Annotated in this window: 59 protein-coding genes, 1 pseudogene and 1 riboswitch (2 of these 61 running past the window's edge); of the genes and pseudogenes, 38 read left to right on the top strand and 22 right to left on the bottom strand. The window is 74.6% G+C overall.

Translation table 11 applies throughout. The annotated features are described in order from the left end of the window. The 3 genes in view from obgE to Ae331Ps2_RS01045 are tightly spaced (at most 25 nt apart) and all read left to right on the top strand, a layout consistent with a single transcriptional unit that may run on beyond the window. Positions 1–235, top strand: partial view of a GTPase ObgE gene (gene obgE, locus Ae331Ps2_RS01055; RefSeq protein ID WP_075311309.1) — the final stretch only. 1,265 nt of this gene lie to the left of the window's left edge; the window shows 235 of its 1,500 coding nt (coding positions 1,266–1,500); the start codon falls outside the window, past its left edge; it ends in the stop codon at positions 233–235. A 7-nt stretch (positions 236–242) separates the two neighbouring features. Next, positions 243–1,355: a glutamate 5-kinase gene (proB, locus tag Ae331Ps2_RS01050; protein ID WP_075311311.1), complete on the top strand. Its 1,113-nt coding sequence runs from the start codon at positions 243–245 to the stop codon at positions 1,353–1,355. Between the two features lie 25 nt (positions 1,356–1,380). Further along, positions 1,381–2,634 carry a methyltransferase domain-containing protein gene (locus tag Ae331Ps2_RS01045; protein WP_075311313.1) on the top strand — a complete coding sequence of 418 codons (1,254 nt, stop codon included), beginning with the start codon at positions 1,381–1,383 and terminating at the stop codon, positions 2,632–2,634. 101 nt (positions 2,635–2,735) lie between these two features. Here the strand turns inward: Ae331Ps2_RS01045 and Ae331Ps2_RS01040 are convergent, their stop codons facing one another. Together Ae331Ps2_RS01040 and Ae331Ps2_RS01035 are read right to left on the bottom strand one after the other, a co-directional pair. Then, on the bottom strand, positions 2,736–3,170 hold the full coding sequence (locus Ae331Ps2_RS01040) for a nitroreductase/quinone reductase family protein (protein ID WP_075311315.1): 435 nt from the start codon (positions 3,168–3,170) through the stop codon (positions 2,736–2,738). A 59-nt stretch (positions 3,171–3,229) separates the two neighbouring features. After that, entirely contained in the window at positions 3,230–5,341 is a 2,112-nt protein-coding gene (locus tag Ae331Ps2_RS01035; RefSeq protein ID WP_075311317.1) for an ATP-dependent DNA helicase RecQ, read from the bottom strand. A gap of 99 nt (positions 5,342–5,440) precedes the next feature. Between Ae331Ps2_RS01035 and Ae331Ps2_RS01030 the strand changes: the two genes are divergently transcribed. The 4 genes from Ae331Ps2_RS01030 (at position 5,441) to Ae331Ps2_RS01015 (ending at position 12,361) form a co-directional block, all read left to right on the top strand. Then, a complete protein-coding gene (locus tag Ae331Ps2_RS01030) occupies positions 5,441–6,334 on the top strand; it encodes a MoxR family ATPase (protein ID WP_075311319.1) in 894 nt (297 codons plus the stop codon). Positions 6,335–6,498: 164 nt separating this feature from the next. Continuing rightward, the gene (locus Ae331Ps2_RS01025; protein WP_083695105.1) at positions 6,499–7,368 is read left to right on the top strand and encodes a hypothetical protein; all 870 of its coding nucleotides are present in this window, start codon (positions 6,499–6,501) and stop codon (positions 7,366–7,368) included. A 149-nt stretch (positions 7,369–7,517) separates the two neighbouring features. Next, entirely contained in the window at positions 7,518–8,960 is a 1,443-nt protein-coding gene (locus Ae331Ps2_RS01020) for a VWA domain-containing protein (protein ID WP_075329674.1), read from the top strand. A 53-nt stretch (positions 8,961–9,013) separates the two neighbouring features. Continuing rightward, positions 9,014–12,361 (top strand): BTAD domain-containing putative transcriptional regulator, encoded by a 3,348-nt coding sequence (locus Ae331Ps2_RS01015; RefSeq protein WP_212567669.1) that lies wholly within the window; start codon positions 9,014–9,016, stop codon positions 12,359–12,361. On the opposite strand, the gene Ae331Ps2_RS01010 is transcribed toward Ae331Ps2_RS01015, so the two are convergent. Beyond that, positions 12,322–12,996 carry a hemerythrin domain-containing protein gene (locus Ae331Ps2_RS01010; RefSeq protein ID WP_083695104.1) on the bottom strand — a complete coding sequence of 225 codons (675 nt, stop codon included), beginning with the start codon at positions 12,994–12,996 and terminating at the stop codon, positions 12,322–12,324. The two genes, Ae331Ps2_RS01015 and Ae331Ps2_RS01010, sit on opposite strands and share 40 nt — an antisense overlap. A 181-nt stretch (positions 12,997–13,177) precedes the next feature. Here Ae331Ps2_RS01010 and Ae331Ps2_RS01005 point away from each other — a divergent pair, with 181 nt between their 5' ends. Further along, complete coding sequence (locus Ae331Ps2_RS01005; protein WP_043281558.1) at positions 13,178–13,546, top strand: SPW repeat protein; 369 nt, start codon at positions 13,178–13,180, stop codon at positions 13,544–13,546. 137 nt (positions 13,547–13,683) lie between these two features. After that, a complete protein-coding gene (locus tag Ae331Ps2_RS01000) occupies positions 13,684–14,235 on the top strand; it encodes a TetR/AcrR family transcriptional regulator (RefSeq protein WP_075311325.1) in 552 nt (183 codons plus the stop codon). An 18-nt stretch (positions 14,236–14,253) separates the two neighbouring features. Here the strand turns inward: Ae331Ps2_RS01000 and Ae331Ps2_RS00995 are convergent, their stop codons facing one another. After that, complete coding sequence (locus Ae331Ps2_RS00995) at positions 14,254–15,144, bottom strand: hypothetical protein (RefSeq protein WP_075311327.1); 891 nt, start codon at positions 15,142–15,144, stop codon at positions 14,254–14,256. Positions 15,145–15,398: 254 nt separating this feature from the next. On the opposite strand from Ae331Ps2_RS00995, the gene Ae331Ps2_RS00990 reads away from it, so the two are divergent. Together Ae331Ps2_RS00990 and Ae331Ps2_RS00985 are read left to right on the top strand one after the other, a co-directional pair. Continuing rightward, positions 15,399–16,451 carry an ABC transporter substrate-binding protein gene (locus Ae331Ps2_RS00990; protein WP_170918316.1) on the top strand — a complete coding sequence of 351 codons (1,053 nt, stop codon included), beginning with the start codon at positions 15,399–15,401 and terminating at the stop codon, positions 16,449–16,451. A 154-nt stretch (positions 16,452–16,605) separates the two neighbouring features. Then, on the top strand, positions 16,606–16,902 hold the full coding sequence (locus Ae331Ps2_RS00985) for a hypothetical protein (RefSeq protein WP_020627074.1): 297 nt from the start codon (positions 16,606–16,608) through the stop codon (positions 16,900–16,902). A gap of 79 nt (positions 16,903–16,981) precedes the next feature. Here Ae331Ps2_RS00985 and Ae331Ps2_RS00980 read toward each other — a convergent pair whose 3' ends face one another. Continuing rightward, positions 16,982–17,635 (bottom strand): hypothetical protein, encoded by a 654-nt coding sequence (locus Ae331Ps2_RS00980; RefSeq protein WP_075311329.1) that lies wholly within the window; start codon positions 17,633–17,635, stop codon positions 16,982–16,984. 62 nt (positions 17,636–17,697) lie between these two features. On the opposite strand from Ae331Ps2_RS00980, the gene Ae331Ps2_RS00975 reads away from it, so the two are divergent. Next, positions 17,698–18,312 (top strand): alpha-ketoglutarate-dependent dioxygenase AlkB, encoded by a 615-nt coding sequence (locus tag Ae331Ps2_RS00975; protein ID WP_075311331.1) that lies wholly within the window; start codon positions 17,698–17,700, stop codon positions 18,310–18,312. Between the two features lie 9 nt (positions 18,313–18,321). Continuing rightward, positions 18,322–18,915 (top strand): nicotinate-nucleotide adenylyltransferase, encoded by a 594-nt coding sequence (gene nadD, locus Ae331Ps2_RS00970; protein ID WP_075311333.1) that lies wholly within the window; start codon positions 18,322–18,324, stop codon positions 18,913–18,915. A gap of 331 nt (positions 18,916–19,246) precedes the next feature. Here nadD and Ae331Ps2_RS00965 read toward each other — a convergent pair whose 3' ends face one another. The 4 genes from Ae331Ps2_RS00965 to Ae331Ps2_RS00950 form a co-directional block, all read right to left on the bottom strand. Next, the gene (locus tag Ae331Ps2_RS00965; RefSeq protein ID WP_075311335.1) at positions 19,247–19,801 is read right to left on the bottom strand and encodes a sugar O-acetyltransferase; all 555 of its coding nucleotides are present in this window, start codon (positions 19,799–19,801) and stop codon (positions 19,247–19,249) included. Positions 19,802–19,996: 195 nt separating this feature from the next. Further along, positions 19,997–20,731: an SDR family NAD(P)-dependent oxidoreductase gene (locus tag Ae331Ps2_RS00960; RefSeq protein ID WP_075311337.1), complete on the bottom strand. Its 735-nt coding sequence runs from the start codon at positions 20,729–20,731 to the stop codon at positions 19,997–19,999. Between the two features lie 96 nt (positions 20,732–20,827). Continuing rightward, positions 20,828–21,418, bottom strand: a complete 591-nt coding sequence (locus Ae331Ps2_RS00955) for a TetR/AcrR family transcriptional regulator (protein WP_075311339.1) — start codon at positions 21,416–21,418, stop codon at positions 20,828–20,830. Positions 21,419–21,611: 193 nt separating this feature from the next. Then, positions 21,612–22,043, bottom strand: coding sequence for a nitroreductase/quinone reductase family protein (locus tag Ae331Ps2_RS00950; RefSeq protein WP_043281432.1), 432 nt, complete (start codon positions 22,041–22,043; stop codon positions 21,612–21,614). A gap of 25 nt (positions 22,044–22,068) precedes the next feature. On the opposite strand from Ae331Ps2_RS00950, the gene Ae331Ps2_RS00945 reads away from it, so the two are divergent. Beyond that, complete coding sequence (locus Ae331Ps2_RS00945) at positions 22,069–22,452, top strand: hypothetical protein (RefSeq protein WP_083702287.1); 384 nt, start codon at positions 22,069–22,071, stop codon at positions 22,450–22,452. Positions 22,453–22,483: 31 nt separating this feature from the next. On the opposite strand, the gene Ae331Ps2_RS00940 is transcribed toward Ae331Ps2_RS00945, so the two are convergent. Then, entirely contained in the window at positions 22,484–22,762 is a 279-nt protein-coding gene (locus tag Ae331Ps2_RS00940) for a helix-turn-helix domain-containing protein (RefSeq protein ID WP_020627088.1), read from the bottom strand. 126 nt (positions 22,763–22,888) lie between these two features. Between Ae331Ps2_RS00940 and Ae331Ps2_RS00935 the strand changes: the two genes are divergently transcribed. From Ae331Ps2_RS00935 to Ae331Ps2_RS00905, 7 genes are all read left to right on the top strand, one after another. Beyond that, the gene (locus Ae331Ps2_RS00935) at positions 22,889–23,731 is read left to right on the top strand and encodes an IS5 family transposase (protein ID WP_075305978.1); all 843 of its coding nucleotides are present in this window, start codon (positions 22,889–22,891) and stop codon (positions 23,729–23,731) included. A 77-nt stretch (positions 23,732–23,808) separates the two neighbouring features. Continuing rightward, the gene (gene map / locus Ae331Ps2_RS00930; RefSeq protein WP_020627089.1) at positions 23,809–24,585 is read left to right on the top strand and encodes a type I methionyl aminopeptidase; all 777 of its coding nucleotides are present in this window, start codon (positions 23,809–23,811) and stop codon (positions 24,583–24,585) included. Between the two features lie 234 nt (positions 24,586–24,819). Continuing rightward, entirely contained in the window at positions 24,820–24,978 is a 159-nt protein-coding gene (locus tag Ae331Ps2_RS31755; protein WP_158071467.1) for a hypothetical protein, read from the top strand. Between the two features lie 101 nt (positions 24,979–25,079). Then, positions 25,080–26,162 carry an alpha/beta fold hydrolase gene (locus tag Ae331Ps2_RS00920; protein ID WP_249265347.1) on the top strand — a complete coding sequence of 361 codons (1,083 nt, stop codon included), beginning with the start codon at positions 25,080–25,082 and terminating at the stop codon, positions 26,160–26,162. A gap of 125 nt (positions 26,163–26,287) precedes the next feature. Then, entirely contained in the window at positions 26,288–27,499 is a 1,212-nt protein-coding gene (locus Ae331Ps2_RS00915) for a cytochrome P450 (RefSeq protein ID WP_075313038.1), read from the top strand. Between the two features lie 14 nt (positions 27,500–27,513). Continuing rightward, positions 27,514–27,711: a ferredoxin gene (locus tag Ae331Ps2_RS00910; RefSeq protein WP_020627093.1), complete on the top strand. Its 198-nt coding sequence runs from the start codon at positions 27,514–27,516 to the stop codon at positions 27,709–27,711. Positions 27,712–27,792: 81 nt separating this feature from the next. Then, positions 27,793–28,341 carry a dihydrofolate reductase family protein gene (locus Ae331Ps2_RS00905; RefSeq protein ID WP_075311341.1) on the top strand — a complete coding sequence of 183 codons (549 nt, stop codon included), beginning with the start codon at positions 27,793–27,795 and terminating at the stop codon, positions 28,339–28,341. An 81-nt stretch (positions 28,342–28,422) separates the two neighbouring features. Here Ae331Ps2_RS00905 and Ae331Ps2_RS00900 read toward each other — a convergent pair whose 3' ends face one another. Further along, positions 28,423–29,052: a DedA family protein gene (locus Ae331Ps2_RS00900; protein WP_075313040.1), complete on the bottom strand. Its 630-nt coding sequence runs from the start codon at positions 29,050–29,052 to the stop codon at positions 28,423–28,425. 63 nt (positions 29,053–29,115) lie between these two features. Here Ae331Ps2_RS00900 and Ae331Ps2_RS00895 point away from each other — a divergent pair, with 63 nt between their 5' ends. Beyond that, positions 29,116–29,853: a class I SAM-dependent methyltransferase gene (locus Ae331Ps2_RS00895; RefSeq protein WP_075311342.1), complete on the top strand. Its 738-nt coding sequence runs from the start codon at positions 29,116–29,118 to the stop codon at positions 29,851–29,853. Here the strand turns inward: Ae331Ps2_RS00895 and Ae331Ps2_RS00890 are convergent. Together Ae331Ps2_RS00890 and Ae331Ps2_RS00885 are read right to left on the bottom strand one after the other, a co-directional pair. Continuing rightward, positions 29,832–30,572: an IclR family transcriptional regulator gene (locus Ae331Ps2_RS00890; protein ID WP_020627097.1), complete on the bottom strand. Its 741-nt coding sequence runs from the start codon at positions 30,570–30,572 to the stop codon at positions 29,832–29,834. The genes Ae331Ps2_RS00895 and Ae331Ps2_RS00890 overlap by 22 nt on opposite strands. Beyond that, positions 30,569–32,074, bottom strand: a complete 1,506-nt coding sequence (locus tag Ae331Ps2_RS00885; RefSeq protein WP_020627098.1) for an APC family permease — start codon at positions 32,072–32,074, stop codon at positions 30,569–30,571. Before Ae331Ps2_RS00885 ends, Ae331Ps2_RS00890 begins: the two co-directional genes overlap by 4 nt. A 166-nt stretch (positions 32,075–32,240) precedes the next feature. Here Ae331Ps2_RS00885 and Ae331Ps2_RS00880 point away from each other — a divergent pair, with 166 nt between their 5' ends. Genes Ae331Ps2_RS00880 through Ae331Ps2_RS00865 form a run of 5 tightly spaced genes read left to right on the top strand, consistent with a single transcriptional unit; the run spans position 32,241 to position 35,769 of the window. Then, a complete protein-coding gene (locus Ae331Ps2_RS00880) occupies positions 32,241–33,806 on the top strand; it encodes an FAD-dependent oxidoreductase (RefSeq protein WP_198932145.1) in 1,566 nt (521 codons plus the stop codon). Positions 33,807–33,835: 29 nt separating this feature from the next. Next, a complete protein-coding gene (locus Ae331Ps2_RS00875) occupies positions 33,836–34,492 on the top strand; it encodes a Rid family hydrolase (protein WP_075311344.1) in 657 nt (218 codons plus the stop codon). A gap of 38 nt (positions 34,493–34,530) precedes the next feature. Then, positions 34,531–34,734, top strand: coding sequence for a hypothetical protein (locus Ae331Ps2_RS32945; protein WP_233147476.1), 204 nt, complete (start codon positions 34,531–34,533; stop codon positions 34,732–34,734). Further along, positions 34,638–35,039 carry a GNAT family N-acetyltransferase gene (locus tag Ae331Ps2_RS00870; protein WP_349289848.1) on the top strand — a complete coding sequence of 134 codons (402 nt, stop codon included), beginning with the start codon at positions 34,638–34,640 and terminating at the stop codon, positions 35,037–35,039. Before Ae331Ps2_RS32945 ends, Ae331Ps2_RS00870 begins: the two co-directional genes overlap by 97 nt. A gap of 49 nt (positions 35,040–35,088) precedes the next feature. Continuing rightward, entirely contained in the window at positions 35,089–35,769 is a 681-nt protein-coding gene (locus Ae331Ps2_RS00865) for a hypothetical protein (RefSeq protein WP_075311346.1), read from the top strand. 4 nt (positions 35,770–35,773) lie between these two features. On the opposite strand, the gene Ae331Ps2_RS00860 is transcribed toward Ae331Ps2_RS00865, so the two are convergent. Further along, positions 35,774–36,646 (bottom strand): MaoC family dehydratase, encoded by an 873-nt coding sequence (locus Ae331Ps2_RS00860; protein WP_075311348.1) that lies wholly within the window; start codon positions 36,644–36,646, stop codon positions 35,774–35,776. Between the two features lie 126 nt (positions 36,647–36,772). Between Ae331Ps2_RS00860 and rsfS the strand changes: the two genes are divergently transcribed. From rsfS to Ae331Ps2_RS34095, 7 genes and pseudogenes are all read left to right on the top strand, one after another. Next, positions 36,773–37,156 carry a ribosome silencing factor gene (gene rsfS, locus Ae331Ps2_RS00855; RefSeq protein ID WP_020625811.1) on the top strand — a complete coding sequence of 128 codons (384 nt, stop codon included), beginning with the start codon at positions 36,773–36,775 and terminating at the stop codon, positions 37,154–37,156. Further along, positions 37,153–37,773 (top strand): histidine phosphatase family protein, encoded by a 621-nt coding sequence (locus Ae331Ps2_RS00850; RefSeq protein WP_075311350.1) that lies wholly within the window; start codon positions 37,153–37,155, stop codon positions 37,771–37,773. Before rsfS ends, Ae331Ps2_RS00850 begins: the two co-directional genes overlap by 4 nt. After that, the gene (octT, locus tag Ae331Ps2_RS30890) at positions 37,766–38,497 is read left to right on the top strand and encodes a diglucosylglycerate octanoyltransferase (protein WP_139318971.1); all 732 of its coding nucleotides are present in this window, start codon (positions 37,766–37,768) and stop codon (positions 38,495–38,497) included. The genes Ae331Ps2_RS00850 and octT overlap by 8 nt, the downstream gene beginning before the upstream one ends. After that, entirely contained in the window at positions 38,494–39,936 is a 1,443-nt protein-coding gene (locus Ae331Ps2_RS00840; RefSeq protein WP_139318972.1) for an FGGY-family carbohydrate kinase, read from the top strand. Before octT ends, Ae331Ps2_RS00840 begins: the two co-directional genes overlap by 4 nt. 9 nt (positions 39,937–39,945) lie before the next feature. Further along, on the top strand, positions 39,946–40,800 hold the full coding sequence (locus Ae331Ps2_RS00835; RefSeq protein WP_075311352.1) for a DegV family protein: 855 nt from the start codon (positions 39,946–39,948) through the stop codon (positions 40,798–40,800). Between the two features lie 234 nt (positions 40,801–41,034). After that, the gene (locus Ae331Ps2_RS34100) at positions 41,035–42,318 is read left to right on the top strand and encodes a helix-hairpin-helix domain-containing protein (RefSeq protein ID WP_337819493.1); all 1,284 of its coding nucleotides are present in this window, start codon (positions 41,035–41,037) and stop codon (positions 42,316–42,318) included. 449 nt (positions 42,319–42,767) lie between these two features. Next, positions 42,768–44,534: pseudogene (locus Ae331Ps2_RS34095) on the top strand (ComEC/Rec2 family competence protein); the annotation flags it as partial. 243 nt (positions 44,535–44,777) lie between these two features. On the opposite strand, the gene thrC reads toward Ae331Ps2_RS34095, so the two are convergent. Continuing rightward, positions 44,778–46,046 (bottom strand): threonine synthase, encoded by a 1,269-nt coding sequence (gene thrC, locus Ae331Ps2_RS00815; RefSeq protein WP_075311355.1) that lies wholly within the window; start codon positions 46,044–46,046, stop codon positions 44,778–44,780. Between the two features lie 6 nt (positions 46,047–46,052). Continuing rightward, positions 46,053–46,206, bottom strand: a riboswitch (SAM riboswitch). Positions 46,207–46,346: 140 nt separating this feature from the next. Between thrC and holA the strand changes: the two genes are divergently transcribed. Then, positions 46,347–47,315 carry a DNA polymerase III subunit delta gene (gene holA, locus Ae331Ps2_RS00810; RefSeq protein ID WP_020626284.1) on the top strand — a complete coding sequence of 323 codons (969 nt, stop codon included), beginning with the start codon at positions 46,347–46,349 and terminating at the stop codon, positions 47,313–47,315. Positions 47,316–47,428: 113 nt separating this feature from the next. Here holA and rpsT read toward each other — a convergent pair whose 3' ends face one another. Next, positions 47,429–47,692: a 30S ribosomal protein S20 gene (gene rpsT / locus Ae331Ps2_RS00805; RefSeq protein WP_020626283.1), complete on the bottom strand. Its 264-nt coding sequence runs from the start codon at positions 47,690–47,692 to the stop codon at positions 47,429–47,431. A 170-nt stretch (positions 47,693–47,862) separates the two neighbouring features. Further along, positions 47,863–48,327: a cyanase gene (gene cynS, locus Ae331Ps2_RS00800; RefSeq protein WP_020626282.1), complete on the bottom strand. Its 465-nt coding sequence runs from the start codon at positions 48,325–48,327 to the stop codon at positions 47,863–47,865. Positions 48,328–48,561: 234 nt separating this feature from the next. Here cynS and lepA point away from each other — a divergent pair, with 234 nt between their 5' ends. After that, the gene (gene lepA, locus Ae331Ps2_RS00795; RefSeq protein ID WP_075311357.1) at positions 48,562–50,424 is read left to right on the top strand and encodes a translation elongation factor 4; all 1,863 of its coding nucleotides are present in this window, start codon (positions 48,562–48,564) and stop codon (positions 50,422–50,424) included. A gap of 85 nt (positions 50,425–50,509) precedes the next feature. Here lepA and Ae331Ps2_RS00790 read toward each other — a convergent pair whose 3' ends face one another. Then, positions 50,510–50,938 carry a MarR family winged helix-turn-helix transcriptional regulator gene (locus Ae331Ps2_RS00790; RefSeq protein ID WP_020626280.1) on the bottom strand — a complete coding sequence of 143 codons (429 nt, stop codon included), beginning with the start codon at positions 50,936–50,938 and terminating at the stop codon, positions 50,510–50,512. Between the two features lie 221 nt (positions 50,939–51,159). Continuing rightward, positions 51,160–52,125 (bottom strand): zinc-binding dehydrogenase, encoded by a 966-nt coding sequence (locus Ae331Ps2_RS00785; RefSeq protein ID WP_075311360.1) that lies wholly within the window; start codon positions 52,123–52,125, stop codon positions 51,160–51,162. Between the two features lie 44 nt (positions 52,126–52,169). Between Ae331Ps2_RS00785 and Ae331Ps2_RS00780 the strand changes: the two genes are divergently transcribed. Continuing rightward, the gene (locus Ae331Ps2_RS00780; RefSeq protein ID WP_020626278.1) at positions 52,170–52,352 is read left to right on the top strand and encodes a hypothetical protein; all 183 of its coding nucleotides are present in this window, start codon (positions 52,170–52,172) and stop codon (positions 52,350–52,352) included. Between the two features lie 4 nt (positions 52,353–52,356). Here the strand turns inward: Ae331Ps2_RS00780 and Ae331Ps2_RS00775 are convergent, their stop codons facing one another. Beyond that, entirely contained in the window at positions 52,357–53,202 is an 846-nt protein-coding gene (locus tag Ae331Ps2_RS00775) for an NAD-dependent protein deacetylase (RefSeq protein WP_075311362.1), read from the bottom strand. A gap of 318 nt (positions 53,203–53,520) precedes the next feature. Here Ae331Ps2_RS00775 and Ae331Ps2_RS00770 point away from each other — a divergent pair, with 318 nt between their 5' ends. Then, entirely contained in the window at positions 53,521–54,402 is an 882-nt protein-coding gene (locus Ae331Ps2_RS00770) for a hypothetical protein (protein WP_075311364.1), read from the top strand. A gap of 182 nt (positions 54,403–54,584) precedes the next feature. Here the strand turns inward: Ae331Ps2_RS00770 and Ae331Ps2_RS00765 are convergent, their stop codons facing one another. Both Ae331Ps2_RS00765 and Ae331Ps2_RS00760 read right to left on the bottom strand, forming a co-directional pair. After that, positions 54,585–55,373 (bottom strand): enoyl-CoA hydratase-related protein, encoded by a 789-nt coding sequence (locus tag Ae331Ps2_RS00765; RefSeq protein ID WP_075311366.1) that lies wholly within the window; start codon positions 55,371–55,373, stop codon positions 54,585–54,587. Between the two features lie 17 nt (positions 55,374–55,390). Next, positions 55,391–55,716, bottom strand: partial view of an OsmC family protein gene (locus Ae331Ps2_RS00760; RefSeq protein WP_075311368.1) — the 3' portion only. 124 nt of this gene lie beyond the right edge of the window; only the last 326 of its 450 coding nucleotides appear in the window; its start codon lies beyond the right edge, outside the window; the stop codon is at positions 55,391–55,393.

Genomic DNA, 55,716 nt, shown 5'->3' with positions numbered 1-55,716 from the left:
CGTTCCCGGCTGCCCGGTCACCATCGGCCAGGTCACCTTCGACTGGGAGCCGTCCACCCCGGCCGGCGTCGCCGCCCTGCTCACCGGGCGCGGCACCGACATCCGGCTGGAGGGCAACGAGCGGGTCGGCGCCGCCGAGCGCAAGCGCGCCCGGGTGGCGCGCCGGGCGCACCTGTCCGACGCCGAGCTCGCCGCGGGCGCCCGCTACTCGTCGGACCACGAGATCGAGGAGTGAGACCGGCGTGAGCACGCGCGCCACGCTGGGTGCCGCGAAGCGGATCGTGGTGAAGGTCGGGTCGTCGTCGCTGACGAGCCTGACCGGCGGGCTCGACCCGGCCCGGCTCGACGCGCTGGTCGACGCCCTGATGGGGCGCCGCGCCGCCGGCACACAGGTGGTGCTCGTCTCCTCGGGGGCGATCGCGGCCGGGCTCGCGCCGCTGCAGCTGCGCAGGCGGCCGCGGGACCTCGCGACCCAGCAGGCCGCCGCGTCGGTCGGGCAGCTGCTGCTCGCCCACGCCTACTCGGCGTCGTTCGCCCGGCACGGGCAGGGCATCGGGCAGGTCCTGCTCACCGCCGACGACATGATCCGCCGCTCGAACTACCGCAACGCCCAGCGCACGCTGGAGCGGCTGCTGCAGCTCGGGTCGCTGCCGGTGGTCAACGAGAACGACACCGTCGCCACCGCCGAGATCCGGGTGGGCGACAACGACCGGCTCGCCGCACTCGTCGCGCACATCGTCGGCGCCGACGCGCTCGTGCTGCTCTCCGACGTCGACGGCCTCTACGACGGCCACCCGCGCGACCCCGGCACGTCGCTGATCCCCGAGGTCGACGACCCGGCCGAGCTCGCCGGGGTCAGCGTGACTCGTCCCGGGTCCGGGCTGGGCACCGGCGGCATGGCCACCAAGGTCGAGGCGGCCGCGATGGCGTCGGCCGCCGGGATCCCGGTGCTCCTGACCGCCGCCGACCGGATCGCCGACGCCCTGGCCTGCACCGACGACGGGCCGAAGGTCGGCACCGTGTTCCGCGCCGCCGGGACCCGGATGAGCGCCCGCCGGTTCTGGCTGCGGCACGCCGCCGACGTCCGCGGGGCCCTCGACCTCGACGACGGCGCGGTCGAGGCCGTCCGGAAGCGGCGTCGCTCGCTGCTCGCGGCGGGTGTCCACGGGGTCTCCGGCGACTTCGTCGCGGGGGACGTGGTCGAGCTCCGTGCCCCGTACGGCCGCCCGATCGCCCGCGGCGTGGTGTCCTACGACGCGACCGAGCTGCCGCACATGATCGGCCGCCGGAGCCGCGAGCTGCCCCCCGAACAGCGGCGCGAACTCGTCCACGCGGACGACCTCGTTCTGCTCTAGGCGGCCGCAGGGGCACAATGCCCGCATGTCGGCCGACCGCGCCCGTTCCGCGCTGGTCGCGTCCCTGGTCAGCGCCGGCCGGGTGCGCACCCCCGCGGTCCGCGCGGCACTGGAGACGGTGCCGCGCCACCTGTTCCTGCCCGCCCTCGACCCCGGCGAGGCCTACGCCGACGTCGCCGTCCCGATCAAGGTCGACGACGGCGTGACGGTCAGCTCGGTCTCCCAGCCGTCGATGGTCGCGATCATGCTGGAACAGCTGGGGGCCGCGCCGGGGCACCGGGTGCTGGAGGTCGGTGCGGGGGCCGGCTGGAACGCGGCGCTGCTGGCGGAGCTGGTCGGCCCGGACGGAGCCGTGACCACCCTCGACATCGACGACGACCTGGTCGCCGGGGCCCGGGCGAACCTGGACACCGCCGGGTTCGACGACGTCGACGTCGTCGCCGGGGACGGGGCGCTCGGCTACCCGCCCGGAGCGCCCTACGACCGCATCGAGCTGACGGTCGGCTCCACCGGCGTCCGGCCGGAGTGGGTCGCCCAGCTCGCGCCCGGCGGCCGGCTGCTGCTGCCGCTCACGGTCCGCGGCAGCCAGCTGTCGGTGGCGTTCGTCCACACCGCCCCGGGACGGCTGCGGTCGAGCTCGGTGCGCAGCTGCGCGTTCGTCCGGCTGCGCGGGGAGGGCGCGGACCAGGGGGCCGAGGTCTCGCTGCCCGACGGACGGTGGCGGGTGCAGCCCGCCTGCGGCTCCGACGACGCCGACGACCCGGACCCGCGGGCACTGGCCCGCGCGACCACCGGCGAGGGCACCGACCGGCCCGTCGCCGCGGCGGGCACGGTGGCGGACCTGTGGGACGGGCTCGGGCTGTGGGCCGCGGTCGCCGACCCGGGGGTGGTGCGGCTGTTCGGCCCGGCCGAGGGCGGGGCCGCGCCGGCGTTGTTCGACCTCGGTGGCGTCCGCGCGACGCTGGGCCTGGTCGCCGGCGACGGCTGTGCGGTGCTGCTGGCGGCCCCGGAGGCGACGGTGCGGGCCTGCGGGCCGGACGGTGACCTCGCCGCCGAGCGGCTGGCCGGGCTGATCGCGGGGTGGGTCGACGCGGGCCGGCCGCACGCGGCGGACCTGCGCATCGAGGCGGTCGTCCCGTCGCTCGCCGATCCCCGGGACGGCGCCGACAGCGCCACCAGCGCCGCCGGAGCGCCCGGGGCCGGGCCGGGCGAGGTGCTGGTGGACGGTGCGGGTACCCGGCTGACCCTGCGCTGGGGTCCGGCCCACGCCGGGGGCTGAGCGGGCCCCGGCGTGGGCCGACCGGCACGACCGGGCATGTGCCGACCCTACGAAGGTGATCCGGATCCCCGGAATCATCTGCCCTGATGATGCGCGGCCGGTCAGCCGCGCGGCTCCAGGTGGACCAGCGGGATCTCCCGGCTGGTGCTGCGCTGGTAGCCGGCGTAGTTGCGGTACCGCTCCGTGACCTGCGGCCACAGCGTCGCCCGCTCGGCCGGGTCGGCGATCCGGGCGCGCATCGGCACCCGTGGGCCGCCCTGGACGGCGACCTCGACGTCCGGGTCGGCACGCAGGTTGAGGAACCAGGCGGGGTGGCGGTCGTCGCCGCCCCGGGAGGCGACGACGACGTACTTCCCGTCGCCGTGGAGCGGGGCCGTGAGCAGCACCGTGCGCGGCTCACCGGAGCGTCGGCCACGGGTGGTCAGCTCGACGACGGGCATCCCCATCGCCGAGTGGCCGATCTTCCCGCCGGTCAGCCGGATCAGCAGCCGATGGCCGGCGTTCATGGCCTTGAGTGCGAAGTCGGGCGGGTTCATGCCCCGAGCCTACCGACGGGTAGGGCTCGGTCGGTGGGCGTCGTCCTCCACGGGAGACCTCACCCGGCGACGGCCAGCACGAGCGGCAGCACCTCCGGCGCCCCGGCCCGCCGCAGCGCCCGCGCGGCGACGGTCATCGTCCAGCCCGAGTCGACGACGTCGTCGACCAGCAGCACCGGCCCGTCGATCCCGGACAGGTCCGGCACGGTGGCGGCGTCGAGCCCCTCCCACACCGCGGCCAGCCGCCGGGCCGAGTTCTCGGCCGCCGCGGGACGTTCGCCGACGGGGGAGAGGGTGCCGAGCAGCGGCAGCCTGCCGATCTCGGCGATCCGCCGGGCGAGGTGGTCGAGCTGGTGCGGACGGGTCCGCGAGCCGATCCCGACCACACCCACCGGTCGCTGCTCCCAGCCCCACCCGGCGAGCACCCGGACCAGCGCGTCGAGCACGTCGGCCGGCACCGGGTCGTCGCCGCCGGTGACGAGCTCGCGCAGCCGGGTGCCCCACCCGATGCCGGACAGCCGTCCGATCGCCCGGCCGGTGGCGGCCTGCTCGCCCGCGGCGATCTTCCCCGACAGCGGGACCCCGATGTCCTTCATCCCGGACGGCCACATCTTCCGTGGCGCGATCTCGATCCCGGGCCGGGCCAGGCGCTCGGTGGCGGCCTGCTCGCCGTCGGCGGACACCTCGTCGGACCAGACGGTGCCGGTGCAGGTGTCGCAGCGCCCGCACGGCGTCGGGTCCGGGTCGTCGAGCTGACGGCGCAGGAACACCAGCCGGCACTCGGTCGTCGCGATGTAGTCGAGCATCGCCTGCTGCTCGGCACGGCGGGCGGCGTTCACGCGCTCGTGGCGCTCGGTGTCGTAGACCCACTCCCGGCCGGTGGCGATCCAGCCGCCCTTGACGCGCTTCGCGGCACCGTCGGCGTCGAGGACCTTGAGCAGCATCTCCAGCCGGGTGCGGGACAGGTCGACGCGGGTCTCGATCGACGCGGTGGACTGGGGCCGGTCCGACAGCACGGCGAGGGTCTGGCGGACCAGGGGCTCGGGCGGGAACGCCAGCGACGCGAAGTAGGCCCAGATGTCGCGGTCCTCGCGGCCGGGCAGGAGCACCACCTCGGCCCGGTCCAGCGCGCGACCGGCGCGGCCGATCTGCTGGTAGTAGGCGACCGGCGAGGCGGGCGCCCCGAGGTGCACGACGAACCCCAGGTCGGGCTTGTCGAAGCCCATGCCCAGGGCCGAGGTCGCGACCAGGGCCTTCACCCGGTTCTCCATCAGGTCGGACTCGGCGGCCAGGCGGTCCTCGGGATCGGTGCGCCCGGAGTAGGAGCGCACCGCGACCCCGCGCTCGCGCAGGAACTCGGCCACGTCGTCCGCGGCCTGGACGGTGAGGGTGTAGATGATGCCGGCGCCGGGCATCTCGTCGAGCTTCGCCGCGAGCCACGCCAGCCGTCGCGCCGGGGTCGGCAGCCGGACCACGGCCAGGCGCAGCGACTCGCGGTCCAGCGACCCCCGCAGCACCAGCGTGTCCTGCTGGCCGTGCCCCATCCCCAGCTGCTCGGACACGTCGGTGACGACCCGGTCGTTCGCCGTCGCCGTCGTCGCCAGCACCGGGATCCCCGACGGCAGCTCGGCGATCAGCGTGCGCAGCCGCCGGTAGTCCGGCCGGAAGTCGTGGCCCCAGTCGGACACGCAGTGCGCCTCGTCGACCACCAGCATCCCGGCGCTCGCCGCCAGCTTCGGCAGCACCCGGTCGCGGAAGTCGGGGTTGTTGAGCCGCTCGGGGGACACGAGCAGCACGTCGACGTCCCCGTTCGCGATGTCGGCGTAGACCGCGTCCCACTCGTCGGCGTTCGCCGAGTTCACCGTGACCGCCACGATCCCGGAGCGGATCGCGGCGTCGATCTGGTTGCGCATGAGCGCCAGCAGCGGCGACACGATCACCGTCGGGCCGGCGCCGTGGGCACGCAGCAGCGCAGTGGCCACGAAGTAGACCGCGGACTTGCCCCAGCCGGTGCGCTGCACGACCAGGGCCCGGCGGTGCTGGGCGACCAGCGCCTCGATCGCGGTCCACTGGTCCTCGCGCAGCCGGGCCTGCGGCCCGGCCAGCTGCTGCAGGACGGTCTCCGCGCGCTCGCGCAGGTCGGTGCTCGATGCGGTGGTCACGGCACCCATGGTGGACCCGACCCCCGACAACGATCCGACGCGGGCCGCCGGGGTGTGAGCCGGGCCACCCGTCCGACGCGTGGCGGTCCGGGCGTGCAGGATGATCGCGTGTCGTCCGACAGTCCTGCCCACCGCCCGGTCTTCGGCTCCGTGGCGGACGTGACCGCCCGGCTCGCCGACGCCGGCTACCTGGCCTCGACCGCCGTCGCGACGACGGTGTTCCTCGCCGACCGGCTCGGCAAGCCGCTGTTGGTCGAGGGCCCCGCCGGGGTCGGGAAGACCGAGCTGGCCAAGGCCGTCGCCGCGGCGACGGGGTCCGGACTCGTGCGCCTGCAGTGCTACGAGGGCATCGACGAGGCCCGGGCGCTCTACGAGTGGAACCACGCCAAGCAGCTGCTGCGGATCACCGCCGGGCAGCGCGGCGAGGACGGCGCGGACTGGGACGCCACCCGCGACGACGTGTTCTCCGAGGAGTTCCTGCTCCCGCGTCCGCTGCTCACCGCGATCCGGCGCACCGACCCGACCGTGCTGCTGATCGACGAGATCGACAAGGCCGACGTCGAGGTCGAGGGCCTCCTGCTGGAGGTCCTGTCCGACTTCCAGGTCTCCATCCCCGAGCTGGGCACCGTCACCGCGAACCGGCGCCCGTTCGTGCTGCTGACCTCGAACTCCACCCGTGAGCTGTCCGAGGCGCTCAAGCGCCGCTGCCTGTTCCTGCACCTGGACTTCCCCGACGCCGACCTGGAGCGCCGGATCGTGCTCACCCGCGTCCCGGAGCTCACAGAGCAGCTCACCGACGCCCTGGTGCGCACCGTGCGGGTGCTGCGGGCGATGGAGCTGCGCAAGGCCCCGAGCGTCGCCGAGACGATCGACTGGGGCCGGACCCTGCTCGCGCTCGGCCTCGACACCCTCGACGACGACGCCGTCCGCGCCACCCTCGGTGTCGTCCTGAAGCACCGCTCCGACGCCGACAAGGCCGCCGCCGAGCTCCGGCTGAACTGAACGGCGCACCTGTGCCGAACGGGCCAATGCCGTACCGCTGATCGGCCGTCAAGGTCTTCGCCCCTATGGAGTGAAGATCGGATCGATCGGCCTGCCGGGCGTAACCGGGACGGGTGGCGCGAGTTGTGCCGGTTACACGCTCCCCAGCGACCGGAGGCCCACCGATGACCGCCCTCCCGGAACTGTCCCTCACCGCCCGCCGTCTGCTGCGCGCCGGACTGGCCGCCGGTGCCGCGCTCGCGGTCGGGCTCGCCACCGCCGGCACCGCGTCGGCGCAGGACGGGGCACCGGACATCGACGTGCACCCGGGTGTCATGACCCGCACCGGGCCCGAGGGGGCCCAGTGCACCGCGAACTTCGTGTTCACCGACGGGTCCGCGACCTACCTCGGGCAGGCCGCACACTGTGCGGGCACCGGCAGCTCCACCGACGTGGACGGGTGCGAGGCGGACTCGTTGCCGCTCGGCACCCCGGTCGAGGTCGAGGGCGCCACGGCACCGGGCCGGCTCGCCTACTCCTCGTGGCTGAGCATGCAGGAGCGGGGCGAGACCGACCCGGACACCTGCCTGTTCAACGACTTCGCGCTGGTCGAGCTCGCCCCGGAGGACGCCGCGCGCACGAGCCCCGCGGTGCCGTTCTACGGCGGCCCGACCGGGGTGGCCGACGGCGTCGCCACCGGCGGGGTCGTCTACGGCTACGGCAACTCCTCGCTGCGCCAGGGCGTGCGTGCACTGCGGCCCAAGACCGGCACCTCCACCGGCACCGCGGGTGGCGGCTGGACGCACACCGTGGTCACCGTCCCGCCGGGCGTGCCCGGTGACTCCGGCTCGGGCTACCTGACCGCCGACGGCCGCGCCCTCGGTGTGCTCTCGACCCTGAACCTGGCCCCGGCACCCGGCACGAACGGCATCAGTGACCTGCGGAAGATGCTCGACTACGCCAACGGCCCCGGCGGTCTCGGCGGCGCACTGCGCCTGGTCGAGGGCGACCGCCCGTTCACCCCGCAGCCGGTGCCGATCGACCCCGCCTTCTAGGCGGAAGCTCCCGCGGTGTGGGACCGCGGTGCACCCCGGCGCTCCGGTCGTGGCTCGGCGGCTCGACCGGAGCGTCGGCGCATGTTCCGACAGTGGCGGGCTGGCCGACCACTCTCGCTGATCACGCGCGCGTCGCGCATGATGGACGGGTGACGATCCCGCCCGCCGCCGCGCTCGCCCCGGAGCACGGCCTGCCCGGGCACCTCGTCGACTTCGTCTCCGCACTGCGCCGCCACCACGTCGCGGTCGGCCCGGGGGAGACCGTCGACGCGGCCCGCGTGCTCGGCGCCCTGGACCTGCTGCACCGCGACCAGCTGCGGGAAGGGCTCGCCGCGGCGCTGCTGCGCCGCTCCGGGCAGCGCGACACCTTCGACGCGCTGTTCGACCTGTGGTTCCCGCCCGCGCTGGGCGCCGGGTCCTCCGACGTCGACGTCCCGCGGATCGACGACGAGTCCGGCGAGGGCACCGGCCCGGTCGACGTCGACGCGCTGCGCGAGATCCTCGCCGACCTGCTGCGCGACGGCGACGAGGAGACCCTGCGCGAGCTCGCCCGCGCCGCCGTCGACGCGATCGGGAACTCCGGCGCCGCGGGCCAGGGCGTCCGCGGGCAGACGGCCAAGCCCAACTGGTCGGCCTACCAGGCGCTGAACGCGCTGTCCCCGGACACCCTGCTCGCCCGGATCCTCGACGGGCTGCGCGAGGAGGGGGACACCGACTTCGTCTCCGAGGTCCGCCGCCGCGAGATCCGCGACCGCATCGCCCGCTTCCGCGACATCGTCCGCGAGGAGGTCCGCCGCCGCACCGCCGAGCAGCGCGGCCGCGAGCAGATCGCCCGCACCACCACCCCCACCCAGGCCGACCAGGTCGACTTCCTCACCGCGAACGCCGCCCAGCTCGCCGACCTGCGCCGCACCGTGCAGCCGCTGGCCCGCCGCCTCGCGTCGCGGCTGTCGGCGCGGCGTCGCCGGTCGAACCGCGGACAGCTCGACCTGCGCCGCACGCTGCGCCGGTCGATGTCCACCGGCGGCGTGCCGATGGACCCCGCGCACAAGGTCCGGCGCCCCGGCCGCCCCGAGCTGGTGCTGCTGTGCGACGTGTCCGGGTCCGTCGCCGGGTTCAGCCACTTCACGTTGCTGCTGGTCCAGGCGCTGCGCGAACAGTTCTCGAAGGTGCGGGTGTTCGCGTTCATCGAGCGCACCGACGAGGTCACGCACCTGTTCGAGCCCGGTGCGGAGCTGTCCGGGGTGATGCAGCGGGTGCTGCGCGAGGCCACGCTCACCGCGTTCGACGGGCACTCGGACTACGGCAGCGCGTTCGGCGACTTCCTGGAGCACCACGGCGACGCACTCACCCCGAAGGCGTCGCTGCTGGTGCTCGGCGACGGCCGCACCAACTACCGCGACCCCAACCTGCGGGCCCTGGCGATGATGGCCGGGCGGGTCCGGCACGCGCACTGGCTCAACCCCGAGCCCGAGCGCAGCTGGGGCTCCGGGGACTCGGCCGCCACCCGCTACGGCGAGGTGCTCCCGATGCACGAGTGCCGTACCGCCGCCCAGCTCACCGACGTCGTCCAGGCGCTGCTGCCGGTCTGACCGCCGGGCCACGGGGGCTGACACGCGCGGCACCGTGGGCCTAGATTCCCCGCGTGCAGGAGGTCACGGTCCGGGTCCTCGGCCCGCTCCGTGTGACGGCCGACGGCACGTCGGTCGCGGTCGGCTCGGGTCGCCGCCGCGAGCTGCTGGCCCGGCTCGCCGCGGCCGGTGGTGAGGTCGTCGCCGTCGACACGCTGGTGGAGGACCTGTGGCAGGGCGCGCCGCCCGCGCAGGCGCACGGCGGGCTGCAGGTCCACGTCTCCCGGCTCCGGCGGCTGCTCGAACCCGACCGGTCCCCGCGCGCGGTCCCGACGGTGCTGGTCAGCCGCCCACCCGGCTACGCGCTGGCACTCGGTCCCGACGGGCTCGACGCGCGTGCCTTCACCGACCTCCTCGACCGTGCCGCCGCGGCCACGCCGGACCGGGCCGACGCCCTGCTCGGCGAGGCCCTGGCGCTGTGGGCGGGGCCCGCCTACGCCGAGTTCGCCGACGCCTCCTGGGCGCGTGCCGAGGCCGAACGCCTCGACGAGCTGCGTCAGGTCGCGCTGGAGCGTCGGGCCCGCGCGCGGCTGCGGCTGGGCCGGGCCGACGCCGTCGTCCCCGACCTGACGACGCTGGTGGGGGAGCACCCGCTGCGCGAGGACGCGGTCGGGCTGCTGGCCGTCGCGCTGTACCGCACCGGCAGGCAGGCCGACGCGCTGGCCGTGCTCTCCCGCACCCGGCGGCTGCTCGCCGACGAGCTCGGCGTCGACCCCGGCCCCGGGCTGCGCGCGATCGAGGCGGACGTGCTCGCCCACCGCGACCCGGCCGGCGGCACCGACGCGCCCGCGGTCCTCCCGACGGCGCGGCCACCCGGGCCGGCGCCGGCCGAGCCGCCGGCGAGGACACCGTCGCTGCTCGGGCGCGGGCCCGAGCTCGGCAGGCTCGCGGCCGCCGCGGAGCGGGCCCGCGGCGGTGCCCAGCTGGTGCTCGTCGCTGCCGACGCGGGCGCCGGCAAGTCCGCGCTGCTCGCCGCGTTCGCCGCCGCCGCGACCGCCGACGGCTGGACGGCCGTCACCGGCCGCTGCCCCGAGATCGACGGCGCCCCGCCGGCCTGGGCGTGGCGGGAGATCGTCGACGCCCTCGTCACGGCGCACGACCCGCCCGCCGACCTGGTCGAGCGGCTCGCGCCACTGCGCTCCCCGGCCGGGCCCGGCGGCGCCGAGGTCACGTTCTGGCTGGCCCGGGCGGTGGTGGAGCTGCTCGCCGTCGCCGGGCGGGAGCGACCGCTGCTGCTGGTCCTGGACGACCTGCACCGCGCCGAGTCCGAGACCCTCGCGCTGCTGCGTGCGGTCGTCACCGGCGCCGCGGAGCTGCCCGTACTCGTCGCCGCGGGCCTGCGCCCGGCCGAGGCGGGCGCCGAGCTGCAGGCCGCGCTCGCCGCCCTCGCCGAGCCCACCGTGGACCGCATCGAGCCTGCGCCGATGACGACGGACGATGTCGCCGGGATGCTGGACCGGCACGGGGTGCCCGCCGCCACTCCCGAGCTGGTCGCCCGGATCACCGAACGGACCGGCGGGAACCCGCTGTTCGTCCGCGAGCTGGCGCGCCTCGTCGCCGCCGAGGGCCCGTCCGCCGCGGCCGACGCCGTCCCGGCCGGGGTCCGCGAGGTGCTGCGCCGACGCGTGGCCCGGCTGCCCGCGAGCACCCGCACCGCGCTGGCCAGGGTCTCGGTGCTGGGCCGGGAGCTGGACACCGACGACGCCCTCGACCTCGCCGCCTCCGCCGACGGCGACGACCCGTTGGACGCCCTGGAGCCCGCGGTGCTCGGCGGGATGCTGCTCGAACCCGAGCCGGGGCGCCTGCGGTTCTCCCACGACCTGGTCCGGGACACCCTCTACGGCGACATCCCGCACCTGCGTCGTGCCCGGCTGCACGCGGCGGCCCACGCGATCCTCAGCCGCAGGCGGCCGGACGACCCGGTGCCGCTCGCCCACCACGCGCTCGCCGCCGGGTCCGCCGTCGCTCCGGACCGTGCCCTGGCCGCGGTCCGTGCCGCCGCGGCGGCCGCCGCGGGGTTCGGCTCGCACCGCGAGGCCGCCCGGTTCCACGGCCACGCCGTCGAGCTCGCCGGGCGGGTCGGGACCGGCGTCGACGACGAGCTGGCCCTGCGGTGCGCGCTGGTCGCCGAGCTCGCCCGCGGCGGCGACGGCCACACCGCCCTGACCGAACGCCGGACGGCCGTCGAGCGGGCGCGGGTGGCCGCACCGCAGTGGCTCGGCGCCGCCCTGACCAGTTACGACACCCCGGTCAGCTGGACCATCCGGCCGGGGCAGAACATCGACGCCGAGCTGATCGACCTCATCGAGACCGAGCTCGCGGCGACCCCGCCCGACGCCGTCGACCGGCGGGTACGGCTGCTGGCCGCCCTGGTGTTCGAGATCGAGGGGCACGACGACGACCGGGTCCGCTCGGCCTCGGCCGAGGCGATGGCGCTCACCGCGCGCGGGGTCGACCCGCTGCTGCGCTGCCGGGCGCTCAACGCCCGGTTCTTCGCGGTCCTCGCCCCGGACCTGTGGCACGAGCTGGCCCCGGTGGGCGAGGAGCTGGCCGAGCTCGGCGGCCGGGCCGGGCACGCCGGCTACCGCACGCAGGCCCACCACCTGCAGCTGATGGTCGCCGCCGGTCGCCACGACCTCGACGCGGCGTCGCGGCACGCGGAGGCCGCCGTCGCCGGTGCCCCCGGCGGGCAGCTGGAGTTCACTCTCGGCTGGGCGCACATCTTCGCGGCACTGCGGTCGCTCGTCGCGGGTGAGCTGGACGCCGCCGAACGGGGCTACGCCGTGCTCGCCGACCGCTTGGGCGGCTCCGGGCAGGTCAACGCCGCGCTCATGGGGCTGCTCGGACGGTTCGCCGTCCGCCACGCCCAGGGCCGCCTCGGCGAGCTCGCCCCCGAGCTGGACGCGGTCGCACCGCGCCTGCCGCCGGCCTTCGGGGACTTCCTCGCGCTCGCCCACCTGCACGCGGGTGACCCGGTCCGGGCCCGGGAGGTCTGGGTCCCGGACAGTGAGCTCGCTCGCAGCTACTACTGGCTGCTGTGGACGTGCGTGCGCGCCGAGGTGGCAGTCGGGCTGGGCGACCGCGCCGTCGCCGACCAGTGCCGCGCCCGGCTCCGCCCGTGGACGGGATCGGTGGCGGGGCTGTCGTCGGGCACGATCGCGACCGGCCCCACCGACCTGGTGCTCGCCGCGCTGGAGGAGATGCTCGACCCGGCGGGCGGCGCCCGGGTCCGCCACCTGCACGAGGCCGAACGGGTCGCGACGGAGCTCGGGGCCCCGGTGTGGCGCGACCGCGCCCGGCGGCTGCTCGGACGGGCCGCGGCTCAGGACGTGCCGAACACCAGCGCACAGCGCCTGCGGTAGCCGCCGCGCAGCAGCCGCTCCATCAGCACGACCACCGGCCCGGCCTCGCGACGCATCCCTGCCCACTCCTGCGGGGTGGTCACCGCGGCGATCCGCGGCAGCATGAACCGCAGGCCCGGCCCGGACTTCTGCACCTGCGCGACGACCGCGTCCCAGTCGGCGGCGGGCACGTGGCGTTCGATCACCGGGAACAGGTCGCGCTCCTCGGCGTCGAGGTGCTCGTCGATCTCGTCGCGGCCCACGGCCAGCCGGTCCGCGAGCAGCCCCGCCGCCCCCGCCCGGCCGGGTCCCTCCGCCGCGGCGACGACTCCCGCCGCCGCCTCGCGCACGGCGGCCAGCAGCGGGTCGAGGCGGCCGTGGTCGTCGCTGAGCTCGGCCAGGTCGACGGCGTGTCCCGCGTGCCGGGCGATCACCGGCCAGGCGATCTCGTCCTCGGCGGTGTGGTGGCCGTGAATCTCGTGCTCCAGATGTGCCAGCCAGGTCTGCAGCGCGCGGGCGCGCCGGTCCGGGCAGGACGCGCCGTCGGCGATCGCGCGGGCGGCGTCGGTGAGGCGGTGCAGGTCGGCGCGCATGACGCGGTGGGCGAGGGTGATGCCGACCAGGTCGGCGGTACGGGTGTCGCGGGCGGTGGTCACCGGGGGTCTCCTACGGGTTCGGGACGGTCGGTCTCTCGACACCGCAGACCGTGCGCCCACCCGCTGCCCGGGGACTTGCACGTCACTTGCGTCACCGTTCGTCGGGTCTTGACCGGCCGGCCAATCAAGAGTAGACCGGAGGTATCCCCACAGGGACCTCACAAGGAGAAGGTGACTGACGATGGCTGGGACCACTGGTCGTACCTGGCAGCGCTGGCAGGACTGGGCAGCTCTCGTGATCGGTGTACTGACGGCCCTCTCGCCTCTCGTGACGACGACGAACGCCGCCGCTGCGTGGACGATGGTCGTACTGGGCGTGGTGCTCGCCGCCACGTCGCTCTGGTCGCTCGCGGTGCCCGGCTCGGTGGCGAGCGAGTGGGTGCACGGTGTACTCGGCGTGCTGCTGTTCCTCGCCCCCTGGGTGATGGGCTACAGCGCGCTGGCCGGGGCGTCGTGGACGTCCTGGGTGGCGGGTGTCCTCGCGGTCGTCGTGGCGGCCTCGGCGCTGCCCGCGGCGAACGCCGAGCACCGCACGCTCGCCGCGCACTGACCGCGCCGACAGGGCCGACAGGGCCGACACAACCGATCGATCCGACAGAACCGACCGTCCGACAGCCGGACGACCAGGTGAGGGGCCGCGACCCGCAGGGGTCGCGGCCCCCGCCGCGTCCGGGGGAGGATCGCACTGTGGACCACGAGCTCGACCCGGACGCACCCGCCCGGGACCGCATCCTCGACGCGGCCGAGGAGTTGTTCGCCCGGCACGGGTTCGACGCGACGCCCACCTCGCGGATCGCCGAGCGCGCCGGAGTGCCGAAGGGCCTGGTGCACTACTACTTCCGTCGCAAGCCCGACCTGCTCGAGGCGCTCGTCGAGCGGCTCCCGCACCCGGTGTGCGGGGCGGACGTCGCCGTCGCCGGGGACGCACTCGCCGGGCTGCGGGCACTGGTCGCCGCGCTGGACCGGGCGCTCGACGCGTCCTCGGTCCTGTCCCACCTGCTGTGGCGCGAGGCCGACACCCATCCCGTCGTCCGCGACGCGCTGCTGCGCCGCGCCGGTGAGCTGGAGGACGCGGTGCACGAGGTCCTCGCTGCCGGCGGCGGGGCGCCGGACCGGATCCGCGCCGCCGCGCGGCTGCTGGCCGCGGCGATCGGACACCGCTACGCCCTCGACCGGCACGGCGACGACGACCGCACCGACATGGAGGCCGAGCTGTCCTTCGTCGCCGCGGGCCTGTAGCGGCGCTCCCCGGGCGGGTCAGGGCCAGGGGCGCCAGGGGGCGCCGGACTCCTCGTAGCGCGGGACGGTGTGCCTGCGGTCGGCGAGCCGGTGCAGCGCGTGCGCCGTCCACGTCCGCCACCCCAGCAGGGCCAGCACCACCACGATCAGCCCGGCGGTCAGCGGCCCCGCCCAGCCGAGCGGCCCCGAGGCGTTGACCGCGGCCATCACCAGCGGGCCGAGCAGCGCGAACACCGCGCCCGTGACCTGCGGGAGGCGGGCGTCGGCGAGCACGTCGACGGCGATCAGCCTGCGCTGCTCGCCGTCGGGCGTGCCCCCGGACCGCAGCACCTTGCGTGCCGCGGCACGGTCGCGCACCAGCCCCATGTCCGGCCCGCGGGCCGGGGCGACCCGCACCGGGATCCGCGACGCCGACAGCCACAGCAGCACCACACCGAGCAGGCTGAGCAGCCCGCCGACGACGATCGCGGCCAGCAGGTGGTCGGCCCGGGCGTGCACGTCGGTGGTGATCGAGTAGACGACGCCGAACCACACCGCCGCGACCCCCGCCGCGACCCGGCCGAGGATGACGGCCCGCAGCGACGGCGGCCGCACGGTCGGCCACGGCCCGGCCGGTACGACGGCGGTGGCTGCGGCCGCCCGCCCGTCACGCAGTCCGTCGGCCCGGTCGTCGGCCCGGACGTCGCCGCCCCGGCCGTCGGGGCCGTCGGTGCGGACCTCGGGTGCCGGCGGGGCGGGTGGGGCCGCCACCGGGCCGGGTGTCCCCGGTGGCCGCACGGGCGGCGGGGACGCGGGCTCGTACGGCCGCCCCTGTCCGCCGGATGCGGGCGGAGGGGCCGGGGGACCGGGCGCGGGGGAGCGGGGGCCGGCGTCGCGGTCGGCCCGGTCGCCGGTGTCCGGAGCACGCATGGCCGCGACGTTACCCGCGGGTTCGGACCCTCCGGCCGGGGCGCCCGTCCCACGCGACGGATGCGGCCCCCGGCGCGCCGAGCGACCAGAACGACCGCCGACCCGAGCCCGCCCCACACGGGATCCGGCTTCCGGCACGGGGTCCGAACCCGTGTCGCAAGCCGTATCCCGTGTCGCACGTTCGGGACTTGGCGCAGGAGTCGGCATCGTGCTGGGTCAGGTTAGGCTTGCCTTTTGACCTGAGGAGGTTCGTCGTGCCGCTCGCTGCAGCACCCCTGTCCGCCCGTTCCGTGAGCCGTCGTGGCGTCCTCGCCGGCGCCGCCGGCCTGCTCGTCCTCGCCGGGTGCGGCGCCCGGCCGCAGGACGGGCAGGGGGCGGGGGATGCGGTCGCGGAGGGCTACCCGGTGACGGTGCGGCACGCGCTGGGGGAGACGGTCGTCCCGGACCGGCCGCAGCGCGTGGTCACGTTGAGCGCGGCGAACACCGACGTCGCGCTGGCGATGGGCGTCCTGCCGGTGGCGATCCCGCGCACCGTCTACGGCGGCGACGCCGAGGGCGTGCTGCCCTGGGTGCGCGACGCGATCACCGCGCACGGCGGCCCGTTCCCGCAGGTCATCGGCTCCGACGACCTGTCGGCGACGCCGATCGAGCAGGTCGCCGCGGCCCGCCCGGACCTGGTGCTGGCCACGTACTCCGGGCTGAGCCGGGCGGAGTACGACCAGCTGTCGGCGATCGCCCCGACCGTCGCCTATCCCGACGCCCCGTACTCCACCGGATGGCGGGACCAGACCCGCATCGCCGGTCAGGTGTTCGGGGACCCGGCACGGGCACAGCAGCTGATCGACTCCACCGGGCAGCGGCTGCGCACCGCGGCGCAGGGGTACCCGCAGCTGGCGGGAGCCACGTTCGTCTACACCGGAGGGATGGACGCCGGTGCGCTCGGGGTGTTCCGGGCGGGCGACGTCCGCGTCCAGCTGGTCACCGACCTGGGGCTCACCCTGGCGCCCTACGTCGAGCAGAACGCTCCGGGCGGCGGGGAGGTCTACTACACCGTGAGCGGCGAGCTGCTCTCGCGCGTCGAGTCCGACCTGGTCATCGGCTTCTTCGCGACACAGGCCGAGGAGCAGACGTTCCGCACTGCGCCCGGCGTCGAGCTGCTGCCGGCGATGGCCCGCGGCGGGTTCGCCCCGGTCGTCGGCTCCGACCGGGTGGTGGCGAGCTCGGCGCCGTCGGTCCTGTCGATCCCCTGGGTGCTCGACGCCTACCTGCCGATCCTGGCCGAGGCGGCCGCCCGCTCGCGCAGCTGAGCCGGATCCCCCGGCTGCCGTAGTCGACACCTGACTATCGGTTATTCGTGCTGGTGACGCTAACGGGTGAACGGCCGTTGCGGGCCCCGTCCGTCCTCGTTGAGCAGGCGAGACCGTGTGCGACGGTCCAACGATCAACCATGGAGGTTGTGAGATGCGGAAGTCCGTTCGCGGTGCGCTCGTCGGTGCAGCGCTGCTCCCCCTGGCCGTCGCGGCGCCCGCCGCGGCCTTCGCCGGCGGCACCGGCTACGACGAGGGTGGCAAGGACAAGGGTCACTCGAAGCACGAGGGTGACAAGGACAAGGGTCACCACAAGAAGTGGGACCACAAGAAGCACGAGGACAAGAAGCACGACCTCGCGCTGCCGGCCCCGCTGGACAGCGTCGTCGACCTGGTCACCGGTGCCACCGGTGGCGAGCTCCCGTCGCTTCCGTCGCTGCCGGTCGGCTGACCGAACCCGGTCCCGTGACGGGCCGGTCCGGACCCTCGAGGGGTGTCCGGACCGGCCCGTCCGTCGTTTGCGGGGGCGGTCAGATCACGGGCGCCGGGTCCTGCGTCGGCTGGTCCCTGAGGATCGTGTCGCCCTTGACGAACCACGCGACACCGAACGCCAGGATCGCGACGGCCTCCAGCCAGAACAGGGTGTGGAACCGCTCGGCGACGGCGTCGGGCACCAGCGCCGTGTCCAGTGCGGCCAGCACGAGGCAGGCCACGATCGTCGCGCCGCAGACCCGGTAGACGACGTTGCGTGCGGCCTTGCCCGGGGTTCCGGACTCCCCGCGGGTGAACAGGGCCAGGCAGAACCAGGCCAGGCCCGCGAAGAACACCGTCGCCGCGGCCAGGTGCAGGTACCCGACGACGGTCGCCGCCGTCGTCGTCGCGCCGTCGGGCCGGGTGGGCAGCAGGGCTACGGCGATGGCCGCCGTCCCGGTGACGTTGGCGAGCCGGTTGTCCGGCCGGTCGTAGCGGTAGCAGTAGAGGAAGATGCCGACCGCGCACAGCGAGCCGACGAACACGTCGCGCATCGGCGAGTAGTAGTAGCGGCTGATCGAGTCCCGCAGTCCGTCGCCGCCGAGGGCCAGGTCACCCCCCACCAGCACGAACGGGAGCAGGATCCCGATCACGCCGACGGCGCGCCGCAGACCCAGGTAGGACAGCACGGCACCGTCGGCACGCGAGGACATGACGACGATCGTCGCAGAGCCGCCACTCGAACTTTCGTTCGATCCAGCGTAGCGTTCCGGAGGTGGACGTCGGCGGGCAGGCTTCGCTCTTCACCGCCGGGGGTGCGGCCCCGGCGTACCGGCACGAGCTCGCCGACGGGGCGTGGGTCGACGTCGCGGTCGGCTGGGTCCCCGACCCGGACGAGCTGTTCGCGCTGCTGCGCGCGACCGTGCCGTTCCGCGGTCACCGCCGCCGCATGTACGACCGCGTGGTCGACGAACCGCGCCTCACTCACCGCTGGGTGCTGCCCGACGACACGGTGCCCCGCCGGCTGCGCGACATGGGCCGCACGCTGGGGCAGCGCTACGGCCACGCCTTCACCCAGATCGGCGTGAACCTCTACCGCGACGGTGCCGACGGCGTGGCCTGGCACGGCGACCGGGTCGCCCGTGAGCGGCCCGACGCCGTCGTCGCACTGGTCGCCCTCGGTGCGACGCGGCCGCTGCGGCTGCGCCCGACCGGCGGCGGCGCCTCGGTGTCGTTCCCGCTCGCCTCGGGGGACCTGTTGGTCATGGGCGGGACGTGCCAGCGGACCTGGCAGCACAGCGTGCCGAAGGTGGCGCGCAGCGGGCCGCGCATCAGCGTCCAGTTCCGGCACCTGTATCCGGGGATGCCGGCGGGCGGGGGGCCGACATAGTCTGCGTCGATGCAGCGCAAGATCGGCGTGATGGGCGGGACGTTCGACCCCGTCCACCACGGCCACCTCGTCGCCGCCAGTGAGGTGGCGGACCGCTTCGCCCTCGACGAGGTGATCTTCGTACCGACCGGGAGGCCGTGGCAGAAGAGCGCCCGCGACGTCTCGCCCGCCGAGGACCGCTACCTGATGACGGTCATCGCGACGGCGTCGAACCCGCGGTTCTCGGTCAGCCGCGTCGACGTCGACCGCGACGGCCCCACCTACACCGCGGACACCCTCGCCGACCTGCACGACGCCATGCCCGACGCGCAGCTGTTCTTCATCACCGGCGCCGACGCGCTCCAGCAGATCCTGTCCTGGCACAAGGTCGACGAGCTGTTCCGCTACGCGCACTTCGTCGGCGTGACCCGGCCCGGGTACGAGCTGGCCGACGGGCACCTGCCCGAGGGGTCGGTGACGACGGTGGAGGTGCCGGCGATGGCGATCTCGTCGAGCGAGTGCCGGGACCGGGTGGCCTCGGGGCGGCCGGTCTGGTACCTCGTTCCGGACGGGGTGGTGCAGTACATCTCCAAGCGCAGCCTCTACCTGGATCCAGGCCGCTGAACTGGGGTTTCCTCGGCCGGATCCCGCCCGGGACAGATCCGGTACAAGATCGCTCAACGCTGGAGGCGGTCGACCGTGCGGTCCAGCCACGCTATGGCTGCTGCGGTCTGCGAGAGCGCGTAGTCGACCTCGGCGAGGTGCGTCCACGGTTGACCCGAGTCGAGTGCTCGGGCGTGCTCGCGTGTGACGTCGGTGAGCCGTGTCGTGAGTCGCTCGCGTCGCCGGCGGAGGAGGAGGCAGGCCTCCTGTGTGTCGAACAGGCCGACCGGTGCCCGTTCAGTGCCTGCGGTCAGGCAGCCTGCTCCGGCTCCCGGGGCACCGTGTCGTTCGCTCAGATCTGGCGGACGGGTCGGGCCGGATTGCCTGCGACGAGCACGCGATCAGGGACGGCGCGGGTGACGACGCTCCCCGCCCCGACCACGGCGTCTGCCCCGATGGTCACGCCCGGGCAGACGATGACCCCGGCTCCGAGCCAGGTGTTGCTCCCGATGTCGATCGGAAGTGGACGTTCCCAGCCCTGGCGACGGCGGTCGTGGTCCTCCACGGGGTGTTGCGCCGTCAGGAGTTGGGTGCGCGGCCCGATGCGGACGTCGTCGCCGATCGTGATCGTGGCGTCGTCCATGAAGAGGGCGTCGTGGTTGACGAAGACGCGGTTGCCGAGGGTGATGTGGGTGCCGTAGCTGCACTGGAACCGGGGAAGTACGACGACGCCGTCGCCGAGTCGTCCTGCGATCCGGCGGAGGAGTGTCTCGCGTTCGTCGTCGTCATCGGCGCCGGTCGCGTTGAACCGGTCGAGGAGGCGCCAGCAGCGACGTCGGTCGTCGACGAGGTCGGGTTCGTCGAGGTACCAGTCGTTGCGGAGCATGCGTTCCTTGTGCTCTCCCACTCGTCCAATCCTGTGTCCTGACGGTCCTCGGGTACAGATCCGGTACACACCAGCCTCGCCGATGATGTCCGACGGCGACCGGCCTCCGCCGGCGACTCCGCAGATCGGTGGCCGGCCGGTCGGCGTTCCCCTGATGGTCTTGGAGCCGTCGGAGGTGCTGCGTTCTCCCGGGGGCTCGAGTCCGGGTGGTGCTCCTCAGACCTGGGCGGAGCCGCCGTCGACGGCGAGTTCGGACCCGTTGACGTAGCTGGACGCGTCCGAGGCGAGGAAGACCGCCGCGGCCGCGATCTCCTCGGGCTCGGCCAGCCGGCCGAGCGGGACCGACGGCCCCGCGGCGGCGAGCGCGTCGGCCGGCAGCAGGTCGACCAGTCCTTGGGTGTGCGTGGCGCCGGGGGAGAGCATGTTGATCCGGTACCGGCGTGTCCCGGCGTCGTGGGCGAACCCGCGGACCAGGTTCCGGAGCGCGGCCTTGGTCGCGCCGTAGACGGGCAGGAACGGCTCGGGACGCGACGCCGCCGTCGATCCGGTGAGGATGATCGACGCCCCCGGCGCGAGAAGGGGCAGGGCCTTCTGCACGGTGAACAGCGACCCCTTGACGTTGGTGGTGAACATTGCGTCGAACTGCTCTTCGGTGATCTCCCCGAGCGGCGCCACGATCCCGATCCCGGCGTTGGCGACCAGGACGTCGATCCGGCCCGCCTGTTCGGCGACGGTCGCGTAGAGCGCATCGAGGTCGTCGAGCCGGCCGACGTCGCAGCGGACGCCGGTGACGCCGTGTCCGAGCTCGGCCTCGACCTCGTCGAGCTGTTCCCGACGGCGGCCGGCGACGAACACCCGTGCTCCCTCGGCGTGGTAGGCCCGGGCGATCGCGCGCCCGATGCCCGCGTTCGCACCGGTCACGACGGCGACCTTGTCCTGCAGAACCGTCACGTCAGCTCTCCGCTCCCGTTGTTGACTGATCGGTCCATAACACCTGATATGGACCGATCAGTCAACAACGGGGGGTGGTCGACTCTCCGGAGCCGATCAGGGCGGGGGCAGCAGTCCCTGGAGCAGGGTCCCGGCCATGGTCGACAGGATGGCCGGGTCCTGGCCGACCCGGCCGAGGACCAGGAGGCCGAGTTGCCCGGCGAGCACCGCGTGGGCGGTCTCCTCGGGGTCGACGTGGGGGGTGACGTCGCCCTCGCGCTGCGCTCGTCGTACGGCTTCGGCCAGCAGGGTCGTCGTCGCGGCGTAGCTGCGCCGGGCCTCGGCGGCCACCTCGGCCACGTCGGTGGACAGCTCCATCGCGGTGTTGGCGAGCAGGCAGCCCCGCCGTGCCTCCGCTCCGTCGGGATCGCGCAGTGGGCCGGTCACGAAGTCACGAACGACGTCGACGGCGCGGTCGCTCTGCTCCAGGCGGGTGCGCAGCATCGCGTCGTTGGCGTCGTCGTACTCGCGCAGCACGCGCAGGAACAGGCTCCGCTTGTCCCCGAACGCCCCGTACAGGCTTCCCTTGCCGAGGCCGCTGGCGGCCAGGAGGTCGTCGAGCGAGGTACCTGCGTACCCCTTGTCCCAGAACGCCGCCTGCACGGATGACAGGACCCGCTTCTCGTCGAACTGGCGGGGACGCGGCATGACGCGATGCTACCGATTCTGGACCGATCGGTTCACCATCGGAACGGTGTACCGGCCGGTGGGCCGGGGGTCGTCGTCGGTCACAGCGTACGGACGAGGTGGGTCGGGGTCCCGGGGCTGCACGGAAACTGGGGCGTCGCATGCCTCTCGTTGCGGAGCATGGGCTCCCGGTATCCCCGTGCAGCGTCCGAACTCAGACCCGCTGCAGCTCCAGCACCGGGATGATCCGCTCCGTCGAGCGCTGGTACTCGCCGAACTGCGGCTCCAGCGCGACCTGGCGGGCGTAGACCTCGTCCCGCTCGGGACCGGTGACCTCCCGCACCCGCACGGGTAGGGTCTCCGTGCCGAGCTCGACGCGGGTGTCGGGGTTCGCCAGGAGGTTGTGGTACCAGTCCGGGTTGGTGTCGGCGCCGCCCTTGCTGGCGAAGATGAAGATCCGCTCGCCGTCGAGGAGCGGGACCAGGGGCGCGATCCGCTCGGTGCCGGACCGGGCTCCCGTGTGGTGGACCAGCACGAGCGGCTTGCCCTCGAACATGCCGCCCGCTCGTCCTCCGGTCGCCCGGAACTCCTCGATCACGGCGCGGTTCATCGCCGCGAGGTCGAACGGGGCCGACGCGTCACTCATCTCGTGCTCCTCCAGGAGGTGTCCGGTGCCGTCCGGCACCGCTGGGGTCAACCTCGCCCCGTCGTCGGCCATTCCGGCGGGCCTCGCCCCGGTCGACGGGCCCGGCCGCGCCGGGTACCCAGGACCTGTGGAGTCCTTCGAGTTCGTCCGCCTGTCCGACGGGCTCGTGTACCGGTTCCACCGCGAGGCGGCCGACACGAACGGGCGGCCGGTCTACCGGCGGGCGGACGGGGTCGTGTGGTGCCGGTGGCTCGACGGTGCAGGCTGGTGCGTCGTCGACGGCGAGGACCGGAGGAACGGGTGGCCGGTCGGCGGTTCGCCGGACGGCACCACGACCCCGCCGGCGACGCGCTGGTACAGCGAGAAGGCGGGGCGGGGACACCTCTACGAGCTGCGTCCCGGTCAGTAGCCGGGTAGCGGTGCCGGAGGTGCGGGCACCGCTACCCGGCGGCCTCCATCGCCACGTCCGCCACGTCGCTGCCGCGCCAGGTGTCGGCCAGCTCCTGCATCGGCATCCCGAGCGCCTCGGCGAGGCAGGCGATCGTCCCGAACCCCGGGCTCGGCAGGCGTCCGGTCTCGATCTTGCGCAGGGTCTCGGGGGAGACCCCGGCGGCCCGGGCGAGCTCGACGGGGTCGCGGTCGCCCCGGGCCCGGCGCAGCAGCGCACCCAGACGGCGACCGGCGTCGATCTGCTCGGGCGTGAGGGGGTGGCGGACCATGGGACGAGACTAAGAGGTCGCGCGGATTGATCACAGCTGGGTCGCGGCCGGGTGTCGATGGTGAGGGGCGGGCACGGGCCTGTCGATCATGAAGTTGTTGACTCTTCGTGATCGTCTGGAGGCCGCGTGCCCGCCCTGCCATCATGGTTGACCGAGCCGTTGTGGGACCAGTTCGCCGCGCTGCTGCCGCCCCGGGGCGAGTTCGATCCCACTCATCCGTGGGGCTGTCACCGCCGCCGGATCGCGGATCGGGTCGTGTTCGACAAGCTCCTGCAGGTGCTGCGGTTCGGCTGCCCGTATCAGGGCGTCTCCGACAGCACCTGCTCGGCGACCACCATCCGCGATCGCCGTGACGAGTGGATCCGGCTCGGGGTCTTCGCCCAGCTACGCCGGATCGCCCTGGACGCCTACGACCGCATCGTCGGCCTGTTGCTTGACGACGTTGCCGTCGACGGCGCCATCACCAAGGCCCCCGGCGGCGGTGAGGTCGCCGGACCGTCACCGGTTGACCGGCGTAAACAGGGCATGAAGCGATCGGTGCTCGTCGAGGGCCATGGCATCCCACTGGGCCGGGTCCTGGCCGGGGCACACCGCCACGACTCCCCGCTACTGGGCCCCACTCTCGACCACCTCGACGCTCTCGGCCCGCTGCCCGACGACATCACCGTGCACCTCGACGCCGGCTATGACTCCGGTAAGACCCGCGACACACTCACCGAACGGGGCCTGCACAGCGAGATCGCGCGCAAGGGCGAGAAAGCACCGATCCAGGCCACCCAACGCTGGCACATCGAGCGCACCAACGCCTGGCACAACAGCTTCAACCGGCTGCAGCGCTGCTACGAACGCCGCGAAACCGTCGTCGACGCGTTCTTCGACCTCGCCGACACCATCATCACACTCCGTAGCCTGATCCGGCAGGCCTGGACCACGCACCGCTGGGACAGCCGACCACACCGCCGCCCATGATCATCCATCAATCCGCGCGACCTCTAAGGTCGGTATTACTGTACCGGCAAGCGTTGGCGCTCCGGTATAGTAATACCGTGATCGAACTGAAGACGCCGGCCGAGATCGACCGGATGCACACGACCGGCCGGTTCGTCGCCGAGGTGCTCACCGAGGTCGGCCGGATCGCCGACGTCGGCGTGAACCTCCTCGACATCGAGCTGCACGTGCGCGGCATGCTCGCCGAGCGCGGCGCCGAGTCCTGCTACTGGGACTACGCCCCGTCCTTCGGGCGCGGCCCGTTCCGCAACGTCATCTGCCTCTCGGTCAACGACGCCGTGCTGCACGGGCTCCCGCACGACTACGTCCTGCGCGACGGCGACGTCCTCAGTGCCGACATCGCCGTCAGCATCGACGGCTGGGTCGCCGACTCCGCCCGGACGATCATCGTCGGCACCACGGCCGACGAGGGCGACCGACGTGTCATCCGTGCCACCGAGGACGCCCTGGAGGCCGCGATCGACGCGGCCCGGCCGGGCAACCGGCTCGGCGACATCTCCGCCGCCATCGGTGGGGTCGCCCGCGACTACGGCTACCCCGTCAACACCGAGTTCGGTGGGCACGACCTCGGCCGCACCATGCACGGCGACATCCACATCCCGAACACCGGGCGGGCCGGTCGCGGCCTCACGCTGCGACCGGGGCTGACGCTCGCGCTCGAACCCTGGTTCGCACGGACCACCGACCGGATCGTGTTCGACCCCGACGGCTGGACCATCCGCTCCGCCGACGGCTCGCGCACCGCGCACTCCGAGCACACCGTCGCGATCACCGAGGACGGCCCCCGGGTGCTGACCCGGCGCGGGCAGGACTGACCGACCGGGCAGTCCCGGGCGTCTCACCGGTGTTCACCGACCTCTCCGGCCGGCCGCTGCTGATGACCGTACGTGACGGACCGTCGGGCTCAGGTCGACGCACCGTGATACCGGTGGAAGTACGCGCGGCACCGTCCGCGACATCGATCTTGTTGCGGCACACGAGAGTTGGGAGCTCAGTGCCCACGACCCGACTTCGCGCGTTACCACCATGTGAACTCCGATGACCTGACCATGCCGATCCTCGACCGCGCCCAGCTCGCCGAGCTGCGCCGCAGCACCGGTCCGGCGCCCGCCGAGCCGCCACCGAACGCCGGGGCCTGGCTGCTGATGATGATGCTGGGGCTCGGCATCGTCGTGACGATGCTGGTGCTCGTCGTCGCCTGGAGCTGATCCCCGCCCGGACGGGATCTTGTGCCGCGCGTCACAAAGGTGAAGAGTCGCTCCGGTCCGCGTCTTCGACGGAGCAGGAGCGTGACAGAGCAGTGACGACCGTGACGACAGCGCAGCCGGCCGCGATCGAGAATCCCTTCTACACCCACGAGTTCCATGGCGACTACGAGCTGATCAGCGTCGGCGAGTTCGCGCTGGAGGAGGGCGGGGTGATCCCCGACCTGCAGCTCGCGGTCGCCACCTTCGGCACGCTGAACGCGGCGAAGGACAACGCGATCCTGGTGACGACCTGGTACTCGGGGACGCACCAGATCTTCCGCGACGTCTACATCGGCCCGGACCACGCGTTGAACCCGGAGCGGTACTTCATCGTCGTGGTCAACCAGATCGGCAACGGTCTGTCGACCAGCCCGCACAACGCCTCGGGCGCGAACGCCGGCATCGCGATGTCGAACTTCCCGCACGTCCGGATCGGCGACGACGTCCGCGCCCAGGAGCAGCTGCTGCGCGAGCACTACGGGATCGACCGGCTCGCGCTCGTCGTCGGCGGATCGATGGGTGCGCAGCAGACCTACGAGTGGATGGTGCGGTTCCCGGACAAGGTGCGCCGTGCCGCGCCGATCGCCGGGACCGCGCAGAACACCCCGCACGACTTCCTCTACACGAAGGCCCTGGTCGAGGCGATCACCTCCGACCCGGGCTGGAACGGCGGGAACTACGCGAGCAACGCCGACGTCGAGGCCGGGCTGCGGCGCCACGCCGGCATCTGGGCGGTCATGGGCTTCTCCACCGAGTTCTGGAAGCAGGAGGTCTGGCGCGCCCTGGAGTTCGACTCCAAGGAGGCCTTCATGGCGCGCTTCCTGGAGCCGTACTTCACCGCGATGGACCCCAACGACCTGCTCTGCATGGCGTGGAAGTGGCAGCGCGGCGACGTCGCCCGCCACACCGGCGGGAACCTCGCCGAGGCACTCGGTCGCAACGAGGCCGTCACCCGGGTCATCCCGATCAACGAGGACATGTTCTTCCCGGTCCGCGACCACGAGGCCGAGCTGGAGCTGACCCCGCACGCGACGATCCGCGTCGTCGACGACCTGCTCGGGCACCTCGCCCTGTTCGGTGTCGCGCCCACCTACATGCCGCAGATCGACCAGTACCTGCAGGAGCTGCTCGACAGCCCGGCGTGACCGCGGGCCCGGGCCGTCCCCGACCCGCCCGTTCGGGGACGGTCCGGTGCACTCCGGGCACATTCGTGGCAGATACTGCCAGTAAATCGTAGGCTGGGGTCACCACCACGACCCCAGGAGTGTCGATGACCCTCGCCGCCGAGCGTCCCCGCTTGCCGTTCACCCGACCGAACCTGCTCGACCTCGCGCCCTTCTACGAGGTCCTGCGCCGTGAGGCGCCGATCGCGCCGGTGACCACCCCGGCCGGCGACCCGGCGTGGCTGGTGACCCGGTTCGCCGAGGTCCGCGAGCTGCTGGGCGACAAGCGGTTCGGCCGGTCGCACCCGGAACCGGAGAAGGCGTCGAGGAGCAGCACCGCGGCCGTCCAGGACGGGCCGACCGGTACCTACGAGACCGAGGAGCAGGAGCACGGCCGGATGCGCCGGCTGCTCACCCCGGCGTTCTCCGCCAAGCGCATGCGCCGGCTGTCCGGGCACGTGCAGGAGCTCGTCGACGGCTACGTCGACGCGATGGTCGCCGACCACGACGCGTCCGCCGACGGCGTGGTCGACCTGCACGCCCACCTCGCCTTCCCGCTGCCGGTCGCGGTGATCTGCTCGCTGCTCGGGGTCCCCGAGTCCGACGGCGAGTACTTCCGCGGGCTGTCCGACCGGATGGCGACCTACTCCGGCGACGACGCCCATGCCGCCCGCGAGGAGTTCGGCCGCTACATGGCCGGGCTCGCCGAGGGCAAGCGCGCCGAGCCCGGCGAGGACGTCATCAGCGACCTCGTCGCGGCCCAGGCCGCCGACCCGACCTTCGGCTACGACCAGATGATCCGGCTCTGCGTCGGGCTGCTGTTCGCCGGGCACGAGACCACCGTGAACCGGATCGGGCTGGGCATGCTGTTCCTCATGGGCAACCGGCACGAGTGGGACAAGCTCGCCGCCGACCCCGAGGGCCGGGTCGACGCCGTCATCGAGGAGGTCATGCGCCTCGGGGCGCCCGGTGACCTGGGGCTGCTGCGCTACGCCCATGAAGACGTGGAGGTCGCCGGGGTCACCATCGCGCGCGGCGACGCGGTGATCCTCTCGGTCAACGCCGCCAACCGCGACGTCGACGTCTTCGACCACGCCGAGACCTTCGACCCCGACCGCGCCGAGCGCGGGCACGTCGGCTTCGGGCACGGGCCGCACTTCTGCATCGGCGCGAGCCTGGCCCGCACCGAGCTGCGCGCGGTGTTCGCCACGCTCGCCCGCCGGCTGCCGGACCTGGAGCTCGCCGTCGGCATGGACGAGCTCGACGTGCGCACCGACCACATCACCGGCGGGGTCCGGAGCCTGCCGGTCCGCTGGTGAGGGAGGTACCCGCGATGAAGGTCGAGGTCGACCAGCACGCCTGTGTCGGGTCGGGGCAGTGCCTGCTCACCGCCCCGGACGTGTTCGACCAGCGCGACTCCGACGCCGTCGTCGAGCTGCTCACCGACACCCCGCCGGACGGTCAGGAGCAGGCCGTGCGCAACGCCGCGCACGGCTGCCCGGCGGCGGCGATCACCGTCGTCGAGGGCTGAGCCGGCGGCGACCGACGAGTTCGGGACGCCTCCGCGGTCGACCCTGGTGTCTACGCACCGACGACCGTGGAGGCATCTCCCGTGCGCACCCTCGCGATCACCCAGAACATCACCCTCGACGGCGCCGTGGAGTTCCTCGGCGACTGGTTCGACCCCACCGCCGACGGCCAGGACGAGGTTCTCGCCGAGCTGCACCGCCAGGACGCCGCCTCCGACGCGACGCTGCTCGGGCGCCGCACGTTCTGCGACTTCCGCGGCTTCTGGCCCGCCCGGACCGACGACACCACCGGCATCACCGACTACCTGAACCAGGTCGACAAGTACGTGGTGTCGTCGAGGCTGACCGACCCGGAGTGGGAGAACTCGACCGTCCTGTCCGGGGACCCGGTCACCGAGGTCGCGGCACTGAAGGATCGGCCGGGCGCCGACATCGTCTGCACCGGCAGCATCACGCTGTGCCACACGCTGATCGCGGCCGGGCTCGTCGACGAGATCCGGCTGTTCCACCATCCCGTCGTCCAGGGTGCGGGCCGGCGGCTGTTCCCGGACGGATGGTCCACCGAGCACCTGCCGCTGCTCGACTCGCGGACCTTCGGCGCGGTCACCTACACCGCTCACGCGCTGCGCTGAGCGATCCGTCCCGTCAGCAGGTCGCGGCCCGGACCGGTCGGCTCGCCGACGGCGTCCGCCCGCCCGGCCCGACGGCGGGGCTCACGGCGCCGTCTCCTCCTGCGCGGCGGCCCGCTCGACCCGGTGCCGCACGTACCGCGAGACCAGCAGCCCGCCGACCACGGCGACGATCAGCCCGATCCAGGAGAACCGCTTCAGCCACGTCTCGGCGACGATCCCGAGCAGGTAGATCAGGGCGACCGTGCCGCCCGCCCACAGCACCGCGCCGGTCGCGTTCGCGGCGAGGAACTTCGGGTAGTGCATCTTCATCGTCCCGGCCAGCGGGCCCGCGAGGATGCGCAGGATCGCCACGAAGCGGCCGAACAGCACCGCCCAGACCCCGTGCCGGTCGAAGATCCGCCGGGCCACGGTCATGTGCGCCGGACCCAGGTGCCTGGGGAACCGGCGGCCGAGCCGGTCGAGCAGACCGGTGCCGTAGCGACGGCCCACCGAGTAGCCGATCGAGTCGCCGACGATCGCCCCCGCCGTCGCCGACGCCGCGACGGCCACCGGGTCGATGGGCGAGCCGGGGCGGGCGGCCAGCAGGGCCGCGCCGACGAGCACGATCTCACCGGGCAGCGGCACCCCGATGCTCTCGACACCGACCACACCCGCGCACAGGAAGTAGATCGCGAGCGGGGGGATCGCCAGGAGGAACGTGTCGACGTGCACCACCCCATCATGCACACGTATCGGTGGTGCGGTGGCGGCCCGGTGCGGGCATCATGCGCGGACGTGAGCACACCGCTGGAGCAGGTCTTCTGGGCCGCCCACGACGACCTGCCCCGCGAAGCGCCGGGATCGGAGGAGACGACGGCACTGCTGCTGCGCCTGGCCGGGGACCTGCCGGAGCGTCCGCGGATCGTCGACATCGGCTGCGGGACCGGTCCGGCGACGCTGCCGCTGGCGGCGGCGACCGGCGGCGAGGTCGTGGCCGTCGACCTGCACGAACCCTTCCTCCAGCGGCTGCGCAGCCGCGCGGCGACGTCCGGGCTGGGGGAACGGGTGCGCCCCCTCGTCGCCGCGATGGACGACCTGCCGCTGCCCGACGGCGAGACCGACCTCGTCTGGTCCGAGGGTGCCGCCTACGTCATGGGGTTCGACGCGGCGCTCGCCGGCTGGCGGCGGCTGCTCGCCCCGGGCGGGGTGGTGGTCCTCACCGAGGCCGAGTGGACGACCACCGAGCCGTCGCCCGGCGCTCGGGAGTTCTGGGACGCGGGCTACCCGGGGATGCGGACGACCGCGGAGAACGTCGCCGCCGCGCAGCGCGCCGGGTACACGGTCCAGGCGGTCTACCTGCTCCCCGACTCCGACTGGGACGCCTACTACCGCCCGCTGGCCCGCCGGATCGCCACCCTGCGCGAGGACGGCGTCGACCCGGCGGCGCTGGACGAGGTGGGCGGCGAGATCGCCGTCCGGGAGCGGTTCGGCACCGAGTACGGCTACACCGGCTACGTCCTGCGGCCGCGCTGACCCGGTGCCCGCGCGCCCGTGAGACCGCCGATCCGGTCGGCCCCCGCGCGCAGCAGCGCTGTCAGGTCCGGGTCGGTGACCGGCAGCCGCCCGGTCGGGCCGAGCGCGGCGAGACAGGCGACGACCCCGCCCGCCGCGTCGCGCACCGCGACCGCGACCGACGAGCGGCCGGACCGCAGTTCGTCGACCTCGGTGGCCACCCCCGTGCGCGCCACCGTCCGCAGCTCCGCGGCCAGCGCGGCCCCGGCGGTCACGGTGTGCCGGGTCAGCGCCCGCGGCCGGTCGGGGACGAGCTCCGGCTGCGCGGCCAGCATGATCTTCCCCATGGCCGAGGCGTGCGGGTGGGCGAGCAGCGTCCGCTCCCCGGGCAGCTCGTGGTCCGGGTCGCGGTCGACCAGCCGAAGCGTGCCCGCGGGCCAGTCGGCGACGAACAACCCGAACCGGACCCGGCCGCGGATCCCGGCGACGACCTCGGCCAGCTGCGGCGGTCCCTCGGCCGCGCCGGCCAGCTCCCGGGTGCGGCGCCCCAGCGCGAACCCGGACAGGTCGCTGATCCGGACCAGGTAGCCGTCGGCGACGAGCACGTTGAGCAGCCGGTACGCCGTCGCGGACGGGATGCCCGTCGTGCGCGACAGCTCGCGCGCCGTCGCGCCCGGCCCGATCCTCGCCACCGCCTCCAGCAGCTCCAGGGCCCGGCTCGCGGCGCCCGGCTCGCTCACGGCGGGTCCCCGGCTCGCGGGCTCCGCCGGACCAGCCGCGGCGTCCCCGAGGCGTCCGGGACGAAGTCGCCGGCCCCGGGCAGGACGTCGTCGCTGCCGGGCTGGTCGAACACCCCGATCCTCGCCAGCCGGTCCGGGTGACGTCGCAGGAACCGCCACCACACCGGTCCCACCGCGCAGCAGACCGCGAGGGCCACCGCGGCGCCGGTCCCCTCGGGGGTGTCGAGCAGACCGGGCAGCCGCAGCACCAGCAGGGCGCCGCCGAGCACCGCGACCGTGCACCCCAGCACGAGCACCGGGCGGGTGTGCTCCCGGATGCGCAGCAGGAACGCGACGGCCGCGACCGCGACCAGCACGTACATGAGGGTGACGAGCGCCCGCACCAGGTGGCGCACCGCGTCCGTCCCGGCCGGGGCCAGGTCGGCGAGCAGCCCGCCGAGCAGGACCACGGCCACGATCCCGACGACGGCACGGTGCGGTGTGCGCCACCGCCGGTGCACCGTCGCGAGGGCACGCGGCAGCAGCCGCTCCACCCCGAGGGAGAACGCGACCCGTGACGCCGCGTGCGCCGAGGCCGCGGCCGAGGCCAGGTAGGAGCAGGCCAGACCGGCGTGCAACGCCACCACCAGCGCGGTCGGCGCGCCCGACGCCCCGGGGTCGGACAGGATCGCGACCAGGGTCGTGGCGCGGCCGGTCCAGCTCGCCCAGGCCGCGAACGACAGCAGCGCCCCGCACAGCAGCGGGGTCCAGAGGACCACCCGGGTCACCGTGACCAGCGGACGTCGCGTCTCCGGGCCGAAGAAGGTCGCCGACTCGAAGCCGGCGAGCATGAACATCGCCATCAGCGCGACGGCGAGCAGGTCCGGCACCGGCCCGGCCGGGACCGGGGCGGCGAGGTGCGGAGCGGGGACCAGCAGCACCGCGACGACGAGCAACAGCGAGCCGATCTCCACCCCGAGCAGGGTGAGGGCGGCGACCCGCGGCCCCCGCACGAGCACCGTCGCGATCCCCACCGCGACCACCAGGTGCAGCAGCACCTGCGCGCCGGCCCCGCTCACGTCGACCCCGGCCGCGCCGGCGAGCGCGGTCAGGGCCCGGCCGCCGGCGTAGAGCGTGATCGCGGCGCTGCCCAGGTACTTCGCCCCGATCACGACGGCCGTCACGAGCGCGGCCCGGGCACCGAGCCCCTGGTAGACGAAGCTGTAGACACCGCCCGCGGCGGCCTGGCGTCGGGTGAACTGCCCGAGGCAGAGCGCCACCATCGTCACCGCGACCGTGGCGCCGACGATGACGAGCAGCCCGGACAGCGGGTCGGCGAGCCGGCCCACGACCAGGGGCAGCATCGCCATCGACGCGGCGGGCGCGGTCGTCGCCACCGACTGCGCGACCAGCTCGGTCGCGCCCATCCGGCGCCGCCCGAGCGGTGCCATCGGCGACTCTGCCCGCAGCTGGGTGTGGCCGGGGGAGAAGGACCGCGCGATGGCCCTGTCGAGGTCGGACACGGACGGCGACGCTAGGACCGCGCTGTTGCCCGGGTGTTGCGCCCGCGCGTCGGACGTCGAACCCGCGATGGGAACCCGCCGCCGGTCTTCCCGGTCCGGTTGCCGTGAACGCAGCGCCGGCGACCCGCGACCGTCGCCGCCGGTTCCGAGTATCACCGCTGTGACCGTGACCCGCAGAACGTTCATCAGGGCGCTGGGGCTGGCCGGTGGGGCCGGCGCCGCGTACGAGGCCATGGCGACCATCGGGCTCGCCCCGCGCGCCGGCGACGACCCGGCCTGGACGCCACCGTCGCGCGACGCCGCCGCGGCCGGCCGCCGCGTCCTCGTCCTCGGCGCGGGGCCCGCCGGGCTCGCCGCGGCCCACGAGCTCGGCAAGGTCGGCTACGACGTGTCCGTCGTCGAGGCCCGCACCCGGCCCGGTGGGCGGGTCTGGTCGGTGCGTGCGGGCACCGAGGAGGCCGACCTGAACGGCGAGACGCAACGCTGCACGTTCGCGCCAGGACACTTCTTCAACCTGGGCGCGACCCGGATCCCGCAGAGCCACGTCACGCTGGACTACTGCCGCGAGCTCGGGGTGGAGATCCAGCCGTTCGGCAACCAGAACGCCAACACCGTCGTCAACTACACCGACGCGGGGGCGCTGGCCGGAACCTCGGTCACCTACCGCGCGGCGAAGGCCGACACCTTCGGCTACGTCTCCGAGCTGCTCCACAAGGCCACCGCGCGCGGCGCGCTCGACGACGTCCTGAGCGCCGCGGACAAGGAGGCGCTCTCGGAGTTCCTCGTCTCGCTGGGCGACCTGTCCTCCGACGGCCGCTACCTCGGCTCCCCGCGGCGCGGCTACGCCCGTGAGCCCGGCGCGGGGACCGACGCGGGCACCCCCACGGTTCCGTACCCGATTTCCTCGGTGATCCGCAGCGGACTCGGCCGGAACTTCGCCTTCGACTACGAGTACGACCAGGCCACGATGATGTTCACCCCGGTCGGCGGGATGGACCGGATCCATTACGCGCTCGCCGAACGGATCGGCGCGGACCGGATCCGCTACGGCACGGCCGTCACCGGGCTGCACAACACGCCGGACGGGGTGACCGTCGACGTCGTCCCGGCCGCGGGCGGCCCGGTCGAACGGCTGGTGGCCGACGAGGTCGTCTGCACCCTGCCGCCGCACCTGGTGACCCGGCTCGACACCAACCTGCCCGCCGCCGTGCTGGCCGCGCAGCGCGCGGCGAAGCCCAGCTCCTCGGGCAAGCTCGGCATCGAGTACACCCGCCGCTGGTGGGAGACCGACGAGCGGATCTACGGCGGCGCCAGCAACACCGACCGCGACATCGCCCAGATCATGTTCCCCTACGACCACTTCCACGCCGACCGGGGCGTCGTCGTCGGCTACTACAGCTCCGGCAAGCGGCAGCGGGCCTTCGAGTCCCTGACCCACCGCCAGCGGCTCGCGAAGGCCCTGGACGAGGGCGCCGCGATCCACGGCGAGAAGTACCGCTCCGACATCGCGTCGTCGTTCTCCGGCTCGTGGGCGGTGACCCGCTGGTCGGAGTCGGCCTGGGCGAGCTGGGAGGCCACGAGCCCGGAGTACCGGCTGCTCACCCAGCCCGCCGGCCGCATCTGGTTCGCCGGTGACCACCTCTCGCACGCCATCGCCTGGCAGCACGGCGCGTTCACCTCCGCCCGCTCGACGGTCTCGGCGCTGCACGCCCGGGTCGCCGGCGGCGCCTGACCCCACCCCCGTTCCCCCGAGGAGTCACGATGCGACGTCCCGTTCCCGCCCTGATCGCCCTGTCCGTCACCGCCGCGCTGGCCACCGGCTGCGCCGGCGCCGCGCCCGACGCCGCCGAGCCCGGCCCGCCCGCCCTGCCCGTGCTGGAGGCAGGCGAGGCCAACCCGATGATCGCCGAGGGGGTGAGCCTGGTGAGCGGGGCGTCGCTGTACAAGTCCAGCGGCCTCGGCCCGGCCGCGGCGAACCCCGCGGCCGCGGACGGCACCCCGCAGGCCTACGTCGACGCCGGCCAGTTCCCCGGCGGCACCCTCCCCGCCGGGGTCACGATCACCGAGGCCCAGGGCATGAACGTGCTGGCCAGGATCAAGGAGAACCTCGAGGCCCGGGGCCTGCGCCTCGACGACGTCACCTCGATGCGGGTGTTCCTCGACAACGCGCCCGGCACGACCCGCGCCGACTACGCCGGCTGGAACCGCGCCTACCGCCAGTACTTCGCCAACACCGACCTGACCACCGGGGAGACGGTGCTGGTCCCGACCGGGACGGCCGCGCCCGCCGCGCCGCTGGTGCGCAACCCCGCCCGGCCCAGCCGGTTCGCGCTGGAGGTGGCGAGCCTGCCGGTCCCGGGCTGGCTGGTGGAGGTCGAGGTCGACGCCGTCTACCCGGCCGGGGTGACCCCGCGCTGACCCGGCCGGGCCCGGACGCGGCGGTACGGTCGCCGGTCGTGACCCCCGTCGTGCCACCTGCCCCGCGCCCCCGCACCGACGACGACCTGCCCGCCTGCGTCACCGTGCTGCGCGCCGTGCACGACACCGACCGGTACCCGTCGACCTGGCCGGCCGACCCGGTGGCGTTCCTGTCCCCGCCGGGGCTGGTCACCGCGTTGGTCGTCACGGCGGGCGGGTCGCGGGGCACGCCGCCCTGCTGACCGACGACCACGAACCCCGAGCGCTGCGGCTGACCCGGGTGTTCGTCGACCCGGCCGTCCGCCGGGCCGGCCACGCCCGTGCCCTGCTGGACGGGATCACCGCCGAACTCGCGGCCCGCGGCCGCGACGGGGTGCTCGACGTCGTCGAGTCCGTCCCGGCCGAACGCCTCTACCGGTCCGTGGGCTGGCTCCGCACCGGTACGGCACCCGCCGGGTGGCGGTTCCCGGACGGCCGCGAACCGGTGGCCGCGCTCTACCGGTTGCCGGTCACGCAGCGCCGAAAGGGTGACGACGCAGCGCGATAATCGGCCGTCGGTGACGCCGAGCTGCGCCGATCGGGCTACGGTGCCCCTCGTGATCGCTGTCCCCACCCCGTCGGTGGCCGGGCTGCTGCTCCGCGCGGTGCCCCAGCCCGTACGCCGGGACGCGCACGCCGCGATGCACGTCCTCGCCCCGTGGGGTGCGGTGTCAGCCCAGCTCGTCCAGGACTCCGGCGGCGGCGTCGCCGACCACGACGTGCACGTCGACGGCGATCCGGTCCACATCCCGTTCCGGGTGTCGTTCCCCTGGCCGCCGGCTGCGGTCCTCGGCCGGCTGAGCCCGCGCCGCCGCGCCGTCGTCGCCGCGTGGATGTCGCGCAGCGAGAACGCCGGGCACCGCCAGCGTGCCGTGCGCGAGCTGTTCGGCGTGCCCGAGGCGTGGGTGGTGCCGTTCGTGGTGGCGCCGTGCGGGGAGTACGTCCACGAGATCGGCACCGACGTCGACCGGTTCGTCCGCACCGAGCTGGACCGCGATCCCGGCCTCCGGGACGCCTACGCCCGGTTCGTGCGCGACAACCCCCGCTTCTTCGGCATCACCCTGCATCGCGCGGTGACCTTCCGCCAGCTGGACCACCGGTGGCCGCACCGGGACGACCCGGAGCGCAGCTACCCGCAGCTGGCGGCGCTCGACGCGCTGTCCGCCCTGGCTCGTCGGGGCGGGCGGGACCACCCGGGGTACCCGGCGCCGCCGAGTGTGACCGCGGCGCCGTCCTGAGCGCTCAGGCGGCCGGCGACGACGCGGTGCTCTCCGTGCTGATCTCCGCGCTGCCGCGGTCCAGCACCACCTCGCCGTCGACGGCGGTCCGGAACGCGACCGTGCCGCCGCCGGTGTCCCACACCGAGACGGTGAGCGACTGCCCGGGCACGACCGGCCGGGTGAACCGGGCGTCCATCGCGAGGAGGCGGCGGGGGGCGCCGCCGCAGACGGTCGCGACCAGCGCGCGGGTGGTGAACCCGTAGGTGCACATGCCGTGCAGGATCGGCTGGTCGAACCCGCCCTTCGCGGCGAACGCCGGGTCGCTGTGCAGCGGGTTGCGGTCCCCGGTGAGCCGGTACAGCAGCGCCTGGCCCGGCGTGGTCCGGTAGGTCACCTCGTGGTCGGGCGCGCGGTCGGGAACCGGGCTCGGCACGCTGTCCCCGCGGGTGCCGCCGAAGCCGCCCTCCCCGCCGAGGAACAACGTCTTCCTGCTGGTCAGCACCAGTTCCCCGGTGCTCGCGTCGACGGCATCGGCCTCGGTGCGCACCAGCGCCCCGGACCCCTTGTCCAGCACCTCGGTGACCGTCGCGGTCACCCGGACCCGTCCTTCCACCGGCAGCGGCGCGACCACCCGGAACGCCTGCTCGGCGTGCACGACACGGGCGGCGTCCACCTCGCCCAGGTCGACCTTCGCGCCCGCGGTGACGATCTCCGCGAACGACGGCAGCACCGCCGTCCGCACGCCCGCGGTGTTCTCCGTGGTCAGCGACAGCTCGGCGGTGGGGTCCTCACCCCCCGCTCCGACGGCGATCGCGTACAGGAGCACGTCGTCCCGTGCCCACGCGAAGCTGACCGGCTCGCACTGCGTGCCCTCGAGATCGGGCGCCAGGGGCATGGGGAGTCTCCTTCGACGTTCCACCGTGAGGCGGAAACCTATCCCGCCCGGTGCCCGCCGCCCAAGTCCCCGGTGCCCGGCTGACACACTGTCGAGGTCAATCGTGGTCGTGAAGGGAACAGTGTGGTGACGGCATCACCGGAGGCGGTCGAGCTGGCGAAGGTGGCCGCGGCCGCCGCGGCCGACAAGAAGGCCGTCGACATCGTCGCGCTCGACGTGTCCGACCAGCTCGCGCTGACCGACTGCTTCGTGCTGGCGTCGGCGGCCAACGAGCGTCAGGTCCAGGCCATCGTCGACGAGGTCGAGGAGAAGCTGCGCGAGCGCGGCAGCAAGCCGACCCGGCGCGAGGGCGACAACGACAACGGCTGGGTGCTGCTGGACTTCAGCGACATCGTCGTGCACGTCATGCACACCGAGCAGCGCGGCTTCTACGGCCTGGACCGGCTCTGGAAGGACTGCCCGGCGATCGAGGTGCCCGACCCCCAGGGCGACCCGGACGGCACTGCATGACGCTGCGCCGGGTCACCCTGCTGCGGCACGGGCAGACCGAGTACAACTCCGTCGGCCGGATGCAGGGACATCTCGACACCCGGCTGACCGACGTCGGCCGCGCGCAGGCCGCGGCCGTCGCGCCGCGGCTCGCGCAGGAGCGGTTCGACCGGATCATCACCTCGGACCTGACCCGCGCCCACGACACCGCGACCGCGGTGGCCGAGGCCGTCGGGCTGCCGCTGTCGGTGGACAAGCGGCTGCGGGAGACCCACCTCGGGGACTGGCAGGGGCGCACGATCGACGAGATCGGCGTCGACGACCCGGGCGCGATCGCCGAGTGGCGGTCCGACCCGCGGTTCACCCCGCCCGGCGGCGAGTCCCGGGTCGACGTCGTCGTCCGGTCGCTGCCGGTCGTCGAGGAGCTGGACCTGGAGTACGCCGCCGACCCGGAGGACCGCTCGGTGCTGCTCGTCGCGCACGGCGGCATGATCGCCGGGATGGTGTGCGGGCTGCTCGACCTCCCGCAGTCGTCCTGGCCGGTGATCGGCGGGCTGGGCAACACGCGCTGGGCCGTCGTCGCCCGTCGTGACGACCACCCCCGCTGGCGCCTGGCGGGGTACAACATCGGTGCCTGACCTGCTGGTCGTCGGCGACTCGCTGGCCTTCCACGGACCCGAGCGACCCTGCCCGGCCGACGAGCCGCGGCTGTGGCCCAACGTCGCCGCCGCCCGGCTCGGGGGTCGTGCCGAGATCGTCGCCCGGGCCGGGTGGACCGCCCGGCACGCCTGGTCGGCGATCAGCGGGGACCCACGGGTGTGGGCGGCGCTGCCGCGGGTCGGCGCGGTCGTGCTCGGGGTGTCCGGGATGGACTCCCTGCCGTCCCTGCTGCCGACGGCGCTGCGCGAGCTGATCCCGGTGCTGCGCCCCGCCCCGCTGCGGCACACCGTCCGCACCGCCTACCGGCGTGCCCAGCCGCGGATCGCCCCGGTGCTGGCGCGGCTGCCCGGCGGGGGACCGGCGACGCTGCCGCCTCGTCTCACGGCCGCCTACCTGGAACGCTGCCGGGCCGGGGTGCACGCGCTGCGGCCCGGGCTGCCGGTGGTGGCGCTGGCCCCGTCGGTGCACCGCGCCGCCGACTACGGCCTGGCCCACCCGCACCGCGCCGCCACCGACGCCGCGGTCCGCCGCTGGGCGGCCGGCACCCCGGCCGTGACCGTGCTCGACGTGCCCGCGCTGGTCGGCGAGCACGTCCTCGGCGGACACGGCAACCCGGACGGCCTGCACTGGGGCTGGGCGGGACACTCCGCCGTCGGGGAGGCGCTGGCCGGGCTCCTGGAGCCCACGGTGGCCCGGCCGTGACCCTGCTCGGCATCGACCTGGGCACCACCTCGGTCAAGGCGGCGGTCTTCGACGACGACGGCGTCCGCGTCGCCGCGGCCCGCGCCACGCACCCGACCGCGCGTCCCGCGCCCGGCCACGCCGAGCAGCACCCGGACGACTGGTGGTCCGGGCTGACGGAGGTGGTCGGCGCGCTCGGCCCGGCACTGGCCGGGGTGACCGCCGTCGGGCTGTGCGCCCAGGTCGACACCCACCTGTTCGTCGACGGGGCCGGCGCGCCGGTGCACCCGGCGATCACCTGGCAGGACGGTCGGTGCGGCGCGGTCGCGGCGACGCTCACCGACCGGCTGTCGTCCGCGGACCGGGCCCGGCGCCGCGGTGGGACCGGCTCCGTCGACGCCTCGCACGCGGCCGCCCGCGCCGCCTGGCTCGCCGAACACCGGCCCGACGCGTGGGCCCGCGCGCGCAGGGTGCTCGCGCCCAAGGACTGGCTGCTCGAACGCCTCACCGGCACCGCAGTGGCCGATCCGCTCTCCTCGACCGGACTCCTCGACCCCGACGGCCGGTACCCGGAGTGGCTCGACCTGCTCGTCCCCGGGTTGCGCTCGATGCCGGCGCCCCTGGCCGACCCGGCGTCGGTCGCGGGGGAGACCACCGGCGCGGGCGGGCTCCCGGCCGGGCTGCCCGTCGCCGTCGGGACGATGGACGCCTGGGCGGCGCTGCTCGGCGGCGGGATCGCCGCCCCCGGCGACGCGATCGACATCGCGGGCACCTCGGAGGTCCTGGCCCTCGCCGCGGCGCCCGGCGGCGGCGCCCCGGGGATCGTCACGTTCCCGCCGTGGCGCGGGCTGCACGTGCACGCAGGACCCACCCAGGCCGGCGGCGACGCGCTGACCTGGGCGTCCGCGGTGCTGGGCGTCGCACCGGCCGAGCTGCTGGCCCGGGCCGCCGATGCCGAACCGGGGCGGGTGCTGTTCCTGCCCCAGCTCGCCGGGGAACGGGCCCCGCTGTGGGACCCCGACCTGCGCGGGCACTGGCTCGGCGCGAGCTTCGCCACCGGGTCCGCCGAGCTGGGCCGCGCCGTGCTGGAGGGGGTCGCGCACGCCGCCCGGCACGTCCTGGGCCCGCTGGAGTCGGCCGCCGGCCGCCGCCCCGAGACCATCGCCGCCTGTGGCGGTGGCGCGGCGAGCGACCTCTGGTGCCAGATCAAGGCCGACGTGCTGGACCGGCCGCTGCGCCGCACCGCCGAACGCGACGCCGGGGTGCTCGGCGCGGCGATGCTCGCCGCGCTCGCGACCGGCCGGGCCGCCTCGGTCGGTGAGCTCGCCGGACGGATGGTGCGGGTCGACCGCGAGTTCACCCCCGACCCGCGCACCCGCGGCCGCCTGGACGACGCGCACGGCCGCTACCTCGCCGCGCAGCGGGCACTGGCACCGCTGTTCCGCCCGCCGGGTGGATAGGGTCCGGCCGTGCCCCCCTCGCCGGTCGCCGTGGTCACCGACTCCACCGCACACCTGCCGCCCGGCGTCGCGGAACGGCGCGGCATCCACGTCGTCCCGCTGGAGGTCCGGCTCGGCGAGCGCACCGCCCGCGACGGTGTCGACGTCTCCGCCGCCGAGCTGATCGTCGCGCTCGCCGACCGCACCCTGCTCGTGCAGACCTCGCGCCCGACCCCGGCCGCGTTCGCCGAGCGCTTCACCGCCCTGCTCGACGACGGCGTCCCCGCCGTCGTGGCCGTGCACCTGTCGCGCGCGCTGTCCGGCACCTGGGACGCGGCCCGGCTCGCCGCGCAGGAGGTCGCCCCGGACCGGATCCGGGTCGTCGACTCCGGTGCCATCGCGATGGGCCTCGGCTTCGCCGTGCTCGCCGCCGCCGACGCCGCCGGAGCCGGCGCCACCGCCGACGACGTCGAGGCCGTGGCCGGCGCCGTCGCCGCACGGGCACGGGTCTTGTTCGCGGTGCAGGACCTGGAGCGGCTGCGCCGCGGCGGCCGGATCGGCGCCGCGTCCGCGCTGATGGGCACGGCCCTGTCGGTCAAGCCGATCCTGCACCTGCGCGACGGCCGGATCGCGCCGCTGGAGAAGGTGCGGACGACCTCGCGCGCGACCGAACGGCTCGTCGCGCTCGCCGTCGCCGAGGCGGGTCCGGGCGCACACCTCGCCGTGCACCACCTCGGCGCCGAGGACCGGGCCGAGGACATCGCCGACCGGCTGCGCGAACAGCTGCCCGACGCCGCCGAGGTGCACGTCTCCGAGGTCGGCGCGGTGATTGGGGCGCACGTGGGAGCCGGTCTGGTGGGGATCGTGGTGGTGCCCGCCGTCTGACCGCCGGGCGATGATCTCTCGGGTCGTCGCGCGAGGCCGTCGGATGCTCCGGGTGACGCCGACATGCCCGGCTCTCGCCCCGGGCCGACAGGCCCCGCCGGTGTGTAGCACGGACCGCCGACGATCCGGCCGCGCCGTGGCCCACGGCAGCGCATCGGTCCCCAATCGATCGATCCGTCCACAGGCCCGGCATCGGCCGGTCGGAACGGGGGTGGCGCACCTAGCGTCGGGTGCGTGACCAGGACCGACGCCTCCCTCGACCCGGCCCGGCGGCTCGCCGGGATCGGGACGCGCGGGCGGGTGGACGCGGTCGCGGACCGGCTCGATCCCCCGACCGTCCCGTTGCCCGCGCTGCCGGTGGCTCCCGGCGCGTCCGGACCACGTCCCGGATCACCGCCCGCCCACGGACCGGGCGCCGTCGGGCCGCCCCCGCCGCGCGCCCACCGCGCTGCCGGGCCGCCCGTGGCGGCGCCGTCCGCGTCCCGGCCCGGCACCTGGCCCGGTGCGACGCCCCTCCGGCACGACCCCGCCACCCTGCACGGCGCGACACCGGGCCGGCCCGATTCCGCCGCCCCGCACGGGCCGGAACCGGTGTGGACCGCCGATCCCTCCGCCACGCACCGCGGAGCGACCGGCCCCGTCGCGCCGGAGGAGCCGGCACCGGTGTGGACCGCCGACCCCGATGCCGGCCACCCCCTGGCCCTGCTGGCCCGGGACGACCCCGCACCGTCCGAGGAGCTCGGCGACGACGTCCCGCACGGCGGGCGGCCGTCGTGGCTGCGCCGCCGAGCCCAGCGGTGGCTGCCGCCGTCGCTGGCCGGGGCGCGGGTGGACCCGGGCCGCCCCGGTGCGCTCGCGCTGGTGGCGGTGGTGCTCGCCGGGGCGCTGGTCGCCGGGGTGGGGGTGTGGCTCGACCGTCCCACCGTGCAGCCCGTCGGCGGCCTGCCCGAGGTGACGGCGGTGCCCGGTGGGGCGGCGACGGGGGAGACGGACCGGTCCGCGGGTCCTGGTGGGCCGGCGCCCGTCGCGGCGGCACCGGTCACCGCGGGGCCGCTCGTCGTGAGCGTCGTCGGGCGGGTCGCCCGGCCCGGTCTCGTCCGGGTCCCCGACGGCGCACGCGTCGCCGACGCCCTCGACGCCGCGGGCGGCGCGCTGCCCGAGGTCGACCTCGGCGCGCTGAACCTGGCCCGCCGCCTCGGCGACGGGGAGCAGATCGCGGTCGGCGTCCCACCGGCGCCCGACGCCGCCCCGGTCCTGCCCGCCCCGGGCTCCGAGCCGGCGTCGGGCGCCGAACCGGGCGCGGCCGCCGCACCCGCCGCACCCGGCGGGAAGATCGACCTGAACACCGCCACCCTCTCGGACCTCGACGCCCTGCCCGGCGTCGGCCCGGTCACCGCGAAGAAGATCATCGACTGGCGCAGCGCCAACGGGCGCTTCAGCCGGGTCGAGCAGCTGCGCGAGATCGACGGCATCGGCGAGCGCCGTTTCGCCCAGCTCCAGGAACTGGTGCGGGTGTGACCCGCGCCGGAGCCCGCCGGCCCGAACCGGTGCCCGGGGAGCGCGACGACGAGCGTGCGGAGCAGCAGGAACGTCCCGCCCCACCCGACCTGCGCCTCGTCCCGGCCGCGCTCGCCACCTGGGCCGCCGTCCTCGCCGGGCTGCTCGGCGGCACCGCGGGCGGGATCACCGCCGCCGTCCTCGCGGCGCTCGCCCTGACGGTCACGCTGCTCCGTGCCCGGACCAGCGCCCGCGCCGCGGCGCCGTCCTCGATCGTGCTCGCCGCGGCCGGGTGCGCGCTCGTCGCGGCCGTCCTGGGCACCGTCCACGCGGCCGCGCTGGCGTCGCACCCGCTGCGCGGGCCCGCCGACCGCGGCGCCGCCGCCGAGGTCCGCGTCCGGCTCACTGACGACCCCCGGATCCTGCGCAGCACCACCGGTGGTGGCGACGAGTCCGGCGCCGCCCGGGCGATGGCGCTGGTCCCCACCGAGCTCGTCACGGCCACCGTCGGTGGCGGTCGGGCGACCACCGGCGGGAAGCTCCTGCTCCTGGCCCCGGCAGCGGAGTGGACCGGGCTGCTCCCCGGTCAGGAGGTCTCCGCCGCCGGGCTGCTCATGCCCGCACAGCGTCCCGACCTCACGGTCGCCGTGCTGAAGGTCCGCGGCGCACCGCAGGACGTGACCGCGCCGCCGTGGTGGCAGACCGGGGCCGGGGCCCTGCGCGACGGCCTGCGCGACGCGGCGGTCGCCGCACTGCCCGAGGCACCGGCGGGGCTGCTGCCCGGGCTCGCGATCGGGGACACCCGCGCCCAGCTCGCCGAGACCGAGCAGGACTTCCGGACCGCGGGGCTCGCGCACCTCACGGCCGTCTCCGGCGCCAACGTCGCGATCGTGACCGGGGCGGTGCTGCTCCTGCTGCGCCTGTTCCGGACCGACCCGCGGATCGCGGCCGCGGTGGCGATGGTCGCCCTGGTCGGGTTCGTCGTGCTGGCCCGGCCGTCGCCGTCGGTGCTGCGTGCGGCGGTGATGGGCGGGGTCGTGCTCATCGCGTTCGCCGCCGGCCGGGCGCGGTCCGCGGTGCCCGCGCTGGCAGTGGCCGTGCTCGGCCTGCTGCTGGCCGTCCCCGCCCTGGCCGTCGACGCGGGTTTCGTGCTGTCCGTCGTCGCCACCGGTGCGCTGGTGCTGCTCGGGCCGGGGTGGACGGCGGCGCTGCGACGGCGCGGGCTGCCGTCCGGGCCGGCCGAGGCGCTGGTCGTCCCGGTCGCCGCGGCGCTGGCCACCGCGCCGGTGATCGCCGGGCTCAACGGGGGAGTCGGGCTGGTCACCGTGGTGGCGAACCTGCTCGCGGCGCCCGCGGTCGCCCCCGCGACGGTGCTGGGCGTGCTCGGTGCGGTGCTGTCCGCGGTGAGCCCGGCCGCAGCGTGGTGCTGCGCCTGGCTGGCGGGGCCGTTCGTGTGGTGGCTGGTCGTGGTCGGGGACCGGGCCGCCGCGGTGCCCGGTGCCACGGTGCCGTGGCCCGCGGGCGCGGGCGGCGCGCTGCTGCTCACCGGGGTGCTCGTCGTGCTGCTGGCGATGGGCCGGGTGCCGCGCCTGCGGGCGCTGTTGCTGGCGCTGCTGGTCGGGCTCCTCGTCGTCCTCGTCCCGACCCGGTTCGCCCCGCCCGGCTGGCCGCCCACCGGGTGGCGGATGGTGGCCTGCGACGTGGGTCAGGGCGACGCGCTCGTCCTCGCCACCGGCACCCCGGGGCACGCCGTCCTGGTCGACACCGGGCCGACGGACGACGCCGTCGACACCTGCCTGGACCGGCTCGGGGTCCGGGTCCTGGAGCTCGTGGTGATCACCCACTTCCACGCCGACCACGACGGCGGCCTCGCCGGCGCGCTGCGCGGTCGGGCCGCGGGCGGGATCGCCGTCGGGCCGGTGCGGGAACCGGCGTCGGGGCTGCGCGAGATCACCCGGCACGCCGAGCGGGCCGGGGCTCCGGTGGTGGGGCTCGTTCGCGGGATGGAGCTGGGGTGGCCGGAGCTGCGCCTGCAGGTCCTCGGCCCGGTCCACCCGCCCCTGACGGTCGACGGCGGCGACGGGACGGCGGTGAACGACATCTCGCTGCTGCTGCGCGCCACCACCCCGGCCGCGACGATCCTGCTGACCGGCGACGCCGAACTGGCGGCCCAGGACGACCTGCTCCACTCCGGGGTCGACCTGCGGGCCGAGGTCCTGAAGATGCCCCACCACGGGTCCCGCAAGGTGGTCCCGGACCTGATCACCGCCGTCGCGCCGCGTGCGGCGGTGATCAGCGTCGGCAACGGCAACAGCTACCGGCACCCCAACCCGGAGCTGGTGGACCGGCTGGCCGGGGCGGGCGTCGTCGTCGCACGCACCGACCGGTCCGGTGACCTGGCCCTGACCGGCGACGACCCGGCCGGGCTGACGGTGGTCGCGCGTGGCGACCCCCGTCCGGCTCCCGGCCGGCGGGGCCGGTCAGCCCCGGTTCGCCAGCGCCTCGCGGACCGCGGAGGACGTCGACGGCACGGTCGCCGTCGGGCCGACCTCGCCGGAGACGGCGTCGAGGGTCTTGAGCCCGTCACCGGTGATCATCAGGACGGTCCCGGCGTCGGGGTCGAGCGCCCCGGCCTCGAGCAGCTTCTTGGTGGTCGCGATGGTGACCCCGCCCGCGGTCTCGGCGAACACGCCCTCGGTGCGGGCCAGGAGCCGGATGCCGGCGACGACCTCCTCGTCGGACACGTGCCCGACCGAGCCGCCGGTGCGGCGCACCGAGTCGAGGACGTACGGACCGTCGGCCGGGTTGCCGATCGCCAGCGAGCGCGCGATGGTGTCCGGCTTCTGCGGCTGGATCACGTCGTGACCGGCCTCGAAGGCCCGCGCGACCGGCGAGCAGCCGGTGGCCTGGGCACCGAACACGGTGTACGGGGTGGGCTCGACCAGACCCAGGGTGCCGAGCTCGGTGAACCCCTTGTCGATCTTGGTGAGCTGGGAGCCGGATGCGACCGGGACGACCACCTGCTGCGGGAGCCGCCAGCCGAGCTGCTCGGCGACCTCGTAGCCCAGGGTCTTCGAGCCCTCGGCGTAGTACGGGCGGACGTTGACGTTCACGAACGCCCAGTCCTCGTGCTCGGCGGCCAGCTCGGTGGCGAGCCGGTTGACGTCGTCGTAGTTGCCGTCGACGGCGAGCAGGGTGCCGCCGTAGACCGCGGTGGTGACGATCTTCGCCTGCTCCAGGGAGGACGGGACCAGCACGACCGAGTCCCAGCCGGCGCGGGCGGCCGCGGCGGCCACGGCGTTGGCGAGGTTGCCCGTGGAGGGGCAGCACAGCACCGAGAAGCCGAGCTCACGGGCGGCGGCGAGCGCGACGGCGACGACGCGGTCCTTGAACGAGTGCGTCGGGTTGCCCGTGTCGTCCTTGATCCAGATCTTGCGGACGCCAAGCGCGCGGGCCAGGTTGTCGGCCTCGATCAGCCGGGTCAGGCCGGGCTCGGTGTTCGCGTGCTGCTCGACGGTCGAGGGGACCGGCAGCAGGTCCTTGTAGCGCCAGATCGACTTCGGGCCGGCCTCGATGGAGGCGCGGGTGACCGTCGGGAAGTCGTAGGCCACCTCGAGGGGGCCGAAACAGCGCGGACACGCGAACTCCGCGGCGAGCGGGGTCTCGTGGCGGCACTCGCGGCACGCGAGAGCGCGCGCGGAGCCCAGGTCGTAGGCAGAGGTGGTTTCGGGCGCAGCAGTGAGAGTCACGAGATCTCCTCATCTGTCCCGCCGGAGGTGGCGGGCCGGAATTGGCACCGTGTTCGTCGACGTCCTCGCCGCGCGGAAGGCGCAGGTCTGGGCGGATCGTCGTGCGACGCCGGTTGCCGGGGCTTCAACGGGCCGTTCCCTCTGCCCCTCTGGATGAGCCATATGCGGTTGTGGTGCTCCGGACGCCGAGCGCCGGAATCGACGACGACGGTACGCGAACGGGGCACCGCACCGCCAGACGAGGTCGTCGTGCCGGGACGCGGCTCACCCGTTGTCGGGGGTGTGGGCCACCATGGGGGTGTGAGCAGCACGAGCGAACCGGGCCCGCTGCAGCTGGTCGTCGGGGACGAGGAGTTCCTGGCCGAGCGGGCGGTGTCCGACCTGGTCCGGCGCGCCCGGCAGCGCGATCCGGAGACCGAGCTGCGCCGCTTCCGCACCTCCGAGGTGGCACCCGGCGAGCTCGCCGGGCACCTCAGCCCCTCGCTCTTCGCGGAGGGCAGGGTGATCGTGCTCACTCATGGCCAGGATGCGAACAAGGACATGACCGCCGCCCTCGCCGACTACGTGAAGGACCCGGCCGACGGGATCGTGCTGGTGGTCCAGCACGCCGGGGGGGCGAAGGGCAAGGCGGTCCTGGACCTGATGCGCAAGGCCGGGGCGCACACCGTCACCTGCAACCGCATCACCCGCGCCGACGAGCGGTCGGACTTCGTGCGCGACGAGGTGCGTCGCCACGGCGGCACCATCACTCCCGGTGCGCTCGCGGTACTGGTCGAGGCGGTCGGGTCGGACCTGCGGGAGCTGGCGGCTGCGGCCGGGCAGCTCGTCGCGGACACCGGCGGCGCCGTGGACGAGGCCGGGGTGCGGCGCTACCACCGCGGCCGGGCCGAGTCCTCCGGCTTCGCGGTGGCCGACGCGGCGGTCGCGGGGGACCGGCGGGCGGCGATGGAGGCGCTGCGGTGGGCGCTGGTGCTCGGTGTCCCGCACGTCCTGATCGCCGACGCGCTCGCGGACTCGGTGCGCACCCTGGCCAAGGTCGGCTCGGCCGGGCGGGGCGACCCGAACCGGCTGGCCGGTGAGCTGGGCATGCCTCCGTGGAAGATCCGTAAGGCCCAACAGACGGTCCGGCAGTGGCGTCCGGAGCAGCTCGCCGTCGCCATCGCGGCGACCGCCCGGGTGAACGCCGACGTCAAGGGCGTCGCCGCGGACGCGGGGTACGCGTTGGAGCGGGCCGTGCTGGCGGTCGTGTCCGCCCGCACCCCGCGCTGAGCCCCGCGCCCGCAGCACGCGCACGGGCTCCGGCCCGGGGGCACGACAGGTCCGGAAACACGACGACGGCGCCACCCCGATGGGGCGGCGCCGTCGTGGGGAACCGGGGTGGCTCAGGCCTGGACGTCGTTGAGACGCTTGGCCAGGGCCGACTTGCGGTTCGCTGCCTGGTTCTTGTGGATGACGCCCTTGCCGGCCGCCTTGTCGAGGGCCTTGGCCGCCTTGCGCTGCAGCTCCACGACGTTGTCGGCGCCGGAGTCGGCGGCCTCGCGGAAGTGGCGGATCGCGGTCTTGACCGACGACTTCACCGACTTGTTGCGCTGCCGGCGCTTCTCGTTGGTCTTGACACGCTTGATCTGCGACTTGATGTTGGCCACGTCTGCCTCTGGTCTTCCTGCCTGCTGGTCGGCTGGTCTTGTGTACGTCCGGGTCCGCTCCGGCGGCACCGAACAGCATCACTGGAGAGAGGGTCCAGGCCGTTTCGGGCGAGCACGCCGAGCGCTCGACGCACAAGGTTACCAGCGGCGTCCTCGCCCCCTGTTCCGGGTCACCAGACGCGGTAGGGCAGGAACTTCCCGTTCAGCGTGATCACGGCCCGGTCGCCCTTCGGGTCGGCGACGCGCTGCAGGTCCAGCTCGAAGTCGATCGCGGACACGATGCCGTCGCCGAACTCCTCGCGGACCAGCTCGGAGATCGTCGTGCCGTACACCTGCACCATCTCCGAGAGGCGGTAGACCAGCGGGTCGGTGAGGTCCACCGCGGCCGCGCCGCGCTCCGGCGGGAGGGTGAGGGCGTCGACGACGTCGTCGTCCAGGTCCAGCAGGGAGCCTGCGGCCTCGGCCTGCTCGCGGGTCAGCGTCTGCTGCCCGAGCAGGGCCGAGGTGGACCACTCCAGCGAGCGGCCCAGTGCCTCGGCGATCTTGTCCCAGGTCAGGCCCAGCTTCTTCTTCCGGGCGAGCACGACACGCGCCGCGCTCAGCCGGTCGAGCGGGGGGACGGGGGTGACCGACACGGTGACTCCTCCGGGTTGGGGACTGGGCTCCTGGCCGTTCGATCGTGCGCGATCGGCCGCGTCGGGGCAACGCGGGGACGCCCGGCGTGAACAGCGTGTGACGACCTGCGGTGCCACCACGGCGGCCGCCCGGCCCGACATGGGACGATGGGTCCCAGTGCCCCGAGCCCCGAGTGCCCTGAGCACCCGAAGTGCCCGAAGCCCCACGCATGAGCGAAAGCCGAGTACAGCCGAGTGACGACGTACGCCGACCGCACGTTCACCCCGCCGGAGCGCATCCGGAACTTCTGCATCATCGCCCACATCGACCACGGGAAGTCGACCCTGGCCGACCGGATGCTGCAGGTCACGGGGGTACTGAGCGATCGTGACGCCCGGGCCCAGTACCTGGACCGGATGGACATCGAGCGCGAGCGCGGCATCACGATCAAGGCGCAGAACGTCCGGCTGCCGTGGACCGCGAAGAACGCCGACGGCGTCGAGACCGAGCACGTGCTGCATCTGATCGACACCCCGGGCCACGTCGACTTCACCTACGAGGTGTCCCGGGCGCTCGAGGCGTGCGAGGGCGCGATCCTGCTGGTCGACGCCGCGCAGGGGATCGAGGCGCAGACCCTGGCCAACCTGTACCTGGCCATGGAGAAGGACCTGCACATCATCCCGGTCCTCAACAAGATCGACCTGCCTGCCGCGGACCCGGAGCGCTACGCCGCGGAGATCGCGCACATCACCGGCTGCGAGCCGGAGGACGTGCTGCGGTGCAGCGCGAAGACCGGTGAGGGTGTGGAGGCGGTGCTCGACGCCGTCATCGCCCAGGTCCCCGCCCCGGTCGGCGACGCCGACGCGCCCGCCCGGGCGATGATCTTCGACTCGGTCTACGACACCTACCGCGGCGTCATCACCTACATCCGCGTCGTCGACGGGAAGCTCTCGCCGCGCGAGAAGATCAAGATGATGTCCACCGGCGCCGAGCACGAGCTGCTCGAGATCGGCATCGTCTCCCCGGAGCCCAAACCGTCCGACGGCCTCGGCGTCGGCGAGGTCGGCTACCTCATCACCGGGGTGAAGGACGTCCGCCAGTCCAAGGTCGGCGACACCGTCACCTCCAAGCGCAACGGGGCCACCGACCCGCTGACCGGCTACCGCGAGCCGCAGCCGATGGTCTACTCCGGGCTCTACCCGATCGACGGGTCGCAGTACCCCGACCTGCGCGAGGCGCTGGACAAGCTGCAGCTCAACGACGCCGCCCTCACCTACGAGCCGGAGACCTCGGCCGCGCTCGGCTTCGGCTTCCGCTGCGGCTTCCTCGGCCTGCTGCACCTGGAGATCACCCGCGAGCGCCTCGAGCGCGAGTTCGACCTCGACCTGATCTCCACCGCGCCCAACGTCGTCTACCAGGTCACCACCGACGACGGCGAGGAGATCGAGGTGACCAACCCCAGCGACTGGCCGGTGGGCAAGGTCGCCGAGGTCCGCGAGCCGATCACCAAGATCACCATCCTGGCGCCGTCGGAGTTCGTCGGCACCATCATGGAGCTGTGCCAGAGCCGGCGCGGCCAGCTCGGCGGGATGGACTACCTGTCCGAGACCCGCGTCGAGCTGCGCTACACGATGCCGCTCGGTGAGATCATCTTCGACTTCTTCGACAACCTGAAGTCGCGCACCCGCGGCTACGCCAGCCTCGACTACGAGGAGGCCGGCGAGCAGGTCGCCGACCTGGTCAAGGTCGACATCCTGCTGCAGGGCGAGGCCGTCGACGCGTTCTCCGCGATCGTGCACAAGGAGTCGGCGTACTCCTACGGCACCTCGATGGCGACCAAGCTCCGCGAGCTCATCCCGCGCCAGCAGTTCGAGGTGCCGATCCAGGCCGCCGTCGGCGCCCGGATCATCGCCCGCGAGACGATCCGCGCGATCCGCAAGGACGTCCTCGCCAAGTGCTACGGCGGCGACATCTCCCGCAAGCGCAAGCTGCTGGAGAAGCAGAAGGAGGGCAAGAAGCGGATGAAGACGATCGGCCGCGTCGACGTCCCGCAGGAGGCCTTCGTCGCCGCGCTGTCCACCGGGGGCGGTACGGCCACCGAGAAGCCCAAGAAGTAGCCCCGCCCGCGAAGCGGGCCCGACTCCCAGCGGGGGAGTCGGGCCCGACGTGTACGTGGTGGGGGGCGGGGAGCGCGGGGGCCGCTTACATGGCCAGGCCTGCCCGGGGGCCGGGGATCGGCCCGTCGCACGGCGCGGGCCGGGCGGCGGGGGCACGGCGCGGCGACAGGATGCGCTGCACCCGCTGGCAGACGGACTCGACGACCGTCCGTCCCTCGGCAGACAGGTGCACCAGCACACGGCGCCGGTCGAGCGGGTCGGCCGACCGGTAGGCCAGCTTCTTCTCGACGAGGCGGTCCACGATCCGGGTGGCCGTGGGGGCGGGCAGCGACGTGTGTCCCGCGACCTCGCCCATGCTGCGGCCGGTGCCGCGGGCGAGCATCAACAGGACGCGCCAGCCGTCACGGCTGACGTCCGTCGAGGACGGGTTGGTGGACAGGGCTGTGGCCACGGCGTGGTCGACCCGGTCCAGGAACTCGACGACACCCGCGGCTCCAGGCGTCGGGGCAGCCATGGTGGCAGTCCCCGACGCCCGTCGACTGAAAGGCTCGGTCACGATGACGCACTGTACTTGCCGAGCGGGCGAAATCCGACCCTGTCCTGGGCAAACGTCCCCCGAGCGCCGGGCGGTCGTCACGCAGCGATGACCGACAGGGCGACGACCAGGCATTTCGTAGACCGCTTGACGTGACCCAACGACATCACGAATGCATCACACCCGGATCTCGTAACGAATCAGCGGGTCAGGACGATCTTCCCCGCCGTCCGCCCCGCGGACATCGCCTCGAACGCCTCCTTCGCGGAGTCCATCGGCAGTTCGGTCCCGATCTCCGGCGCGATCCCGGCCGTCGCGACGAAGTTCATGAGATCCACGAGCTCCTGCCGCGTCCCCATGGTCGACCCGACCACCTCGAGCTGGAGGAAGAACAGCCGCTGGAGGTCCGCGGGCGGGTTCGGGCCCGAGGTGGAGCCGCAGATGACGATGCGGCCACCGGGGCGCAGCGCCCGCATGGAGTGCTTCCAGGTGGCCTCGCCGACCGACTCCATGACGGCGTCGACCTTGCCCGGCAGCTTCGCGCCGGACTCGAAGGTGGCGTGCGCGCCGAGCCGCTCGGCCAGCGCGCGCTTCTCCTCGTCGCGGCCGGTGACCCACACCTGGAGGCCCGCGGCGCGGCCCAGCTGGATCAGCGCCGTCGAGACGCCGCCGGAGGCACCCTGGACGAGCACGGTCTGGCCCGGCTGCAGGCCCGACTTGGTGAACAGCATCCGGTACGCGGTCAGCCAGGCGGTGCCGAGCACGGCGCCCTGGCCGGGGGTGAGGCCCGTCGGGGCGGGGACCGCGTTGCGCGCCGGGACGATCACCTTCTCGGCCATCGTGCCCTGGTGGCGCTCGGTGAGCAGGGTGCGCTTCGGGTCGAGGGTCTCGTCGCCGCGCCAGTCCGGGTCGCCGATGATCGGGTAGAGGACGACCTCGGTGCCGTCGTCGAGGGTCCCGGCGCCGTCGCAGCCGAGGATCATCGGGAACTGGTCGGGCTTGATGCCGACCCCGCGCAGCGTCCACAGGTCGTGCATGTTGAGGCTGGCGGCGGAGACGGTGACGGAGACCCAGCCGTCGGGGACCTCGGGGTCGGGCCGCTCGCCCACGACGAGGGAGTCGAGGGGAGCGTCGGCGTTGGGCTCCTGCGCGTAGACAGCGAACATGGCCCCGAACCTAATGCCTGGGCGCGGGGACTACCGTGTGGAGTGTGCGCACGATCATCGACGGCTGGGACGCGTTCGAGCTGTGGCTCACCGGCCTGCCGTTCGTGGTGCAGGTCGTGTTCGTGACGGTGGTGGTCCTGCCCGCGTGCGCGCTGGTCGCGATCGGGGCCGACCGCGCCACCCGGCGCTTCGACACGCCCCGCGGGCGCCGCGACGGCGGGGCCTGAGCACTCAGACCGGCTGGGCCGCCAGCGCGGTCAGGGCCTCCGAGCAGCCCGCGTCGACGCGCAGGTCGGCGAGCTCGTCGCCCCGGGTCGCCCCGCGGTTGACGATCACGACCGGCACCTCCGCCCGGTGGGCGGCCCGGACGAACCGCAGCCCCGACATGACGGTCAGCGAGGACCCGGCGACGAGCAGCGCACCGTCCTCGGGGGTCAGCGTGGCCACCATCGCGTAGCACCGCGCCACCCGGTCCTTCGGCACGTTCTCCCCGAAGAACACGACATGCGGCTTGAGGACCCCGCCGCAGGACGCGCACGGCGCGATCCGGAACCCGTCGGTGATCTCCACCGCGGCGTCGCCGTCCGGGGCGGTCTCGACCTGCGCACTGTGCGCCTCGGTGAAGCCGGGGTTCAGCGCGGTGAGCCGGGCCGCCAGCGCGTCGCGGGCGGTGATCCGCCGGCAGTCCAGGCAGACGACCTCGTCGATGCGCCCGTGCAGGTCGACGACGCCGCGGCTGCCGGCCACCGTGTGCAGGCCGTCGACGTTCTGCGTGACCAGCCCGTCGACGACGCCCGCGGCCCCCAGCGCGGCCAGCGCGCGGTGACCCGGGTTGGGGTCGGCGCGGCGCATTCGGGCCCAGCCGACGTGGCTGCGCGCCCAGTACCGCTGCTGCGCGGGCTTCCCGGAGACGAACTCGGAGTAGGTCATCGGGTTGCGCGGGCGCGAGCCCGGGCCGCGGTAGTCCGGGATGCCGGAGTCGGTGGACAGCCCGGCCCCGGTGAGGACGACCAGGCGTCGCCCGGCGAGCAGATCCAGCGCCGCACCCGGGTCGGTGGTGACGGCGGGGGAGGGCATGCCTTCCAGAGTAGGCGCGCCCGGCGGCACCCCGCGCTCCGACGGCCGGCGTCACCGCTCCGCCCTGCCGCCCCTTCGCTCCACCTCCCGCTCCGCCGAGCACCCCTGCCTGCCGCGCGCCTCTCGCCCCGCCGCACGCGCTCGGCCCCGCCGGGGCGCCGAACGGGCCCGCCGAGTGGTACGCGGTGAACCCGTCGGGGCCGGTCCCGGGTCCGTGGTGTGCCACTCGGCGCACCCCGGCGACCGAACTGGTTCGCGATCGCACACCAGGGACGCCGAACGGCCCCGCCGGCGCGGTGTCCCGGCGATCCTGCGCCGGTGGACGTACCGGGGTGGCCCCTGATCTTCCGCGGCTCGGCCGCTGTCCGAGCCGGTCTCGTGACGGCGCGACGGCTGCAGGGGCCGGCGTTCGTCCGGGTGCTGCCCGACACCTGGGCCGCCCGACACCTCGTCCCGCTCGGGCACGCCGACCGGTGCCGGGCGGTGTCCCGCTGGTCCGGCGGTCGCGGGGTGATCGCGGGATGGGCCGCGGCGGAGCTGTCCGGTGCTCCGTGCGCGCCGGCCGGGGCGCCGGTCGAGGTGCTGCTCCCGGTCCGGGCCCGGGCCCCGGCCGGGGTGCGCGTGCGCCGCGACCGGCTGCACCCCGGTGAGATCGAGTGGCGCGACGGGATCCGGGTCACCACGCCCTTGCGCACCGCGTTCGACCTCGCCCGTGGTGAGGACGAGACCGACGCCGTCGTCGCGGTGGACGCGCTGGCGTTCCGGCACGGGTTCTCCCCGGACCTGCTGCTGCACTTCGCGGTCCGCTACCGGGGGCTGCGCGGGGTGTCCAGGGTCCCCGGCGTGCTGGGGCTCGCCGACCGGCGCGCCGCGTCGCCACCCGAGACCCGGCTGCGGTTGCTCCTGGTCCGGGCCGGGCTGCCGAGACCGCAGGCCCAGCACCCGGTGCGCGACGACGTCCGGCGCCGCGCGGTGTGGCTCGACCTCGCCTACCCCGCGGCCCGCGTCGGCATCGAGTACGAGGGTGCCGACCACACCGGCCCCGACCGGGTCCTGCGCGACGCCGCCCGGGTGACCCGCCTCGTCGACGCCGGGTGGCGGATCTACCGCTACACCCGGTTCGACCTGCGCGACGAGCCCGGGCGCATCGTCGCGGAGATCGGCCGGGCCCTGGACCACGCGCCGAGTGGTACGTCGTGAACCCGTCCGAGGGGGTCCGAGGTGCCTGACGTGCCACTCGCCGGGCCGGGCCGGGCCGGCTCAGGCCAGGGCGTGGGCGGGCCGGGCCGGGTCAGGGCGAGGCGGGGCCAGGCGCGCCGGGCCAGGGCGGGGCGAGGCGAGGCCGGGCCAGGCAGGCCGGGCCAGGGCCGGGGGCAACGGGCTCAGCCCTGCGGCACCCAGGACGGCGTCCGCTTCTCCCCGAAGGCCCGGATGCCCTCCTGCCCCTCCTCGGAGGCGAAGTAGGACGCGGACAGCGTGTTCATCGCGGCGAAGTCGTCGCTCATCGCCGCCGGGCGCTCGCGCCGCAGCATCGCCTTCGTCCCGGCCAGAGCGCCGGGCGCACCGAGGCGCAGCATCCCGGTGTAGCGGGCCACCTCGTCGTCGAGGGCCTCGGCCGGGACGGCGCTGTTGATCAGCCCGACGGCCACCGCGCGCCGCGCGTCGAAGGTCTCGCCGGTGAGGAAGAGCTCGTGCGCGGCGCGGGCGGACAGCCGGGGCAGGACGGTCACCGAGATGACCGCGGGCACCACCCCGATCCGGACCTCGGAGAAGGCGAAGGTGACCGACTCGGCGGCGACGGCGATGTCGCACGCCGCCACGATCCCGACCCCGCCGGCGCGGGCAGGCCCCGACAGGCGGGCGACGACCGGCTTCGGGGAGTCCCACAGCGTGGTCAGGATCCGCGGCACCTCGGTGACACCCTGCTGCTCGGCGCCCGCGCCCCGCGACTCCCGCAGGTCCATGCCCGCGCAGAACACCGTGCCGGTGTGGGTCAGCACGATCACCCGCACCGCGTCGTCGGCGATCGCCGCGTCGAGGTGCGCGATCAGCTCCCGGCGCAGCTGCGCCGAGAGCGCGTTGCGGTTGCGCGGCGAGTCCAGGGTGATGGTCGCGATCCCGGCCTCGACGGCCAGGTGGACGAGTGCGGGGGAGTCGACGGTGTCTGCCACCCCCGCAGACTAGGACCTCAGGCCTTCGTCCAGGTGCTGGTGATCGACACCCCGGCCAGGGCGAACAGCTGCGACACCGGGCAGCGGCGCTCGGTCTCGCTGGCGAGCTGCGCGACCTGCTCGTCGGTGCCGTCGGTGGTGATGACGGCGTCGATCCGCAGGTTCTGGAAGGTGGTCTCGCCGTCGCGGTGGGTGCCGGTGGTCATCGTCGTCGGGTTGAAGTCGGCGGCGACGTCGAAGCGCACGTGCTCGATCGTGATGCCGAGCTCCTTCGCGACGATCGAGCTGGTGACCTGGTTGCACGACGACAGCGAGGCGAGCGTGTAGGCGAGCGGGCTGGGGT

The organism is Pseudonocardia sp. Ae331_Ps2, from assembly GCF_001932405.1.
Taxonomy (GTDB): domain Bacteria; phylum Actinomycetota; class Actinomycetes; order Mycobacteriales; family Pseudonocardiaceae; genus Pseudonocardia.
This window is presented reverse-complemented; position numbering and strand designations above follow the sequence as displayed.

What these genes read in the sequence shown, in the direction of transcription:
- Ae331Ps2_RS01045 (WP_075311313.1), top strand. Translation starts at nt 1,381, where the DNA reads ATGTCGGCCGACCGCGCCCGTTCCGCGCTGGTCGCGTCCCTGGTCAGC.
- Ae331Ps2_RS01040 (WP_075311315.1), bottom strand. Translation starts at nt 3,170, where the DNA reads ATGAACCCGCCCGACTTCGCACTCAAGGCCATGAACGCCGGCCATCGG.
- Ae331Ps2_RS01035 (WP_075311317.1), bottom strand. Translation starts at nt 5,341, where the DNA reads ATGGGTGCCGTGACCACCGCATCGAGCACCGACCTGCGCGAGCGCGCG.
- Ae331Ps2_RS01025 (WP_083695105.1), top strand. Translation starts at nt 6,499, where the DNA reads ATGACCGCCCTCCCGGAACTGTCCCTCACCGCCCGCCGTCTGCTGCGC.
- Ae331Ps2_RS01005 (WP_043281558.1), top strand. Translation starts at nt 13,178, where the DNA reads ATGGCTGGGACCACTGGTCGTACCTGGCAGCGCTGGCAGGACTGGGCA.
- Ae331Ps2_RS00995 (WP_075311327.1), bottom strand. Translation starts at nt 15,144, where the DNA reads ATGCGTGCTCCGGACACCGGCGACCGGGCCGACCGCGACGCCGGCCCC.
- Ae331Ps2_RS00985 (WP_020627074.1), top strand. Translation starts at nt 16,606, where the DNA reads ATGCGGAAGTCCGTTCGCGGTGCGCTCGTCGGTGCAGCGCTGCTCCCC.
- Ae331Ps2_RS00980 (WP_075311329.1), bottom strand. Translation starts at nt 17,635, where the DNA reads ATGTCCTCGCGTGCCGACGGTGCCGTGCTGTCCTACCTGGGTCTGCGG.
- nadD (WP_075311333.1), top strand. Translation starts at nt 18,322, where the DNA reads ATGCAGCGCAAGATCGGCGTGATGGGCGGGACGTTCGACCCCGTCCAC.
- Ae331Ps2_RS00955 (WP_075311339.1), bottom strand. Translation starts at nt 21,418, where the DNA reads ATGCCGCGTCCCCGCCAGTTCGACGAGAAGCGGGTCCTGTCATCCGTG.
- Ae331Ps2_RS00950 (WP_043281432.1), bottom strand. Translation starts at nt 22,043, where the DNA reads ATGAGTGACGCGTCGGCCCCGTTCGACCTCGCGGCGATGAACCGCGCC.
- Ae331Ps2_RS00940 (WP_020627088.1), bottom strand. Translation starts at nt 22,762, where the DNA reads ATGGTCCGCCACCCCCTCACGCCCGAGCAGATCGACGCCGGTCGCCGT.
- Ae331Ps2_RS31755 (WP_158071467.1), top strand. Translation starts at nt 24,820, where the DNA reads ATGCCGATCCTCGACCGCGCCCAGCTCGCCGAGCTGCGCCGCAGCACC.
- Ae331Ps2_RS00915 (WP_075313038.1), top strand. Translation starts at nt 26,288, where the DNA reads ATGACCCTCGCCGCCGAGCGTCCCCGCTTGCCGTTCACCCGACCGAAC.
- Ae331Ps2_RS00910 (WP_020627093.1), top strand. Translation starts at nt 27,514, where the DNA reads ATGAAGGTCGAGGTCGACCAGCACGCCTGTGTCGGGTCGGGGCAGTGC.
- Ae331Ps2_RS00875 (WP_075311344.1), top strand. Translation starts at nt 33,836, where the DNA reads ATGCGACGTCCCGTTCCCGCCCTGATCGCCCTGTCCGTCACCGCCGCG.
- Ae331Ps2_RS00860 (WP_075311348.1), bottom strand. Translation starts at nt 36,646, where the DNA reads ATGCCCCTGGCGCCCGATCTCGAGGGCACGCAGTGCGAGCCGGTCAGC.
- Ae331Ps2_RS00850 (WP_075311350.1), top strand. Translation starts at nt 37,153, where the DNA reads ATGACGCTGCGCCGGGTCACCCTGCTGCGGCACGGGCAGACCGAGTAC.
- Ae331Ps2_RS00790 (WP_020626280.1), bottom strand. Translation starts at nt 50,938, where the DNA reads ATGGCTGCCCCGACGCCTGGAGCCGCGGGTGTCGTCGAGTTCCTGGAC.
- Ae331Ps2_RS00785 (WP_075311360.1), bottom strand. Translation starts at nt 52,125, where the DNA reads ATGTTCGCTGTCTACGCGCAGGAGCCCAACGCCGACGCTCCCCTCGAC.
- Ae331Ps2_RS00775 (WP_075311362.1), bottom strand. Translation starts at nt 53,202, where the DNA reads ATGCCCTCCCCCGCCGTCACCACCGACCCGGGTGCGGCGCTGGATCTG.